Below are 56324 nucleotides of genomic sequence, written 5' to 3'. Positions count from 1 at the left end.
AATCGTCAAACATATTGCTGGTCAGGCGACGGACGGAGCCGCGAGCGTCTGGGAAAACCACGCCCGAGTCGACGTAACCATACGTGGTTTGGGGGGGGATGACTGATCTTCTTGGAAGGGTAAGGATGGGGTTGAGATGCCGAACCTGATGAGGCTTGAGGGCAGCAACTGCATGGCTCCGCTGCCTCATGAGCTGCTGCGGGATACACATCCCGGGATGTCTGTCGCCGTGGCGATTTGTTCATCGGGATTTTCGACCTGGGAATGGCTTCAGCTATGCGCTATCTCATGGGCAAACCCGCTGGGGTAAGATCTTATTGGTGCTTTACGGGAGACTGCGACTCGCCAGTGCTTTGTCATCGTACGTCCCACGCTTCAGCTGGTACCATTCAGCGAAATGTAGGCATGCCCGTAAGAGGGGCCAGTAAATCTTCCTCGTCATCCTCTTCGCGATCCCGCTCGGGCAGCGTCAAGATTCCCAGGGTGTAGTTGTACCCATCACCTTCCACCACAAATGCGTGTTCTGTGATTTCCAGCCCTTCGGGCTCTTTCGGGAACCAAGCTCGCGCATCAACTCGCGCCTTATCTCCCGATGCTGAACGAAAAGAGCGTGTGAGCACCGATGCCGCAGGCACCTCGATGGGCTGCTTAGAGGTGGCTAAGTAGGCTCCGCTTTTGAATGCCCGATCATTCGAAGATGACCAATCGAGGAACCCATCCTTGGCGGCAAGTACGACTACCCGCCCAGGAGCAATCTCCCGCCACTTGAGGGCTGCAGCGGTGAGAGATACGTCATATCGATCCGCACAATGCCTGAGCAAATCTATGGAAAGCTCATGACCGGACACTTGGCTACGGAAGTCGTCAGCGGGCATGAGGAGATAGGAGGCGAATACGTCTGCCTCTGCTTCAATTTTCTTCCCAAGTGCATCCCAGGTGTGCATGTCCTTGGGGGCGCATTGGAAATCCTGCTGCAGATCGCGATGAAGTATGTAGTGAGCGAACTCATGAGCGATCGTGAAGTTTATCCGTCCCGATGAAGCCACATTTTCGTTGACCCCAATGATCCATTTGTCCCCCTTGGGGCTTTTTTTGAGCATGCCTTCAAAGCTAGGGATAGGTACCGGCTTGATAGCCGAAATAGGTGCTTCAGGGCACACAGCTTTCGAGTACTCGAGCGCAACCTCCCTAACCTTGATTGGAAACTGGTCGAATCCAGCAGTACGTAGAACCTTCGTGATTTTGTTTGCTTCATTCTTCGGGTTCTTTTGCATCGTCAGTCTTCCCACCAATCGTCCACGATTTTTCGAAGGCGCTTCTTGTCACCTTCGTCAAGCGCTTGATATTTCCTAAAGAAAGCGCTGTCAGTTTCCACATCTTGAGAAGTTTCTGTAGCGCTTCCGAGCAGTGTTTCAGGCGCGAGATTCAACGCGAGCGCAATCTTGTTCACCTTGTCCATTGACGGATTAGGTTTGTCTCGGTTCTCGAGCTCCCACAGGTAGCTCTTGCTGGAGTCTGTTAGCTCCGCCAAGCGCTCCAGAGAAATGCCGAGCTCTCGCCTCCTGGCGCTGATTTTCATTCCAAGGCTTGATGCCACCGTAATCACCTCCCAAGTCGTTCGGTGAGTGTACCACTGTACCGAACGAAAAAAACCCTATTGACAGGGTGGTTAGATCAGGCGCACAGTGAAGTCGTCGTTCGGTGGCCTGATATGTCAGCGTTCGGTGAAAAGGAATGTAGAGCTTTGTAATATCGTTGGAATGGGCTCTACGTTTAGGCAGGCTGAGGTGCTCATTGGTCAGCTTGGCCGTATGACAATGAGGATAGGCTTAACGTCCGGATGAGCGGAGACGCTACGACGGAAGGGGAATTAAGGGGGCAAGGATGGACTAGCGAAGAAAGAAATTGACCGCTCACCGAGTCGGAGATGCTGGGAATCGCAACTGCAATTGCGCCCCAGCGAGTGCATGAAGAATGCAGGCACAGATTCAGTATCTTCATGCGCCATCGGGTAGTCAAGGCTACTCGCTGCTCTGACGCACTCACGAAGCCCGTCGGGGCACCTGTTCACGCCAGAGAAAAGGCGTGTGGAGATACGTATGAACGAAATTACTCAGAGTCATATTTTCATCGCCGGATTGGATCTTGAATTCAAGCCGGTTCCCATCAACGACGAGACACCGATCGGTACACAGATTGCCCGTGCCGGTGGCTATCTCCCTGATCAGATGCCTACGATTCTCCAGGCACTTCCATCCGGTGCATTCGAAGATATTCGTCCGGACGAGCTTGTGGATTTGGTGGCAACGTCGCGCCGCTTCATCGTGGTCGAATCTGACCGCTCCTACTTCTTCGCGGTCGATGGCCAGCGTTATGAATGGCCATGCAAGATCATCAATGGCCACACAGTCCGGAAGCTGGCACAGATTGCTGAGAACATGCGCCTGGTGCAGCAGCTGGAAGAAGAAGTCGATCGCGAAATCGCAGACGCTGACGTTATCAATCTGGGTGAGGAGGGCATTGAGCGCTTTGTCATTCGCGAGGCGATCTGGAAGCTCAAGATCCAAGGTCGTACCTTGGAGTTCGGCAAGCCACAGGTCACTGTTCGTGAAGCCGCTTTGCGCGCTGGGCTGGATGTCTCCCAGCATTGGAAGATTACCCTCACGGCTGCAGGGCACCATTCCGAACTGCCCAGCATGGACGCGATCGTTGACCTCAGCGCTCCGGGCATTGAGAAGCTGCGCTTCACTCCTAAGGATGTTGGGAACGGTGAGGTCGCAACGGCGCCCCGTCGTGTTTTCAACTTGCTTCCAGCTGACACGGCGTACCTTGACCAGCTTGGCTTGTGCTGGGAAACCTGCATCGGGACAGATGGCCTGCGCTATTTGGTGATCCACAACTATGAACTGCCGGCGGGCTACAACCACCAGTATGTTCAGCTGGCGATTCAAGTCCTGGCAGGTTACCCGGTCGAGCCGTTGGATAGCTTCTACTTGTACCCACATGTGTCACTGGCCACAGGTGTGCTCCCTCCCAACGTGCAACTGACGGCTCAGATCGACGGTTTGGGCTTCCAGGGGTGGTCACGCCACCGGACAACTGTTCCGTGGAATCCGCATGCCGATAACGTCATTTCGCAACTGGCTCTGGTCGAAGGCTGCCTTCACAAGGAGGTTGGTCAATGAAAGCTGGGGCGACGCTCGTAATGACCGAAGCCCTGCACTCCGCACTCCGGGAGCATCTGTTCCCGGGGGACGGTTTAGAGGCAGCGGCCATCCTCATCTGCACGCGACACGAAGGTGAGCGCACCAAGTTGCTCGCGAAATCTGTGATCCCGGTTCCCCATGGAGCGTGTGTCAGGCAGAAGGATTTTTTGAATTGGCCTGGCGAGTACCTTGATCTTGCTATAGCTCAGAGTGAGGAAACTCAGTCCTCAATCGTGCTCGTCCATTCTCATCCAGGCGGTTTCTTGGGCTTCTCAGATCTGGATGATGAGAGCGACCAGATCACCATGCGATCGCTGTACGCTGGAGTGGAAGTGATCCATGGCTCAGCTGTCATGATCCCGGACGGCAGGGTGGTGGCTCGCACGTACGATGATTCGCAATGCCCTACCAATGTACGGCTGGTCTCAGTAATCGGTGATGACATAAGGTTGTATTTCGACGAAGTCGAAGACCATGTAGTCCTGGACGGTAGATCTGGAGCGCCGATGGCATTCACCTCTGAAATGACCCAAGCGTTGGCGAAGCTGAGCGTGGCTGTCATCGGGGTCTCTGGTACTGGCTCAGTTGTGGCCGAGCAAGTTACCCGTTTGGGCTTTGGCGAGATCATCTTGATTGACCATGACCGCGTTGAGGAGAGAAACCTCAATCGGATTTTGAACAGCACCCAGGAGGACGCGAACTACTCTGCATCCAAGGTGGAGATGTTCGCGAGCTCCATCGAGCGTGTGCGGGGTAAAGGAGTGGCCCGCCCGATTGCAAAATCGATCGGGACTCGCGAGGCAGTATTAGCGGCAGCTGATGCGGACATTCTCTTCTGCTGTGTGGACACGCGATACGCCAGGATGATCGCTGATCGAATCGCTAGCCGTTTTCTCATCCCGCTCTTTGATGTTGGCGTGCTCATTCCTACGATGAAGGATGAATCGGGAGTGATGATCGCGGGAGTTTATGGCCGCATAGATTATGTGCAGCCTGGTGGATCATCTCTCGCTGATCGTGAGGTCTACACCGGTGAATCGCTTCGTGCCGAGAGTCTTCTGGCTGCGAATCCTGAGGCCTATCAACAGCAGATTCAGCATGGGTACATTCGAGGGTTCCATGAGGAAGCTCCCGCTGTGATTTCCCTGAACATGCTAGCGGCATCCTCATGTGTGATGGAGTTTTTGGCCAGAGCATTTCCGATGCGTGAAGAGCCAAACAGAAACTACGCGCGAACGTTAATCAAGTTCAGAGAGGCAGAGCAGGAGTTCACCGCAGAAAATGACTTTCCGAAGATCCCGGATCCAGGGCTTGCGCTCGGCGCCGTTGAGCCGCTTCTCGGGATCGCTGACTTGGCAGGTGATGTGTGATGCTCAAGGCCTTAAAGAAAGCTGTTTACCGCTGGTTAGACGGCCTGCTCCCCGCTAGGAAATTGCAGGTCGTGCAAGGCGATGTCCTGCCAAGCCAACTGCCTTTTCGATCTCTAATTCTTGTTAAGGATGGCGCGGAGGACTGGTGCGTTGGGTTCAAATGTCCATGTGGTTGTGGTCGGACGATTGAGCTTTCACTGCCGCCGGATATGACGCCAAGGTGGACATGCAGTACCGATCCCCTAGGGCGGCCAACGCTGCATCCATCCGTGTGGCTAAAAAATGGCTGTAAGTCACATTTCTGGCTGCGAGAGGGCAGGGTCATTTGGGTGTGAAGACGAAGCGGAGCGCTGGCGCTTGGGTCAGTGTTTCGCACATTCGAGGACTAGGACTCGCTGGAGAGGAGGGCTTCTTCACATCTGCCTCTTGGATCTTTCGTTCTGAGTTGGAATCCAGCAGCATCACCGGCTCAGATGCTCGTTAAGGTCAGGTGTTCGTGTCTTACAGTGATTGGGAAAGAAATTGGGCGTGGCTACGTGCCAAGGCCAAACAAGCAAGATGCCTCTCGGCTGAGGAGGAGGAGTATTTAGATCGCGAGCTGGCGATCAAAATTCGTGAAAGGATGGAGCATGAGGCCTCAGTTCGGTGGTGGCAGCTTTTCGGGGTGGAGGGCCATCGTTTGGATTGCATTGAGGCAGAGGCCCAGTTCATCGGCCACTTGGACGAGATTTTTAAATGCCCGCCCGCGAGCCATTTCCTAGCCCCGACAGAGGCGAAGCTGCGACTTCATCATGCCTATCATTTCAGTCGGCGGGGGGTATACCACGGCGTCGAATTTAAGGCGCCTCCCACGACACGTTTGCTTGAGCTCATGCTGTATGGGTATTTCCCCTACGAGGATACCTGGATCTACCTGGACAGGAGATCAGAACTGAGCTCCGACGGGTATAAGAAACCTAAGCAGTGGCTCGCGCTTCCTCGAGGAGAGACCCCTCGAGATAGGCTCGGCATTACCATCGAGATCAGCTTATCTGGCCTCACGCCGATCCGCTCGCAATCACCAGCAACACTGTTCAGCAGCTTGAAGCCTTCGGAGAAAGAGAACCTGGCCAGGGAATATGGGGCGGAAGGCTCTCATCAGCACTGGCTTGAGCAGATCGTGGAAAGCCTGTTCGCTGAAAGAGGTCGTCGAGCCAGAATCAGGATCAGCTATGCAGGCGAGGCAGGCGGTAGTCATCTCCCCCTTGCTGAGTTGATTGCTGAGGGAGGCCGCACTCCAGGTAAAAAGGTGGTCATGCAAGATGGCAATTACCTCAACTGCGAGCCTGGCAATCTCGTCACTCGCTCAAGTCGAGGCAGGACAATGAGCTGCAGAACCTGTCGCCGCCCCACAACCAGAGACCAATCTGAGCTTACTAAGGACTCGGCGGGGTCAAGCCTTCGCGTCTGCCATTCCTGCCTCCGATGGATGACCAAATCCTCTTAGTAGAAATAGTCTCACGAGGGGCTTGCGCAAAATGTACAGTTAAATCAATATAAACCCTATGATGTGGTAATTGCATCATAAAGACATAGAGACCGGCTTTTTGGCCGGTTTTTTTATGTCTTGGTTTTCTCCTATCGCCGCATCCAGCGGCAGTTTGTGTCCCTTAATTTACGTGCCTAATGGCTGAAGAATCGCGAGCACTCGTTCGTGAGACTTACGCACGTCTATAGAAAATGGGCGGAGGCCCTGATATGAAAAATTCGATCCAGATTGATTATCAAAATAAGACCATCGTTTTCAGCTCGAGCGGCTGGTTGAATGCTAGCCACGTCGCGGAGCTTTATTCTGCTTCAGTAGACGGCTGGTTGAGATCCCGTGAGACACAGGAGTATCTGGCTGATGTTGCTACTGCACTAGGTGCCGAAGGGCCTCAGGAGCTCATCCAGATCAGTGGAGATCGAGCGGGTGGCATTTGGCTGCACCCGAAGGTGGCGATCGATTTTGTTAGGGAGATTGATCGTAAGCTCTCTCGCTGGTGCGACTTGACCATCGATAGAATTTTGCGTGGCACCTTTTCAGTGAAAAAGCGTTTCGACGCAGCGTGCAAGGTGTTGGATGAGAGTCGGCATGAGGCGAGCAAGCACGGAAGGGGGCTGATGGAATGGCGCTTGAAGAAACGAGGGCTCGAATATCATGTGGCCCATCTGAAGGATCAATTGCAGCTTACATTGGGGCTTAATAATCCCAACTGAAAAAGACGAACGAAAGCCCGCCTAGTGCGGGCTTCGTCGTTTTTGGAGTCAGCTAAATCGAGACTTGCAGCGGTTATTTCCGATCGCCTGGCGCTTCGGGCTGAGGTCTCACTGATACGTTGCGCCGTAAGCCTCCTCCAGAAGCGGAGGGCTTCTACATCCCGCGCTCAGAGGCGGCCAATACGGCGGGACTTGTACTAACCCTGGCTTATTCGAATCCCGGCGTCATCGAGGTGCCGGATCGCTGGGTTCTGTAAGGTAGCCAGCCTTTTGGTAGAGATTGAAATGCCGCATCATTGCTACAGGGTCGCCGGTACCAAGGTAGAGAGGGCTTGCGCTTTCGTTAACCGGTTTGCTAGATTTATGTCCGCGCAGGGTAGGCGCATCACACCCGTCTTTGAAAGCTGGAAACGGCACTACCTGTTGGTTCTCTTATGCTCAAGGCCATGTTATTTCGAGGCCCTGCGGCGGCGTAGGCGGGTGGCGTTGCATTAGGGGCGGAGAAACCAACATGAGCACCATTCCCGACGTTCGTCCGTCTACCCTTTCCGGTATCAAGCGTAAGGCCAAGCGCATCAATGGCCTGAACCCTGAAATCGTCTACCTTGTTGCTTTGGATCTGTCTGCAAAGCAGTCCGGCTACGAAAGCTACCATCACGCACGCAGAGTGCTGCAGGCCGGGCTGAGTGCTCCTTCACTGCACAGCATTTACCTCTCGGCGTATTGGCGTGACTCTTCGACAAAGCCACGATCAACTGGGCTTGAAGTTCTTGGGATTAAACTCCGGAGGCCGCTGACAGACTTCCTAGGCAAGCATCAATGTCACTTTGCTCAAAATCTACAAGGGTTCTTCGTCGAGTCGTCGGATCATGTCGAAATGAGGAGCACTGTCGACAGCTTGGAGAAAGCAAAGGGGTTGCTGACTCGTGCAGCTCTTTCTCTTCAATTCATGGAAGCTGCACGGCTCCAGCCTGCAACAACGAAGGTTCAGTGGTCAGCCATGGAGAGGGCAGGCGAACTCCCTTCTTCAGATCATATCTCTCGTTGGGTGTGTGCCGACACCGGCGCATGGCTGATGCTTGATGAGCCCTATGGGCATGTACTTGCGCCTGAGTATCAAGCTAGGCGCAACGACTGGTCTAACGAAAATGGCTTCAAGCTGGCAATGCCTGGCTGGGAAGGTTTATACAACCCTGGTTATGCGACGCCGCATTTATTGGGGCACGACGTCGATCTCATAAACCGTGTCGTCGCCACGGTGGAGCACCTCAGTTTAGGTGAGGCTAGTACTTGGGCTTTTCAGTCAGAAAACTTCAGCAGCCAGTTCGTGAGCCCTGCACGAGCGCAGTCTGGGAAGAAGCGCAAGCCTCGTCCTGGTACCACGTACGGATCCAGTAAAAACGCGATCGAATACCGTCGCAAGGAAGGATGGGGTTCCTACTGGCGACCAGCTCAGCAAATGAGCATCGCTGACCATAACGCAATGGGATGGATACTTAAGCGTTTGTACGCAACAGCTATGCCTTTCACTGTCCGCACGCAGCTCTCGGAGCTCCATGCTGAGCTGGAAAACTGGATGGATGCCGAATACAAGGGTGAACGCCATCCAGACTTTGATCCAGATGCCTACTATGGCGGCTACGATATCCCTTGCTACCAAAACCGCATTGAGGTGCTTGAAGCGCTGGATCGTCTCCGTTCGATCATGGCGGGCACGTATCTGGACTCTAAACCTTTGAGAGATCATTTCAGAAAGCTGGATTTGGCACGTCAGCATATCGCTAAGTCGTAAACTCAGGCTAAGAGCTTTTGTTGTTTTTAATTTCGGAGTCCAGGGGTGGAAGGTCATAATTTTGAGCGTTTAAAGGCCCACATATTGCAGTTGTCAGTAGCCTCGGAGTTCGATCGGGCTAGGCTTGAATGGAAACTTCACGCTGTTGAGGTTAGTGAAGAGTTTGATCAGTGTCCGTGCGGGAAGGATATTAAAGAGCACTGCTATATTATAAATTCTAGGAATGGTAACAAAACTTACGTAGGCAACGTGTGTATCAACCGTTTCCTGCAAATCGAGACGGGCAATCTGTTTGCCGGATTGCGGAAAATTACGCTTAATCCGAGCGCGAATGCAAACGAAGATTTAATCGAGTACTCTTGGGAAAAGGGTTACCTGTTCGGTGAGAACGAATACTTGTTCTTGAAACGCACCATGAATAAGCGAAAGTTGTCTCCTGATCAAATTTCTTGGAAAAAGAAAATTAATAACAGAATTTTGAAAGGGACGGTGGTGAGGCGTCGGACAGTCCGAGATTGAGATAGGCTCACCGTAGTAGGTGAGCCCTCTAGGCTGGCTGACGAAAGGAATGATCAGCCGGGCTTACCTTCATTAGCCTAGCCGCTTGCGCGGGAACAAGGAGTTGGGCCGGTGAGGGATTCTTGCTCGATTCGTCCACCTAGCCTCGGTTCGGGAAAGGGCTCGCAGCTGGGACTTGCGTTGTTGACGGCGCTGTAGTCTATCCCGTGAGAATGTCGCTGCTACGGACACGAAGTGTCCGCCTATGCTGTTCCTCCAAGGATGTGCGAGGGAGGGCGATTCGAGGCGTACAGATGAGAAGGGCGATGCGGGTGGGCTGGCATTCACCAATCCGTCGCTCAGGTGTGAGAGATAGGCATCAGAAGCTCCATACGTTGTCGCTGAATACTCCCTGGGCTTCCACATGCTCGTTGTAGGCATTCATGGCTTCGCTGTTCTCTGCCAGCCATTGTTCTCGCTTTTTCGTCCTCAAGGCCTCGGCCAGAGCCTGCTCCGTGTGAGATTCTTCCTGGGTTTGCATGGTCTTGTCCTCTCAACCGCGATACCCAAGCTTACCCTTAAGCAGGCACCTCATTTCAAGGCGGCTAATAGAGCTGTTCCTGAGTGGAACATTCCAGCCCGCACGGATAGCCGCTTACGCGAAGAAGCGACGCTTCTGCTAATGGCACATTGGCGGCAGTTTTTGGTTCCATCTCAAGAGACCCTGGTCAATTTCGGCTCATCCCTCAGGCAGACGTGCTCAATAAATTTTTTGAACCCGTTAAAGGTTCGTAAGAGTTGAGCCGATTGGAATTAGCAAGCCAATTTTTCGAGAGTGCTATGAGCGACAACGACCGTCTGAAATCCCGCATCACCTTCAAGTCGTCTGAGTTTTTCACTTTTCCGGAAACAGACGAGCATTATCGTGCGACTGTCAAACTCACTCCGTCTCGACTCATACGTGTAACCCTAAGCGACTTCAAAGCAAGCTTCACCACACAGCAAGTTTATGAGATCGCAACTGGTCTAATCAACGCAGTAATTAGCTCGTTTGATCACAATCACTCAAAGCCGGATAAGTCTAAAGTCCAGAGTGCTCATGATCATTGGACTGCTCTCATTTTGCGCCATAACCCGTTTGGATCACACCAAACATCTGATCTGCTCCACGTTGTGAGTACTGGTAGAAATTTCCTAATGGAAGGAGCCCTGCTCGATCCCGAGCCGATGGTGGAATTTGGGGATGGTGAAGAGCCTATCTACGAATTTCAGATCAGACTAGACGGCCAATACGTCATAATGAGTTTCGGTTGGGTTAGCTGGAGTCTCAGGCGAAGCGAAGCACAGTGGCTGGCAGAACAGCTTTGGACTGCAGTTTTTTTGGCAACAAAGCCTAAAGCGCAGATTAATCAGGAGCGTGCAAAAGGAGTATGCGCGATCTGATACTTGTTGGGAGCGTATCTTCCGTCATCCCGACACAACAGGCCTCGCCCCAAAGCGGGCGTAGGCCCCTTGAACCTTTGCACTTGCTGCTGACTATCACTTGGGATCGATGGGGCTTTAACAAGCTTTACGGCACGACGCGTGGGCATGAGATCGTTGACTAGGCGTCCTTTTACATCGGCAGGCAGTAACGGAAGTCTGCCAAAAACACCTGATTGAACTGTTGATATTGGTGTATTGTTAGGTGACTAACTACATAGAGATCTATCATGTCTAAACTTGCAGAATATCGCCAGCTCGAAAAACACCTTGCCGAGCAAATCCAGGCCTTGGAAGCCCTGAAGGGTGATGCTGGCTTGAAGCAAGAAATCGAATTTGAGACCAAGCTGCGCGCCTTGCTTGCCGAATACAGTTACAGCCTGCCAAAAGTGATCGCTCTGCTTGATCCTCAAGCTGGCCGTCGCGCTCCAGTCGTCGAATCCAAAGCAGGCACCCGCAAACCTCGTCAAGTGAAGGTCTACAAAAATCCTCACACCGGCGAAGTCGTCGAAACCAAAGGTGGCAATCACAAAACGCTGAAGGAATGGAAAGCGCAGTACGGTTCCGATACCGTGGAATCCTGGCTGACCAACTGATTTTGGTTTGAGTACAAACAAAGGCTCATAAACAGGGCCTTTTTTTGTTGGCGTTGGGACGAACATGGCGCTTGGAAAAGGAGAGTCTGGAATCGCATCAGCTTGCCGGGTTCAAGCGACAGAGCCTTGATTCAATCTCTCAAGCGCTTCTTTCACGACAACGTACCCAGCCTCACTATTTGAAACCTGCAATGGCGTCATCCCACCCAACGCGGTTTTCGGTTTGTTCAGCCAAGCTGCCGCTTTCTCTTTGTCTGCAAAGACTTGCTCTGCTTGCAGCTGAATCAGATCAACATGATCCAACAATCGGGCTCCTGTGAAACCGATCTTCTAGTAAGCTGCAAAATAACCTAATGTGACAGTTAATTGTCTATTTTTTACACGTAATGCTGGCTTAATTCCTATTCGGCGTTATCGCCTACGTCGGAGCCTAACGATAGGTTATTGATGACGCGTGTCCAATTGTAAGAGCCATTTCCAACGACTACACTCCAGCCCATGAAACGCTATCTGCGGTTTTACCTCATTTTTCTGATCAGCCTGGCGCTTCCCCTCAGCGGGATGGCGGGCGTTCAGCCGCCGACAGAGCCTTGCCCGATGAAGACGATGGGCATGGCGATGATGGACGACATGGGGATGGACTGCTGCAACGACATGAAAAGCCCTACCGAACACGGCAAGCCTTGCAAGCTTGGCCAGGAGTGCAAGACGGGCGGCATGTTGCAAGTCTCGATCCTCAAGCCGCTGCTTACCGTATTCAGCCCCGTAGTGCTTTCCTTTTTCAGCGACTCCCTACCTGAACAGACCCCTTCCGGGGTATGGCGACCGCCTCGCGTTTGATTCCAGTCCCACATTGAGCCTCATTCCGCATTAGCGGAATGGACTAGCTGTGCGCACGTCTTTACCGCGTGCAGTGGATGATCACAGGAATCGTAAACATGAACTCCAAGTGCTTTTGCGCAGGCTGGTCTCTCGTGACCGGCCTAGCGGCAAGCGTGCTGGCATTGCCGAGTTTCGCTGCCGCATTGACGCTCGATGAAGCGTTGCGGCTGGCAGAAAACAATGCGCCGTCGCTGACCGCACAAGACGCGAAAATTCAGGCTGTCAGCAGTGCAGCCATCCCTGCTGGTGAATTACCTGATCCCAAGCTCCTGGTGGGCGTGCAGAACTACCCTATTGGCGGCCCGGATCGTTGGAGCATCGACCAGGACTTCATGACCATGCAAATGGTCGGGGTCAGGCAGGAAATGCCCAATAGTGACAAGCGGAAGGCGCGCATCGAGGTCGCCGATGCGGCTATTGATCGCGTCTCTGCGGAACGTCTAGTCGAACGCCTGAAGGTACGCCAGTCCACAGCGTTGGCGTGGATCAGTAGCTACTCGGTTGAGCGCAAAGATGCGCTGTTCCAGGACTTCTACAAAGAAAATCGTCTGCTAACCGATACAGTCCGGGCCCAAATTGCCGGTGGCCGCGCTCAACCTGCTGACGCGGTGACGCCCAAGCAAGAGGCAGCTCAACTGGCAGAACAACAGGACGATCTGAACCTCCAGAGAACGCAAGCACGAGCGGCCCTCAAGCGCTGGATTGGCAATGCCGCTAACGAGAAGCCCGTGGGCCGTTTGCCTGAATGGCCTGTCGACACCTCAAGTTATTCTCATAAATTGCAACACCATCCCGAGTTGGCAGCGTTTGCCCCGATGACCCGCGAAGCGCAAGCCAAGGTTCGTGAAGCCGTGTCGGAGAAGCAGTCGGACTGGAGCTGGGAAGTGGACTACCAGCACCGTGGCCGTGAGTTTGGCGACATGGTCAGCGTGCAATTTTCCTGGGATTTACCGCTGTTTCCTGACTCTCGCCAAAACCCAAAAATCGCGGCCAAACAGGCTGAACTGAGCCGGCTTGAGGCTGAGCGAGAAGTATTATCACGCGAGCACACTCAGCAACTGGAAAGCGAGCTAGCTGATTATGAGCGCCTCAATCGTGCCGTGCGCCGAAACCAGGAAAGCTTGCTTCCGTTGGCCAAGGAAAAGGTTGAACTCACCATGGCCAGTTACCGTGCAGGCAAGGGCGATTTAAACGCCGTGGTTGCCGCGCGGCGTGAGCTCATCGAAGCCCGACTCAAACAGGTTGAAGTGGAAGAACAGCGAGCGCTGACCAGTGCGCGCCTGTATTTTGCTTATGGGGAGTCCAGCCAATGAGCCTCAAAAAATGGAACGGTGCAGTGCTGGTGGGCATCTCGCTCGCATTGGGTGTTGCCGGCGGGTACTGGTTCGCTCAACAGCGCATGAGCGGAGACCCCAGTACCGCCCCGCAACAGGCCCTCAATTCAGCGGCGGAACGCAAGGCGCTGTATTGGTACGACCCCATGTACCCGCAGCAAAAATTCGATAAGCCGGGGAAATCCCCCTTCATGGACATGCAGCTGGTTCCCCAGTACGCCAGCGGTGAAGGAGTTCGGGCGACTGTCACTATTGATCCGCGTCTGACTCAGAATCTTGGGCTGCGTTTTGCGACTGTCACCCGTGGTGTCTTACATTCCAGCCTCAACGTGACAGGCATCCTGGCGTTTAACGAGCGTGATGTCGCCGTGATTCAGGCACGCACCACTGGCTTTGTGGAGCGAGTCTACCCCCATGCTCCCGGCGATGTGCTCAAGGCCAACGCGGCGTTGGCGGATATCCTGGTGCCAGAGTGGGCTGCTGCGCAGACAGAATTTCTTGCCTTGAAGCGCAACGGGGATGCTGACCTGTTAGCTGCGGCCCGCCAACGACTGCTGCTCACGGGGATGCCGGCATCACTGATTACTCAGGTAGGGCGTAGCGGCAAGGTTCAACCTTACCTGACTCTCACCAGTCCCATTGGTGGTGTGTTGCAAGAACTGAATGTCCGTGCCGGCATGACCGTGGCGATTGGCGACACTCTGGCACGTGTGAATGGCTTGAGCAGTATCTGGCTAGCCGTGGCCATTCCAGAATCGGAAACCGGAGCTATCACCGTAGGACAGACAGTCGAAGCGCGCTTACCTGCCTTTCCAGGGACAACACTCAATGGCAAGGTCAGCGCAATTTTGCCCGAGACCAATCCGGACAGTCGCACGATTCGTGTACGGGTGGAACTCCCGAATCTGGACGGTCGCCTGAGACCAGGTATGACAGCGGGGGTGAGCCTGAATCGTTCGACCGAGCAAAGTGTGATGTGGGTGCCAAGCGAAGCCGTCATTCGTACCGGTCGACGTGCCCTGGTGATGCTCGCCGAAGACGCCGGACGCTACCGTCCCGTGGAGGTACAAATCGGGCAGGAAAACGATGGCAGAACGGCAATCCTGAAGGGTCTGGAAGAAGGCCAGAAGGTAGTTACTTCTGGACAGTTCCTGCTCGACTCGGAGGCCAGTCTTAAGGGCATTATTGCAAGCTCAGAGGAAGCGTCACCACCCAGCGCAGCAGCCTCCAGTTTTCATGAGGCGGATGGGCAGATCGTGGAGATCAACGACAAAGAAGTCACGCTTGCCCATGGCCCTTTCAAGACGCTGGGCATGCCTGGCATGACGATGACGTTCCCGCTCGGCAATCCGGCGCTGATGCAGGGCCTCAAAACGGGCGACAAGGTTCGGATCGCGGTGAGCCAGACCGACGATGGTTTGCGGGTTGAGCGTTTGGATAAATCGGGGGGGCAGCCATGATCGCGGCCCTGATTCGTTGGTCAGTGGCCAACCGATTCCTGGTAATACTGGCGACACTGTTCGTCACGGCGTGGGGCATTTGGTCGGTGCAGAGCACGCCCATCGACGCGCTGCCGGATCTCTCCGATGTGCAGGTGATCATCCGGACACCTTACGCAGGCCAGGCGCCGCAGATTGTCGAGAACCAGGTGACATATCCGTTAGCCACCACCATGCTCTCGGTGCCGGGCGCCAGAACGGTACGTGGTTACTCCTTTTTTGGTGACAGCTTCGTTTACGTGTTGTTCGAAGAGGGCACTGACTTGTACTGGGCCCGTTCGCGGGTGTTGGAGTACCTAAGCCAAATACAAAGTCGGTTACCAGCCAGTGCCAAGCCGGCGTTGGGGCCGGATGCGACAGGGGTGGGTTGGATCTATCAATATGCACTGGTAGATCGCAGTGGGGGGCACGACCTGGCACAGCTTCGCGCACTCCAGGACTGGTTCCTCAAGTTCGAACTCAAGACTTTGCCCAACGTTGCGGAAGTGGCTACGGTGGGAGGCATGGTCAAGCAGTACCAAGTGCAGCTTGATCCGCTCAAACTGGCTAACCTCGGTATCACTCAAGTCGAGGTGAGCGAGGCTATTGGTAAGGCCAACCAGGAAACCGGTGGTGCCGTGTTGGAGATGGCAGAGACCGAGTTCATCGTGCGTGCGTCGGGCTACTTAAATACACTCAATGACTTTCGGGCGATCCCGCTGAAGTTGGGTGCGGGTGGCGTGCCAGTAACCCTTGGTGATGTCGCCACGATTCAGTTAGGGCCGGAAATGCGGCGGGGCATCTCCGAACTCGACGGCGAAGGTGAGACGGTCGGCGGCGTGGTGATTTTGCGCAGCGGCAAGAACGCTCGCGAAACCATTGCGGCGGTCAAGACAAAGCTCGATGAACTGAAAAGCAGTTTGCCGGCAGGTGTGGAAATCGTCACCACCTACGACCGCAGTAAGCTGATTGACCGCGCCGTGGAAAATCTCAGCCACAAGCTCATTGAAGAGTTTATCGTCGTCGCATTGGTTTGCGGGATCTTCCTCTGGCACTTGCGCTCATCGCTGGTGGCGATCATCTCCTTGCCGGTTGGTGTGTTGATTGCCTTCATCGTCATGCGCTACCAGGGACTCAACGCCAACATCATGTCCTTGGGTGGGATTGCCATCGCCATCGGCGCCATGGTTGATGCCGCCGTGGTGATGATCGAGAACGCTCACAAGAAGATTGAGGTCTGGCACCTAGCCAATCCTGGGGAGGAGTTGCAGGGTGAGCGTCATTGGCACGTGATGACCGAAGCAGCGGCAGAGGTAGGCCCGGCACTGTTCTTCTGCCTGTTGATCATCACCTTGTCGTTCATTCCGGTGTTCACGCTGGAAGCACAGGAAGGACGGCTGTTCGGCCCTTTGGCTTTCACCAAGACCTACGCGATGGCCGCAGCGGCGGGATTGTCAGTGACCCTGGTGCCAGTGCTGATGGGTTATTGGATTCGGGGGCGAATCCCCAGTGAGCAACAGAACCCGTTGAATCGGTGGTTGATTCGGATGTATCAGCCTGCCCTGGACGTAGTCTTGCGTCGACCAAAGATCACGCTACTGGTGGCACTCTTGGTTTTTGTCAGTGCGCTATGGCCAATATCGCGCCTGGGTGGTGAGTTTCTCCCCCCGTTGGACGAAGGCGACCTGCTCTATATGCCCTCAGCTCTGCCGGGATTGTCGGTGCATAAAGCGGCGCAGCTGCTGCAACAGACCGACCGCCTGATCAAAACCGTGCCCGAAGTCGAACACGTCTTCGGTAAAGCGGGACGCGCTGAAACCGCCACCGACCCCGCGCCGCTGGAGATGTTCGAAACCACCATTCAGTTCAAGCCATACGCGCAATGGCGCCCAGGCATGACCCAGGAGAAACTGGTGGAAGAACTGGATCGGGTGGTGCGGGTTCCCGGGCTGACGAATATTTGGATACCGCCGATTCGCAACCGAATCGACATGCTGGCCACGGGGATTAAGAGCCCCATCGGGGTGAAGGTTGCTGGCACCAACCTGACGGAGATTGACGCCGCGACTCAGGCGGTCGAGCGGGTGGCCAAGGATGTGCCGGGTGTCAGTTCGGCTCTGGCCGAGCGACTGACCGGGGGCCGCTATATCGACGTGGATATCGACCGCAAGGCGGCCGCGCGCTACGGACTGAATATCGCCGATGTGCAGTCCATCGTGGCTGGCGCTATCGGCGGTGAAAACGTCGGGGAGACCATCGAAGGTCTTGCACGTTTCCCGATCAACGTCCGTTACCCTCGGGAGTGGCGTGACTCGCTCGGTGCCTTGGAGCAATTGCCAATCTATACCCCGCTAGGTAGCCAGATCACCCTCGGCACAGTGGCGAAGGTCAAAGTCACGGACGGGCCGCCGATGCTCAAGAGCGAGAATGCACGGCCTTCAGGCTGGGTGTATATCGATGTGCGTGGTCGGGACATTGCTTCCGTGGTCGCCGATCTACGCCAAGTTGTCAATGAACAGGTCAAGTTGCAGCCCGGCATGAGCCTGAGCTACTCAGGACAGTTCGAATTTCTCGAAAGGGCCAACGCACGCCTCAAACTGGTGGTGCCGGCCACGCTGTTGATCATCTTAGTGCTGCTCTACCTGACTTTCGCCCGCTTCGATGAGGCGTTGCTGATCATGGCCACGCTGCCATTCGCACTGACTGGTGGAGCATGGTTCCTCTATCTGTTGGGATTCAACCTGTCGGTCGCCACCGGAGTCGGCTTTATCGCCTTGGCCGGGGTTTCTGCCGAGTTCGGCGTGATCATGCTGCTCTATCTGAAGAACGCCTGGGCCGAACGTGAAGACCTCGGCGACAGCACTGAGCGCGGGCTGGTTGCAGCGATTCGTGAAGGCGCTGTGCAGCGCGTTCGACCCAAGGCCATGACCGTGGCCGTCATCATTGCCGGTCTGTTGCCGATCCTATTGGGCAGCGGTACCGGCAGCGAAGTGATGAGCCGCATTGCCGCGCCTATGGTCGGCGGCATGGTTACGGCACCCCTGCTTTCCCTGTTCGTCATTCCGGCAGCCTATCGTCTGATGCGTCGTCGGCACCTCTCAGTTGCCCCCCTCAACCCTCAAGGATAAGTCGCATGAAACTGACCATGATTGCAGTTGCAAGCACCGTATTTTCGCTTTCACTTTTTGCCCACGCCGAGGACATGCCGGGCATGAAAATGGACGGTATGGAAGGCATGCAGATGGAGCAGGAAACCAAACAGTCTCCAGTCGCTAACACCGAGGGGACGATCAAGGCTATAGATACTACGAAGCAAACAGTGACCATCTCCCACGGCGCTGTTCCCGCCATGCAATGGCCGCCAATGACGATGGCTTTTTCCGTAACAGAGAAGCAGATGACAGGTCTGACTGTCGGCGACCATGTATCGTTTTCCTTTAGAGTAAAGGATGGCAAAGCCGAAATTGTTTCCATTAATAAATGAGACTGTAATGATGAAAAAACCGGCACGCATTGTCGTGCCGGTTTTTTCCGTCTACGCAGAAAAAATCTTGATGGAGATACGGCATTCCCGAAGTACTTCATAGTAAGCGGCAACGCTATGCAAATCGGCGAGTCATGGTGGTTGGCGGCGGCCATTTGGCGTTCAATGTCTTGCAAGACTTGGCTCGGCTTGCCCTACAGGAGCCGCGCACGAAAGTCTTTTGGGTGATTCGCGGCGCCTCCTTGGATCGCATATTGGGCGGTGGGGCAAACGACATGCTGGAGGAGCGAGGGAAACTGGGGCAGACGGTTCGCCAGCTGTTGAATGATGGGGGCATTGAGCTGTTCACCAACATCGCCATCGATAGGGTTACCGCAACCGACAATGGCATCGTTGTTGAGGCGGGCGGTCAAGCGCTCCCCGCAGTGGATGAGGTAGTGGTAGCAACGGGCTGCCGACCTAAATTGGAGCTGCTTGCCGAACTGCGTTTGGCGCTAGATTCGGCGACCCAGAGCCCCATTCATCTTGCTCCGCTGATTGATCCGAATGAGCATAGTTGCGGCACTGTTCGCCCAAATGAGCTGGTTCACCCCGATGAAGGGGTCTTCATCGTAGGAATGAAGAGCTATGGCCGTGCCCCGACTTTCCTGCTCATAACAGGCTATGAGCAGGTGCGTTCGGTGGTAGCGGCCCTGGCCGGTGATTGGGATGCGGCCAAGCGGTTGAATTGGTCTTGCCAGAGATGGGCGTGTGCAGTACGCAGCTCGATGATTCTGACTGCTGCGAGCGTGCCGCCAACTCAGACTGCTGCGAGCCAAGTTGTTGCACCGATGCGGCTGAGACTGCCGAAGTTGCGGCTGCGTCAACGGGTTCTTGCTGCTCGTGGCTGTGTGCAAATCTACATGCATTAGCCAGGCATTTGCATTCGTCCTGACCACCTATAGTTCGGTTCAATGGAGCCGGTCAGTGAGTCCGGACAGGATGCGCTGCTGGCACAGCTGGCACTGGCGAATTTTGCCTCAGTATTTGCCTTGAGCTACTCAAGCCCTTCCAGTGATGCGCTGGAAGTCTCATCGTTGTATCGACGCAAAGCATAAATAGTCCTCCGCAACTTTAAAGAGGGCTGCTCGAATCAAGTTGCACGCAGCTGATGTACTTACGAAGTCATCGACACAATTTGCGATTTTTTGCGCCAAACGAGAGCAGGTATTGCCCGGATGTAGATCAGTTCACCAACCAACTCAACCAATGTCTGGGTAATCACCGCAGCGGCAGCAAGCCCTCGAATTTCTTCAGGCAATGCCAGAGCCAGCGGAAGAACCACCAAAGAGTTACGCGTTGACGAGCTGAAGGTGACCGCTCTGGCCGTCGTGGAGGGCAGCTTGAAAACTCTTGAAGCCAAAGCGCCCATCAGCGGAGCCAACAACATGAAGCCGAGGTACACAGGGATGACTGGAGCAAGCTTGTCGATGTCGCGAACTACCGAGGAGATTTGGGAACCAACCACCGCGATCAGAACCGCTGCCATTGCTGGGACGGGTAGCCAGGCCCAGGCGGCGTTCCAGCCACCGACGATTTTCGACTTTTTGGCCAGGGCTGCTGTAACCACGGCCAACAACAAAGGCGCGACAATCAGCACGAGAAAGGCTTCGACAAAGGGGCCCACTGAGATCACGACTTCGGACTGCCCACCCAGCATGAAGGCCAAGTACACGGGTAGTAGTACAAGCTGAAGCAGCAACAAAATCGGTGTTGCCGCAAGGATCCCGCGAGAGTCGCCCTTGCCAATGTGCGTAAAAACCACCACGTAATCGATGCAGGGGGTCAGCAGCACCAGGAGTGCGCCGACAAGGATTGCCGGGTGATCCGTAAGACCTCTGGTGAGCCCCCACACCAGCAGCGGAATCAACACGAAGTTGGCGATAAGCAAAGCGGAAATGAAGCGTTTGTTGCTGAGGCCTTCGCGCAGGTCAAGAAAGGGGATCTGTAGGAACATCGCGTACATCAGCACGGCAATAGTCGGGGTCACCAACGCGTTCAGGCCTTGAGCTGCTGTAGGCGCCACCAACCCACCAATTGCAGCCGCTATCACTGCAACCAAGTAGATCGGTATCTGGTTCTGTTCAAGTGCATCCCTATCCATAGTGCTCTCCTCGGATATCAAAAAAGGCCGTCAGCCTAAACGGGCGCCCAAGTCAACGCGCTGTCATTCACCTGACCACCTGTTTGCATTCGACTTGACCAGCCATTTGCATCGGTCATGACTGCATTGCAATGAGCATATTCATGTGCGTTGTACGTGCAGATCGGATGGTCACGGCCTATTACTGGTCATGGTCGCGTAAATGATGCCCCTTGCAGCGATAGGAGGCTGCTGTACAGCGTCGAGTGTTCATTGGCGGGCTGTGCCTGTTCACTGCGGACTCTTTGGCGTCCGGCGTAAACAGCGAACTTCGGAGATCACCTCAGTAATGACATAAGTCAAGGTGGTTTTGGGCAGACCTGCTAATTATTGAGTGTAAACAGGCGATTGTCATGCTGAAGTCTATAATTCTCGGTGAGTGCGCTTGAACCCAAGCACCGCAATCGGTTGGCACATTAGATTTTGGTTCAGCTCACCTTCACAAAGGCAGCTCGAAATGAAAAATATCAAATTGGCCGTGCTTTTTCTCGCCGCATCGCTTTCCCCCATGTGGGCGTTAGCAGCAGAGCAACCTCAAACGACGCAGACGCAGCAACAAGCTCCGAATGTTGCCGAATTCGATAAGCAGATGACTCAGGCGCAAGAAACCTTCCAGAAGATGCAGACGCAGATGGAGAAAATTCAGCAGACCCAAGATCCCCAGCAGCGCCAGAAGCTCCTTCAGGAGCATTGGAATACGATGCAAAGCGGCATGGGCATGATGAACAACATGTGGGGGCCGGGAATGATGGGCTGCTGCGGAGGCGGCAGGATGGGCAATGGACACATGATGGGCGGCCATATGATGGGGTGGCAGGACTACTCAAAGTTGACCCCAGAGCAAAAAAGTCAACGCCAGTACATGATGGACAGGTACACAGGTATGCAACAGATGATGATGGATCACATGATGTGGCATCAAAACTATATGCAAGGGCCGTTACCGGCGAAGCCTTGAAAGTAAGTATTTGCTAGCTATTTAGATCGCAGAGTACGTTCTCCGCTGTTCGGACGTACTCCTAACTCGCCCTTTCGCCTAAGGCTTGCAGCTGGCCCGGCAGTGCCCTCTGCGGTTAAGGAAGCCACTTGCCTAGCGAAGGCAATTAGCCATACGCTGCGAAGCGTGAGAGGTCTCACGGATGTAAAAACATGAGCATGGAGCAAGCCCTGATGAAACTGTCCGCCATTTTGATCGCCGCTTTACTTTCGATTACGTCCGTTGCTGCCTTCGCGCACAGCGGCGGCACTGATTCAAAAGGTTGCCATCGCAACCATAAAACGAACGACTACCACTGCCACTAAACGGCAAAAGCCCAGCTTGAAGCTGGGCTTTAATGCAAACTGGCTTTCTCACATTTGTGGAGGCCAGTTAGACGTTCGCGATGAGTGTCCGGTGTTGGCCGATTACTTCATGTTTTGATGGCTGATAACCCAAAACGGACATTCTTAGAGAGCTTGAGTCCCTGTTTTCGGACAATAATCCATTGCCGAGCTAATCACGTTTCGACAATGACTCAATGATCCGGCATTGCTCGATCACACCACCCTGACAACAGACGGTCAGATGCTCCAGTTCAGCCTCCAGGCCCTGCAAGTCGCGAATACGCATTCGCACCTGCTCCAATTGTCCTTCGACTTTTGCGTCTACCCCGGCACAGGAAGCATCACGTCGGTCAGCAAAGCCCAATAATTCACGAATGTCATCCAAGCTGAATCCCAGTGAACGACTGCGGCGGATGAACAAAAGGCGGTCGCGCTCCTCATCGGTGTAGAAGCGATAGCCTGATGGCGATCTTCCGGCGGAGGGCAGCAGCCCCAGCTGTTCGTAATAACGGATGGTCACCGCTTTGGTGTCGGTTTCTTTCGCCAAGGTACCGACCGTGTACGTGGCCGCATTCATTTCGCTTGACCTTATAGTCGCTAGAACCTTCATTCTACCCAGATCAGGCGATAAGCAAATCCGTGCGCACGCCCTACCACGTCTAAAAAGGGCTTTACACCTATGCGAACCTCACATCAAAAGCCTCAATCCAAAGGCTGGGCGATCCTGCTCTGTGCCTGGCTGCTGGCCCTTGTTTCAACCATCGCCGTGTTATTCGTGGGTGAAGTCATGGGGCAAGAACCCTGCGTGCTTTGCTGGTTTCAGCGTGCCTTCATGTTTCCTATGGTGATTGTGCTGGGTGTGGCTTGCTGTATTTCGGACACGAGCGTCTGGCGATACGCATTGCCTTTGGCAGTTATGGGGTGGCTGATCGCCCTGTACCACAACCTGCTTTATTTCGGGCTGATCCCGGAAAGCATTAAACCCTGTGGATCGGGCCCGTCTTGCTCTGGCGCGGATATGACCATCCTCGGCGGTGCGCCGTTGCCATTGTTATCGCTGGGTGTATTTAGTCTTCTGATCCTTCTTTTCGTTCTTATCCGCCGGAGATTCACCCTATGAGCCGACGCATCCTTGTCCTCGCTATCAGTGTCATGGCCGTGATTGGCTTCGCAGTCGCTGCATTCTTTTATGACCGTGCCTCCACAGTGCCTCAGGCGACTGCTCCCGTGCAGGAAGCTGGCGCTTTGGTGCGATTCAATTCGCCAAGCTTTGGCCCTGCCAAGGCACCGGTCACTATTGTCGAATTCTTTGACCCATCGTGTGAGAGCTGTCGCGCCTTCTATCCCATTGTCAAAAAGATGATGTCCCAGCATCCAGGCGATGTTCGTCTGGTGCTGCGTTATGTTCGACTTCACGTCGGGTCTGAAGAGGCCATCCGTATCCTGGAAACCGCACGCAAACAAGGCGTGTTTGTGCCGGTGCTGGAAGCTGTCCTTGAGTCGCAGCCGCAATGGCATGATGACGCCAAGGCTATGGCGGCGTGGGACGCTGCCGACCAGGCAGGCTTGGATGTGGCCAAGGCACGCGAGGACATGATGTCTCCCGAGATCACCGCCACCATTGAACGAGACGCCGCCGATGCGAAAAAGGTTGGCGTAAGTGGTACGCCGACCTTCTTCGTCAACGGTAAGCCACTGACCAACTTCGGTGCCCAACAGCTTTATGACTTGATCTGGACTGAGATCAAACAGTCGCGATAAGCACAGTTAGTGATGCTAAGAACGGGTCAAAGCGCTTCACGAAGTGCTTGACCTTATAGTGGCTATAGGGTGTTCACTCTTCGCCATGACTTGCCGAGAGTGCACTTATGAAAAGCTGTTGCGGTGACAAACCAACGCCGGAAACTCAGGCTTGTGTCGAAGTTTTTGATCCATCCGCAGGCTCGGGCTGCTGTGCACCTGCCCCCACGGCTTGCGATCCTGGCGCAGCCAAAGTTCAGTCCGCAAGCAGTTGTTGTGCTCCGGAAGCTGCAGACGGGAGTACAACCCGCTCCAGACCAGAAGACGCAGGTCGTTGCGCGTCTTTGCCGGATGCCGGCAAATCATACTGCTCGGCTAAAACTGCTCCGTCCAACCTGCATGCCCTGGCGGAGCCGAGCAAATCTGTCGCTCTGGTCGGCAACGATCTTTTTACTGACGTGTGCTGCTCGCCATCTGACTTACAATCTCGTGAGGCGGAGGAGCTTCAGGTTGGTGTCGGGGACACGGCGCGCTTCAGTAGTTTCTGGATCGGACAAATGTGCTGTCCTTCCGAGCAGACTATGATCGAGGGCAAGCTCGCTCGAATGAGCGGCATTCGAAAGCTCGAATTCAACATGATGAACCGCACGCTGGGCGTCTGGCACGAACTGCCGGATACCTTGGGTATCGAAGCGGCGGTGCTGTCGTTGGGTATGCATGCAGAGCCACAAACGTCTGAGAGCAACGCACCTGTCGCCAATTCAGCGCAAGCCAAGTCGCAAGCTCCACACAAACCAAAAAGCACTTGGTGGCCATTAGCGCTATCCGGTATCGCTGCGGTGATCGCAGAAGTCTTGCACTTCACCCAATCGGCCCCGGAATGGGTGATTGCCGTCGTCGCCTTGTTCGCCATCGCACTCTGTGGGCCGACGACTTACAAGAAGGGCTGGGTTGCGCTCAAACACCTGAACCTCAACATCAATGCCCTGATGAGCATCGCGGTGACCGGCGCCGTATTGATCGGCCAGTGGCCAGAAGCGGCGATGGTCATGGTGCTGTTCACCATTGCCGAAATGGTCGAGGCGAAGTCGCTGGATCGTGCCCGCCACGCCATCAAAGGTTTGCTGGATTTGAGTCCCGAACGAGCGACAGTCCGTCAACTCGACGGCTCCTGGCTGGAAGTCGATGTGAAGTCGGTCGGGATCGGGGCTCTGGTCAGGGTGCGTCCCGGTGAGCGTATCGGCCTGGATGGTGACGTAATTTCTGGCACCTCCACTGTTAATCAGGCACCAATCACGGGGGAGAGCCTGCCCATCGAGAAGGCGGTCGATGATCCTGTGTATGCCGGTACCATTAATGAGTCGGGATCTTTTGAGTACCAGGTAACGGCTGAGTCCAACAATACGACGCTGGCTCGGATCATTCACGCGGTGGAAGAAGCCCAAAGTTCGCGAGCACCTACCCAGCGATTCGTCGACCAGTTCGCCAAGATTTATACACCGGGGGTGTTCTTCTTTGCCCTCGCCATTGCGGTCTTGCCACCTTTGTTCATGGGCGGGGTATGGACGGACTGGATCTATCGCGCCTTGGTGCTGCTGGTCGTTGCTTGCCCGTGTGCCTTGGTTATTTCCACACCGGTGTCCATCGTCAGCGGGCTGGCGGCAGCGGCCCGAAAAGGGATTCTGGTCAAGGGCGGTGTCTACCTGGAAATTGGTGCCAGGCTGAGTTTTGTCGCGCTGGATAAAACCGGCACCATCACTCACGGCAAACCGGTTCAAACCGATTACTTGCCGTTGACCGAGGTTTCAGACGCTACACCTCAATTGCTGGCCGCCAGTTTGGGGGCTCGTTCAGATCACCCGGTGTCGCAGGCAATCGCCAAGCACGTAGGACTGGATACCTCAACGCTCAGACAAGTGGAGAGCTTTGAAGCTATTCCTGGGCGTGGGGTGAAAGGCTTGATCGGGGGGCAGCTTTATCACCTCGGCAATCATCGCCTGGTCGATGAACTGGGGCTTGGAACACCGCAGTTGGAAGCCTCACTGAGTCGACTGGAGCGTCAGGGAAAAACGGTTGTAGCGTTGACCAACTCTACTCAGGTCTTCGCCCTGTTTGCCGTGGCCGATACCGTAAAGGACTCAAGCCAGACCGCGATCAAGGAACTGCACGAACTGGGCATTAAGACCATGATGCTGACCGGTGACAACGCGCACACGGCTCAGGCCATCGCCCAACGTGTCGGCATTGATGAGCCGCGAGGTAACTTGTTGCCAGCTGACAAGCTGGCGGCCATTGGCGAGTTGCAGAGCCGAAAGCACGTGGTGGGGATGGTCGGTGACGGGATAAACGATGCACCGGCACTGGCGAAGTCTCAGATTGGTTTCGCTATGGCTGCCGCTGGTACGGGCACTGCCATTGAAACGGCTGACGTTGCGTTGATGGATGATGACCTGCGCAAGATTCCGGCCTTTGTTCGCCTGTCGCGACAGACCGCATCGATTCTAAAGCAAAACATCTTCTTCGCCTTAGGGATCAAAGCTGTGTTTGTAGTGTTCACATTGATGGGTTTCGCCACCATGTGGATGGCGGTGTTTGCAGATGTCGGCGTCAGCCTGTTGGTCGTACTGAATGGGTTGCGCTTGCTGAAAAAATAGTCCGGAGGCTGAGCATGAAAGAGAGGTTGCATTACGCAATTCTCGAGGGCTTCGGCGAAGCCCGTGTAGCGATTCGTTCCCGGGATTATGGGCGCGCTTACCATTGGCTCGAGCGCACCCACATCCTTACGCAACGTCGCACCCTGCTACATGCAAAATCCCACGTCTTGATGTTGTTCGTGGGCATCAGGGCACAAGATCCCCGGGAGGTTTTGGGGCAAATACCACGTGTCATCGCTGCACTGCTATTTTCTAGAGTATGGGTGCCTCGTGGGAACACCGGTCGCGCCCGAATCAGCGCTTTTCAGGTGATGCCTCTCTCTCCGGAACTGGAATCCCTTCTTGACGAAGATTGACCCGCAGACGGTTTTCTGAGTAGTTGCCTCATCCTTTCATCCACCTGGAGAGTCATATGAGCGCTGGTCATAGTCACGGTCAAGCTCGTGCCGGACACGAGAAAAAGTTGTGGATCGCTCTGGCGTTAACGACAAGCTTCATGATCGCGGAGGTCATTGGGGCTTTCGTTACGGGCAGCTTGGCGTTGTTATCCGATGCGGCTCACATGCTGACCGATTCCACTGCCCTGGCTATTTCATTGATCGCTATTCAGATCGCCAAACGCGCTGCGGATAAAAAACGGACATTCGGCTACGCACGATTTGAGATCCTCGCAGCTGCTTTTAACGCGATCCTGTTGTTCATGGTGGCGGTGTACATCTTGTACGAGGCTTATCAGAGGTTTAAAACTCCGACAGAAATCCAATCGACAGGCATGCTGATCGTCGCGGTGATAGGGCTCGTTGTGAACCTTGTTTCAATGCGGTTGCTCATGTCTGCCAGTGCCGAAAGCCTTAACGTAAAAGGCGCGTACCTAGAAGTCTGGAGTGACATGTTGGGCTCCATAGGCGTAATAGGGGCAGCATTGATCATTCGTTTTACCGGATTGACTTGGGTTGACTCGATCGTTGCCGCAGCCATCGGCCTGTGGGTGCTTCCCAGAACCTGGGTTTTGCTCAAAGAAAGCATGAACATCCTGTTGCAAGGGGTTCCGGATGGCATCGATATCGCTGAAGTGGATGCGAGCATCAGGGCGGTTGAAGGCATTGAGGATATCCATGATCTGCATATCTGGGCCCTGACCAGCGGCAAGAATGTCATGAGTGCTCACCTTGTCATCCAGCGCTCCTCCCGTGCCGAGCAAGATATATTGGCTGAGGTGACGCGACTGATGAGCGAGGTATTCCATATCAGCCATACGACTCTTCAATTAGAAAACTCGCAGTTTCATGCGGGACTCGAAGAAAACGAAGGCATGCAGCACTAGAGCGGGATCTTGTGAACATCCCATGTCGGGGTAGGGGCTGCTGATGTGCTGAGAACCCAACGGACATAAAGCCCTGACCGCCGGAGCATCTCCAGCGGTGCAGGGAAGGGGCGGGTTATACAAGCTAGTTGCGGGAATTTACCCTTGAGCCTTTCTAGCCTGTTGCCAGGTGGTCTGTCCATCGAGGTTTGGGAAGTTCAGCCTGAAAACGGTCATGCTGCCAGGCATGCTTTGAACGTCCGCCGTTCCCTGGTGGAGGCTCATGATCGATCGAACAATGGCCAAACCAAGACCGGTACCACCTTCTGCACGTGAACGACTGGTGTCGACCCGATAAAAGCGGTCGAACAAGTGCGACAGATGCTGAGGCTCGATCCCCGCGCCAGGGTTGCCGACAAGTAGCGAGACTTGATCGGCATGGTTTTCGATAACGATTGAAATGGATTGTCCGGCCGGGCAGTGACGTATCGCGTTGGACAACAGATTTGATATTGCTCGCTGAATCATCAACCTGTCGCCAATGGTCTTGCCGTTTCCGGCGACGCTCAGGCTGATCCGTTTTTCTTCCGCAGACAGTGAAAACAGATCGATGACTTTCAACGCTTCATCTTCCAGGGTAATTGTCTCGAACGGGACGAGCGCGGCGGGGTGACTGACCTGAGCAAGGAAGAGCATATCCGAGACAATTCGGGTGACACGCCCCAACTCTTCGGTGCATGACCCAAGCACTGCTTTGTATTCTTCTGCCGGACGCTCCCGAGACAGGGTAACCTGGGCCTTGCCCATCAAATTGGTGATGGGGGATCGCAATTCGTGGGCTAAGTCATCCGAGAACTGCGACAGCTGCTGAATACCGCTGTCGAGTCGGTGCAGCATGAAGTTGATGCCATGGGCCAATTCACTGAGCTCTTGAGGCATTTTGACCTCAGAGAGTCGATGGCTGAGGTCTTGAGCAGAGATCATGGCGGCGACCTTCCGGAACTCTCTCAGGGGAGCAAGTCCTCGTTGCACAACGGCCCAGGCACTTATTCCAATGAGTATCAGTAAAAGAGGCAGAGCAATAATCGTCGATCGAAGATACGCGCTGAGCAGCGCTTCATCGTTCGCACAATCCATCGACAGCAATACGGGAACGCTCACACCGTTCTTTAATCGGATGAGCTTGGATGCGGTAAGGAAGTGTCGACCCTCACCATCGGAATTGGTGGAGTATGAAATCTTGTCAACGGCAGCAGTCGCAGCTTTCAACTCAATCTGCGGATCCGACAAACCAGACCCGAATTTCAGTAAGGGTGTCCTGAGGTTTGTCAGGTCATAGATGGCCAGGTTCAGATTGTCATGCCCCATGACTTGATCCAGCAACGAGTGCGGTGTCGAGTTTACGTCAGCCGTGTCCTCGTATAGTGAGAGGCTGTGCTCAACTTGCTGCATTTTATTGTACAGGCTATTTTTCGCCAGCTTATCCAGCTCATGCGTCAGGGCGAAAAAGGCCAGGATAGCCAGAAACACCACCAACAATGCTCCCAGAATACTTACCGTCAAACCTAGTCGCATTGACAGGCTGACCGGCTTCATTCGCGTGCCTCCAATACGTAACCAACACCGCGAAGGGTGTGGATCAATTTGTTATCGAAGGGGTCGTCTATTTTGGCCCTCAACCTACGGATTGAAACCTCGACAACGTTGGTGTCGCAGTCAAAATTCATGTCCCAGACCAATGAAATGATTTGGGTACGGGAAAGCACTTCTCCAGTGTGACGCATCAGCAGGTGCAGAAGCGCAAACTCCTTGGTCGTCAGGTCTATGCGCTGATCTCCACGAAAAGCACGGTGGCGTCCTTGGTCGAGCTCCAGATCGGCTACCTTGAGTACCTGCGGGACAGGAATGTGCTCACTGCGACGCATAAGGGTTCGTACCCGTGCCAGTAGCTCAGGAAACTCAAACGGCTTGACCAGATAGTCATCGGCGCCTAAATCTAGTCCGCGGATTTTGTCCGCCAGGCGCCCTCGGGCCGTCAACATCATGACCCGGGCATTACTGCTTTGGCGCAGACGTTCAAGAACACCCCAACCATCAAGTTCTGGAAGATTAACGTCAAGTATCACCAAGTCATAGACATGTTGACGCGACAGATGAAGTCCATCCGCGCCAGTTATTGCACGGTCAACGACATAGCCACTTTCAGTCAGCCCCTGATGCAAGTATTCGGCAGTTTTAGGCTCGTCCTCAATTACAAGGATTCGCATGATATGTCACCATTTTAATAGGATAATTAATATTAGTTAATTAAAAAAGTTAGTATTTATAAGGGTTTCCGACCGAAACAATACGACTTTGAAACTGTTAAGCTGTTTTTGCGTCTCAACGTCCGTTTGCTCGGTAATGATCATCACCCTAAAGCCTATAGCTGCTACAGGGTCAAGCCAAAGCTCCGCTCTTGAGCCATCAAGCCAGCGTCTTGCGACAACGTGTCGCACAAAACACTCTTGAATTTAGCTATAAATGACAACGCGCATGGTTTTCGAGCTTCGGCAAGTGCTGTTCGGAAGATATTGGTTGGTATTTGTTTCGTCATGTTGCCGACCTTGTGCATCTATTTTTTAACACCTCATATGCTAATGCAAAAAATACAGCCAGATCGGTTGATAACGTATTTGTAATTTTTCAGTCACCTTGCTGATAAGTGGAAAACTCTACCATTTGTGCATAGAAAATATTGGCTTTAAAGGAACTATGAAATTGCGGCGGCATATAAAATTAACTGCACCCTTTAGCATAAAAAAAGCCTTACTGATTGTAGGCTTCAGTTTTATGCTCTCACTGGCAGGCCCCAGTTTTGCCGCAGTTTCGTCTTCGCAGACGCTAACCATCGATCAAGCACTGGAAACGGCTTTTGCCAACAATCCCGATCTGGCTGCAGCACAGTGGGAAATTGGTATCGCTCAAGGAGATCGACAGCAAGCGGGCTTGATTCCTAATCCCGAACTGTCCTGGGAGGCTGAAGATACTCGACGAAATTCACGGACTACGACGGTAATGATCAACCAGCCGATTGAGCTGGGTGGCAAGCGTGGGGCCAGGATAGATGTTGCCAGCCGAGCTCAGGATGCAGCTGGGATTGAATTGGAGCGCAAGCGTAATGTTTTGCGTGCCGATGTCATTCAGGCGTTTTACAACTCATCAACGGCCCAGCAAAGGTTGCTCTTGGCACGTCAATCCCTTGAGCTCGCCGAGCGTGGTTTGCGTGTCGCTCAAGGTCGTATCAAAAGTGGCAAATCTTCACCTGTTGAGGGCACACGAGCTGAAGTCCAGTTGTCGGAGGTGCGCCTAGAGTTGAGACGGGCCGAGCGGGATGAGGCCAGTGCCTATCAGCAGCTCGCTCAGGTAATGGGGGCACCATTGCCTGCGTTCGTGTCTGTGGGGGAAACCGGTCAATCGATGCCAGATGTGCCGAAACTCTCGCTGTTGATTAACCGCATCGGCGAGACCGCAGAGCTACGGTTGGCAAAGCTTCAAATCGACCAGCGAGAAGCATCCCTTAGTTTGGAGAAAGCTCAGCGTATTCCAGACCTCACCGTGAGTGTAGGTAGCCAATACGATGAACGGGAACGGGAGCGGGTCAATGTCGTGGGGCTGTCGATGCCTATACCGTTATTCAACCGTAACCAGGGCAATGTACTGGCAGCTGCTCGCCGTACCGATCAAGCCCGCGACCTTCGCAATGCCAGTGAGTTACGCCTGCGCACAGAAATTCAAACCACTCTGGATCAGTGGATGACGGCAAACACTGAAGTCGCCTCGTTCAATCAGACCATCCTGCCTGCCGCACAAAATGCAGTCGACACCGCTACGCGGGGGTTTGAAATGGGCAAGTTCAATTTCCTGGACGTGCTCGATGCTCAGCGCACCTTGATCAGCGCACGCACTCAATATATCCAGGCCATTGCTGAGGCGACAGACGCCTGGGTGCGCATTGAGCGAATTTTTGGTGATGTCGACCAGCTTTATCGTACCCCTTGAATTTTCAAATAACTTTTTTTCACCGTTGCTCGGTGTTGCAGTGCCACGGTATTTCGTGGCTGCCAACCGAGTTGCGCAGGGAGTCTCCATGGATAAAAAACAAATCCTTGTCACCGCACTGACCCTGACGGTGGGCATAGGAATCGGTTCCCTCTGGATGGGTAGCTCCTCGGCACCGTCCAGTGAGGCTCAGGCGCAAGAAGAACAGGGCCACGACGGTCACGACGAACACGGCAACGAGGGTGCCTCAAAGGAGTCAGCTGAGGGCGAGCATGCCGAAGGCGAGGAGGAAGAAGGTCATCTGACACTGAGCGACGAGCAGATCAACTCGGCTGGTATTCAGTTGGTCGAAGCCAAGGCACAGAGCATCAGCCTTTCATTGCCCTTTCCTGGAGAAATTCGTTTCGACGAAGACCGCACAACGCATGTTGTGCCCCGGGTACCCGGTGTCGTCGAGTCGGTACATGTCAATCTGGGTCAGCAGGTTAAAAAAGGCCAGTTACTGGCCGTCATCGCCAGCCAACAAATTTCTGACCAGCGCAGTGAGCAAGCTGCTGCGCAACGCCGTCTTGAGTTAGCGCGTACCACCTACGAACGTGAGCGCCAGTTATGGCAGGACAAAATCTCCGCCGAACAGGATTTTCTTCAGGCTCGTCAGGCATTACAAGAGGCCGAAATCGCTCTCAGCAATGCTCGCCAAAAAATCAGTGTACTCAGTGGTAGCTCGGTGGCCAGCGGCGGTAATCGGTATGAATTACGTGCGCCATTCGACGGCGTCGTGGTCGAAAAGCATCTGGGTCTCGGTGAGGTCGTCAGTGAAACCACTAACGCGTTTACGCTCTCTGACTTATCACGCGTTTGGGTGACCTTTGGTGTCTCTCCCAAAGATTTGAGCAAGGTAGTGGTTGGTAAGTCTGTCACGGTCAGTGCAACAGAGCTGAACGCCGAAGTCACTGGAACCGTGGCTTACGTCGGAAGCTTGTTGGGTGAGCAGACCCGCACTGCAACAGTCCGGGTGACCTTGACCAACCCAAACGGTGCCTGGCGTCCGGGGTTGTTCGTGACCGTGCTGGTTGAGACCGATACCCGACAGACGAGAATCGCGGTGCCAGAAATCGCCATCCAGACGGTCGAGGACAAACCAACCGTTTTCGTTCGAACCGATGACGGATTTCAGGCGAAGCCGGTGGAGGTGGGTAGCCGTGCGGCGGGTTTGGTCGAAATCACAGGGGGCTTGGAGCCCGGTGTTCAAGTTGCTGCTGCCGGTAGCTTTATTCTGAAATCAGAACTGGGTAAAGCCTCGGCTGAACACGCCCACTGATCCGCCACTTCCACGAGAAGGTTCTCATGTTCGAACGCCTGATCCAATTTGCCATTGAGCAGCGCATTATTGTGCTGCTCGCGGTTTTCCTCATGGCCGGCCTTGGCATAGCCAGCTACCAAAAGCTTCCGATCGACGCCGTACCCGACATTACCAACGTCCAGGTACAGATCAATACTGGCGCCGCAGGTTTCTCGCCACTAGAAACCGAGCAGCGCATCACTTTCCCCATCGAAACCGCGATGGCTGGCTTGCCCGCTCTTGAGCAGACACGTTCCCTCTCACGCTCCGGCCTATCGCAAGTCACGGTGATCTTCAAAGAAGGCACCGACCTCTTCTTTGCCCGGCAATTAGTCAACGAGCGTTTGCAAGTAGCCAAGGAGCAACTTCCCGAGGGTGTGGAAGCGGTCATGGGGCCGATCTCTACCGGTCTGGGTGAGATTTTCCTGTGGACGGTCGAAGCCGAGGAAGGTGCAGTCAAGGAGGATGGCACTCCATATACGCCGACCGACCTGAGGGTGATCCAGGATTGGATCATCAAACCCCAGTTGCGCAATGTTCCGGGAGTCGCAGAAATCAACACCATTGGCGGCTTCGCCAAGGAGTATCAGATTGCTCCCGATCCGAAACGTTTAGCGGCTTACAAACTGACACTGACCGACCTTGTGACAGCGCTGGAGCGGAACAACGCCAACGTCGGTGCTGGCTACATTGAACACAACGGCGAACAACTGCTGATTCGTGCGCCTGGCCAAGTGGCGACTACCGACGACATCGCCAACATTGTGATGGCCAACGTCGATGGCACGCCAATCCGCATAAAAAACGTCGCGACCGTGGATATTGGGCGTGAGTTGCGCACTGGCGCGGCTACCGAAAACGGTCGTGAAGTTGTACTTGGCACGGTCTTCATGCTGATTGGCGAAAACAGTCGAACCGTGTCTCAGGCCGTTGCCGCTAAACTGGAGCAAATCAACCGCTCACTGCCAAAAGGTGTGGTGGCGGTCACCGTCTATGACCGTACCAATTTGGTGGACAAAGCAATTGCCACGGTTAAGAAGAACCTGATTGAAGGTGCGATCCTGGTGATCGCGATTCTGTTTCTGTTCCTTGGCAATATTCGCGCCGCGCTGATCACAGCCATGGTCATTCCACTGGCCATGCTCTTCACCTTCACCGGTATGTTCACCAACAAGGTCAGCGCTAACCTGATGAGTCTAGGGGCGTTGGACTTTGGCATCATCGTCGATGGTGCGGTAGTTATTGTCGAGAACGCCATCCGGCGTCTGGCCCATGCGCAACAACATCATGGGCGAATCCTCACTCGCTCAGAACGCTTTCACGAGGTCTTTGCAGCAGCCAAGGAAGCCCGACGACCGCTGATTTTTGGTCAGTTGATTATCATGGTCGTGTACTTGCCGATTTTTGCACTCACCGGCGTCGAAGGGAAAATGTTCCACCCAATGGCGTTTACCGTCGTGATCGCTTTGTTGGGTGCTATGCTGCTGTCCGTTACTTTTGTTCCTGCGGCGATTGCCATGTTCGTGACTGGCAAGGTTAAGGAAGAAGAGAACGCGGTCATGCGAGGGGCGCGCCGAGTCTATGCCCCCGCGCTTGCCTGGGTCATGGGGCATCGGTCTCTGGCATTCGCCATGGCACTCGGCGTTATCGCTGTGTGCGGTGTCGTCGCCAGTCGAATGGGTAGTGAGTTTGTGCCGAGCCTTAGCGAAGGGGATTTGGCCCTGCAAGCATTGCGTGTACCGGGCACCAGCCTGACACAATCGGTAGAAATGCAGCAGAGTCTCGAAAAACTTGTACTGACAAAGGTGCCTGAAGTTGAACGGATGTTTGCTCGTACAGGTACCGCAGAGATCGCTTCTGATCCAATGCCGCCCAACATCTCTGATAGCTACGTAATGCTCAAGCCCAAGGATCAATGGCCTGATCCCAATAAATCCCGAGAAGCTTTGATAGCCGATATCCAAAAAGCTACGTCCGCTATGCCCGGTAGCAACTATGAGCTTTCCCAGCCCATTCAATTACGTTTTAACGAGTTGATTTCAGGCGTACGTAGTGATGTGGCGGTCAAGGTCTTTGGCGATGACATGGCTGTGCTGAATAGCACCGCTGCCAAAATTGCCTCGTCCATGCAAAAGGTCGATGGTGCTTCCGAAGTCAAAGTTGAGCAGACAACGGGGCTGCCGGTGCTGACCATCAACATCGATCGTGACAAAGCCGCACGTTACGGTTTGAATGTTGGCGACGTACAAGACACCATTGCGGTGGCGGTGGGTGGCCGCCAGGCCGGCACTATGTACGAAGGAGACCGTCGCTTCGATATGGTGGTGCGTTTATCCGACGCCATGCGCAAAGACCTCGAGGAATTGGCCACGCTGCTGATTCCGGTGCCGGCGCTGCTTAACGGCAACGCCGATCAGATCGCTTTCATTGCGCTCTCAGAGGTGGCAACCCTGGATCTGGTGCTGGGGCCGAACCAGGTCAGTCGTGAAAACGGTAAGCGTCTGGTAATTGTGAGCGCCAACGTGCGTGGACGGGATATCGGCTCATTTGTACAGGAAGCCAGCAGCGTCATTGATCAGCAGGTGCAAATCCCGGCCGGCTACTGGATAAACTGGGGTGGGCAGTTCGAGCAACTCCAATCAGCCGCCAAACGCTTACAGATTGTCGTCCCGGTAGCCCTGCTCCTTGTATTCGCCCTACTGTTTATGATGTTCAACAATCTTAAGGATGGCCTTTTGGTATTCACGGGGATTCCCTTTGCGTTAACGGGCGGAGTGATGGCTTTGTGGCTGCGCGATATCCCGCTGTCGATTTCAGCGGGAGTTGGTTTCATCGCGTTATCGGGGGTGGCGGTGCTGAACGGTCTCGTGATGATTGCGTTCATCCGCAATCTTCGAGAGGAGGGATATTCGTTGAGTTCCGCGATCAATGAAGGGGCACTTACACGGTTACGCCCAGTGTTAATGACAGCACTGGTAGCCTCCCTGGGCTTTATTCCCATGGCACTCGCTACTGGAACCGGGGCGGAAGTCCAGCGGCCATTAGCTACCGTTGTGATCGGAGGTATCCTGTCTTCAACTGCGTTGACCCTACTGATACTGCCTGCGCTGTATCACTGGGCACACCGTCGAGATGAGGATGAAGCAGAGGAAGACAAAAAAGCAACCGTATAGCTCTTTGATTTCAAAGCCCACTACGAGTTTCGGTAGTGGGCTTTTTTACGAGAGTTAAATTACGAATATGTAATCTCGACGCCACCGTGGTGATAGGTTCGGATTGATACCCTAATAGCGTTATCTATATGAGGTGTCAGAATGAATTTTACTCAAATATGTGCTCTTGCAGGTGCTTTAGTCTTTTCTTCGGTTGCGTTGGCGGAGGGTGGCGGAGATAGAACCTTCGAAAAAATGATGGCGGCGAATGACTTGGCAATGGAGAAATATTTAGCCAGAGAAGGGAGGAGTGCCCCAGTGGTGTCAAGTGATGCAAAAAATGAGACGGCAAAAGAAATGTAGTGATGCACGTTGGGAAGAACCCGTCTCCAGATTGCTGGTGGCGGGTTTTTTTATGGATAGCTAGCTTACATACTTGTAATTTTCGTGCCACGCCGTCGCAATGTTTAGGTTGATATTCTCGTAACTGTTATTAGATGAGGTACAGAATATGAAATTTATGAGCATCTTCGCTGTAGTCGGAGGTTTAGTTATTTCCTCAAACTTGCTTGCTGAGGGTGGGGGAGATAAAACATTTGAGAAAATGATGGCTGCCAATACTAAAGCTATGGAGCAGTACGCGATCAGCCAGGGAAAGAGCGCTCCTGTGCCGAGGCCATACGAATACGGGATGAAGGTGGATGTGGTGAAGGTGATCAGTGTGGTGCGCCCTGCGAAAGTCTGCGCAGTAGTGCCCGCCGCAATGACTTATGAAGATTCCGAAGGACAGCTCAATACGATCACTTACACGGTCGCTGGAGACTGTCGCAAACGAGGCGGTTAATAGCTGCGTTGCTATCGTACGAATCATTAACGCGCGACCAACTTCGTTATTTAAGGGTGTCGGGCGTTTTTTATTTGCTCAAGTTTCGACAGGCCAAAAAAAGACGTCCCGGAGGACGTCTTAAAAATTCACCTTTTCCAAAGGAGCAAAGGAGCTTCCAAAGGTGAACGGATGTTACAACTGAACAGCATTGAGTTCAGACTTTCACAGACTAGCTACTTGTCTATAGAATCCCAGCCAGATGCGCTAGCTAGAACTCTATCAACTCACGGTAAGTATAAAAAACGCAACCTAACATGAAGGTGATTGAAAAATGACATTTCTGTAACTTTTCGGAGGAGCGGGACGCTCGCAACACGAGTCGCCCCGTTCGATATCACAGGATCGCTAATGGATACTCAACGATCACACGTACTTCATCCAGGTCAGACTCAAACGCGGTTGCACGAGTGTTCATTTGACGCAGGCGGAAAGACATGTCTTTCAAGGAACCTGTCTGAACGACGTATTTTACTTCGATGTCGCGCTCCCAACGTTTCTGTTCAGTCAACGGGTTCCCCTCAGCATCACGTCGCATGTAGGTTGCGTTAGCGTTTGAGTAATCAGCGTCAGTGCCGCGACCGTAGCGTGTCATAAACGTCAAGCCAGGCACGCCATAGGAACTCATGTCGAGGTCGTAACGAACCATCCATGAGCGTTCTTTCGGCGAGTTGAAGTCGCTATACTGGATTGAGTTGTCAAGAAAGATGGAATCCGATTGACGCAGATAGTCGAAGTCGTCGTTACCATTATTTCGTTGGTGAGACAGTGCGACAGAGTGTGCGCCATACTTCACGCCGACTTTAGCACTCCAAATATTGTTGTTGAACTCACCCAGCAGTTTTTTGCCTTCGTCGACGGCTTTGTAGTAGTTCGCACCGCCGAATACGGAGAGTTCATCCGACAGCGAGTAGTTCAATCCCGTGCCGGCATAATATTGATTCCATGCGTCTTTGAGACGGCTGGAATAGAGGCTTACAATCACGTTCTTGTTCAGATTGTAGTCACCGCCAAAGTAACCGACCCACGGCGAGTTAACAGGCCCGGCATAGAATGTCGCGAAGTTATCGCGCATATTGCTGGAAGTTGGCTGGCTCATGGCGTGCAAGCGACCGCCCTGAACGGTCAATCCGTCAATGCTGGTGTTGGTCGCCGTTACACCAGTGAAGCTTTCTGGCAGAAGTCTGGAGTCACCCGCGGCAACAACTGGGTTAGATGGGAATACGTCGCCGACCTTTACTACAGTGTCAAAGGCGCGAACTTTTGCCGCGCCACCAACTTTGGTGTATTCGTCACTAGCCTGCCCTTCACTATTGACGGGGAGTACATCGAACGAACTACGGCCGCCATTACGGCCGTCACCCGTGTCGAGTTTCAACCCTAACATAGCGAACGCGTCGACGCCCACACCCACAGTGCCTTGTGTAAATCCAGACTCAAATTTACTGATAATGGCGTGCGCCCATGCTTCGGAATAACCGTTGCCTGTCGCGCTTGATTGACCGTTGCGATTATCGCGGTTGAAGTAGAAATTTCGGTTGAGCACAGTTAGGCTGCTATCTTCTATAAAGCCCCCAGATTTTTCCTCAGCAAAAACCATGGATGGCCCGGTACTCACAACCACTGCCAACGCGGCCATCGAAAATTTTGTGTTGTTATTCATCCATCACTCCTTAGGTTCGGCAGAACGAGAACGTTCATCGGCTTAATTTTATTTTCTACAGGAAGTGAATTGCCCTCCCATACGGTTGCCGATTTATATCGTGGCAATCTGGAGATAACGGGGACATGATCAGATGATTACAATTTCGTAATGTTCAACCGCTTTTAATTGACTTGCGTAGCATGCACCCAGCCGATACGTGGATGCCGTAGTGGCTTGTCTCGAAAAAAACAAGTTGCCTTTTGACGACCGCCTGCTGTCAGGCAAGGCACCGCGACGAGTCATGGCCGGGCTATGGCGAGGAGTCGCAACGCAGCATGGCGGCGACAGGCAGTCGTCAAGAGGCAACTTATTTGCGAGACAGGACACTGGTGCTAATCGCGCATCAGCGGCCAGGCGGCAATAAGACCCCGGCCTATGAACACAAGAATTAGAAACCACAGGAGCAATACATGTACAAATCCAGCTTGGCGTTTGCCGTGGCCTCCGGGGTATTGGCCCAGCAAGCCGGCGCTGCCGGCTTTATTGAAGACAGTAAAGCCGCGCTCAGTTCCCGAACCATGTATTTTAACGCCGACAACCGTGAAGGCGGTGCTGACCAGCGCGAATCGGCCCAGGGCTTTAAGCTCGATTACGTGTCCGGCTTTACGCCAGGTACCATAGGTTTCGGTTTCGACGCTCAAGCGTTGTGGGGTATTCACCTCGATGGCGGAAAGGGGCACCACCCGGACAGCAACACCTTCTTCCCAAGTGACACCGATGGTTCGGCGGTAGATGAGTGGAGCCGTGTCGGCGGCAACGTCAAGGCACGCATCTCCAAAACTGAAGGTCACCTTGGCAGTGCCCTCGCGCCAAACCTACCGATCCTGATCGCGAACGACGGTCGCCTGCTGCCGCAAACCTTTGATGGTGGCATCGTCACCTCCAAGGAAATCGACAACCTGACCATTACTGCCGGCCAGCTGGAACACGCCTATGGTCGTGCTTCGAGCAACCGCACCGGCCTTGCCGTTTCCGGTGGTACCCAGGACAGCAACCAGTTCCGTTTTGGCGGTGTAGACTGGAAGGTCACCAAAGACCTGACCCTTCAGTACTACTACTCGAACCTGGAAAACTACTACACGCAAAATTTCCTGGGCCTGGTTCACGTCTTCCCCATCGGCACTGACCAATCGTTCAAGACCGACCTGCGCTACTTCGACAGCCGTTCCGATGGTAAGAACGGCCAAGCCGGTTATGCCTTCGACAACAATGGTGGTTTTGCCACGGACACTGGCGAGGTCGCCAACAAGACCTGGAGCGCCATGTTCACCTACACCCTGGTTGGTCACGCGTTCTTGCTGGGCCACCAGCAAGTTGGCGACGATGGAGGTTTTGTCTGGCTTAACCAGGGTAGCGTACGCGACAGTAACAACCGCCCTGAAGGCGCCGGTGGTTCTAGCTTCTACCTTTTCACCGACAGCATGGTCAACCAGTTCGCCCGCGCTGGTGAGAACACCACTTTCGGCCAGTACTCCTATGACTTCGCCCGCCTCGGCGTGCCAGGCTTGAAAGCGTCGATCGCCTATCTGAGCGGCGACGACATCAAGAACAAGAGTGGCAACGGCGATTACTCTGAGTGGGAACGCGACATGCGTGTCGACTACTTATTCCAAACAGGTGTGCTCAAAGGCTTCGGGGCCACTGTGCGTCACGGTACTTACCGTGGCAGCGGTGAAAGCATTGCCGACCAAGACCAGACTCGCCTAATTTTCAACTACACGTATAGTTTCCTGTAATCACGCGTAAAAAAGTGCTCGATGAGACCTTTTTATTGTGAGTTGGTTTTTATCCCGGGCGGCCGCGAAGACTGAGCGCAACACCTCACCCTCCGGTAAGGTGCCGCCCTGTCCTATACAGGGGAGGATGCAGAAAACGGAGATTTTGTACACTAAACCCGTGTGATGGCTGTAAGCAGCAACGTGCATAGGCTGCGTATAGTTTCCCTCATGGTCATGTTGAACAGTATGGCAGGGCTGCAGGGCGAGCGAGTCTCGCCCCCGGACATTTTCTCCGGCAAGCTCCTAACTACGAAACACCCGCTGAAAGATTGAACCAATGCTGTTGCATCGACCGGTTGAATCCCAAGCCGTTAGCTGTCTGTCATGAAGAGTCAATCCGGCGTCATCAGCACCGCAAGCGCCACGCTGTTCGACCCACAGCGTCAACTCCATGTTTACGGCTTCGAGGGCCAATTGGTTCTGATTGATCCTGAGCAGTAGGGAAGGGAGCAGGACTGCGTTCGACATGGTGATTCCTCCGTGGAAGAGCTCAGCGTACCAGTGGGTGAGTTTTAGAAACACAATTCTCGAACCCTTAAACGACTTTAGCCAGCGCCAGTGGCCGGTCGTGCCCCTCATCGGAAACCGATGTTCCATCCTTGCTATGGTGGCTAACAGCCGCTAATAGTTAAGGGGAATTGGAGAGGGCTTGAAGATGATTTCGAGATTTGTTGTTGTCCCTGCAATACCAACAGAAACGGGATCAATGCGTAACGGAGCACGCTTCTACTGCAAGACTGCACCCATAGGTTTCAACATCTATGACAACGAAGAGAAGCTACGACTGACGGCTACCTACCAAGCTCGAGAAGAAGCCGAAAATGAGTGTCAGCGACTGAATCAAGAATGCCTTGAAAACATCCTTTCCGAACGCGAGTCCATGACTGCGCTCTAGGCATTAGCAGTTCTACAAAACATCAGCGCTTGGCGTTCCGACTCGAGTGGATCATAGGCTCAGGGACGCACGACCTACACTATTCTGACGTGGATGCTCTGCATTCAGAATCGAACAGACGGCGTCTGCCTCTCCCCTGATCTTGAACACCCCATGCTTGCTAGCTGAGCCTCCCTCGACGAGATCTACAATCCGATATTGCTTAACGCCATCGTCCAGTCTGGTGGTCTCGATCACCTTGAATCTTGGTTGCATGGTGCGTTCCCTGCTAAAGAATGGTGTTCTAGGAGTACCGGTATGACTCCATAATTCCAACATTTATGCTGGACTGAGCTGCGACAATTTATGACAGGGCGCTGTGATCCTCTGCTTGAGAGCAGAGACCTCTCGGGAGCTGGGAAGGAAGGTTGTGTTCAAATCATTCTGTGTGCGAGTCATAGCATGCCTAGAGCTAAGCTGAGGGGTGACCTAAATGGGAAGTCGCTCCTTCGGCCCAATGGGCTCGGCTGACCTAATCAGCCGAGCATCTCCTTGATGATGGATGCAACGTTCCTAGCATCGTCGATCCCTCGGTGATAGGTACCCAGCCAAACCAAGCCCAACGACTCTACCGTTTGCTTAAGTGATTTCGGTCGATCGTCATATAAGCCGGCATGCCATTTCCTGGCATTGAAATGTGGCAAGCCTTCGAGCAGGGAAGGGCACCCAGCTAAACCAGCATCACGCTCAAGCTGTCTTGCATCATAGTCACCCCATGACACCCAGGCTGCATTTGGATAACACGCAGCGAACGGTCGTAGCTCTTCGCCAACCTCTCGATAGGTTCGGGCACCGTCCACGTCTGCTTGTTGAATGGACGTAAGCTTTCTGCAGAAATCGGTGAGGGTGGGATTGATCAGAGGCCGGACGAATCGCTGGAATTCATCGACGATCTCAAGTGACTCCAAATCAATCATCACCAGGCCAATCTCAATCGTTTCCATCTGATCGGGAACGACTGCGAGCGGCCTTGGCGATTCCGACTCATCAATCTCATCACAGGTTGCCTCAAGGTCTACGCAATAGAGGTAGCGGTATGGCGCGAGGAGGTTTTGGATCGCTTGAAGGTGAAGAAGCTTTGCTTGAATGCTCATGGCATGGATGCCCTAATTTTGATCTGTCCAAGGTTCATCGACACATGCACACAGCCTCATTCTGAAGACATTGGTAAGGGGCGTGTTTCTTTTACTCCGGCGCAGATGCTACAGATCACATCATCACAAGCGTTGGAGATCACCATTCATTCGGTACAGTGGCCGCTGGCTTCAAACCGGGATAATCATCAAGTGCAAGATTAGGCTCTCCTTTCCCCGTCTGCAGACGCTCTGGGTTACGTACTACTCCGGCTTCAGCATCGGCTCGCATCTGATCAAGCTCTTTGTCAAAAGCCTTATCCTGGACTGTGCGTTTACTAACGTAGGGCTTCCGCTCAGGGTCTCGCTGCGCTGCATAAGTCGTTAGCGCGTCCGGATCGTCCAGTAGCTTTTGTTGAACCTGAGATTCGAGCATCGCACGAAGCGAGTCTTTGTCAGGACGGTTTAGCATTTTCATACTCCTTTCGGTCGCCCAGATCCTCCAGCAAATGGTCGGGCAAAATGGGGCAGTGGTAAGAACAGATTCGATCAATAGGTTTTTGGGTGCTGAAGACACGGATGGCTCCGGGCACGCTCTATAGTCGACTATAAAGTCTTTTTGAATCCAGCAGCCAGCGAAGCCAGAGTCCTTTGTTCTGGGAAGCTAAAACGATGATGCCTGTCGTTCCTTCGGGCTTAAGCCCGGCTCGACGTCCTCACGTCATTTGGCCTACCCACGACGCCCAAACCCACTGCTGAATTTTCTTAGGAAAACGCAGACTCGATAAATGCCTCTAGCGCTTTATCTTCCAGTATCTCAATAGAGAAGTGCCCGAATCGTTTGGGCAACCAAATGATGCGTGCCCCAGACGGGGATTGCAGGTTCGCACGAGCCAATGGCTTTCCATTTTCGTCTTCTGGCTGAACACCTGCGGCCATCAATTCGTCATAGGCTTTCTCGATGTCCGGTGTCGAGTAGCAGTGGCGGTAAATCATCCCTTCACCCGACGTATCCAATAGCTCTTTCAGGTTCCCCGCCAACGGCTGTACCAACATGAAGCGCTCTTGGCCCATCAACGCAATCGCGTAGCGCACATGCAGACCACCTCGTTCCCAGACGAGCGTTTTAGAGATCCTGGCGTTAAATATCTGCGCGTAGTAAGCACAGGCTTCGTCGAGATTCTTGACCAGTACATCTACGTGACTGAATTTCAGATCCATTTGCAGTCCTCCTGTTGAAACGGCGTCCATGATAAACACGACATAACGTTTTCCTCGTTGCTTCGCTGATCGAACACGTTTATCCAAAGTCGTAGTGAAATACCAAAGCGACGCTGATAATGTCTTGGCTACGTTCGTCAAACCATTAAGGGATGGAGGCGAAAATAGAAGCCCTGGAGCCGCGAACCTCCGGGGCTTTGTTTTTCTAGCCGGCAATCACGTAGGCAATCAACATATAGCTTCACAGCGGGCTGACGTGACTGGCTCCGACAGCGTGTTTATCGGGCCATAGCTGTAGGCAACAAACTCGACCAGTTCAACCTCTTCGTGTTGTCGCCTTTGATCGTCCCGCGTGTGCCGAGGAAGCCATCTCAATCCTTTTCTGACGCCACGCGGCCTTGCTGGTGAGGCGTCTGGACAAGTCCAACGAGAAAGGCATTGCCGACCATGCCAAGCGGTAGGTCTTGTGGGCGAAGGTGTGGATGTGATTTTTTGCGTTCCAATCATCGCGGCCCATCGTCCAGCTGTGTTTTGATTTAAGCAGTAGAGGCCATTCGGAATATCAACGTGATTGAACGGAGTTTTAGAATTCGATTTTCCGAGATCGAAACCACTGTGCCTACGGCACCAGGGCTTTATGAGATCGTGACTGATGAAGGCGGGCTGCTGAAGGTGGGTATCAGCGGCAACCTGCGCAGACGACTGTCTCAGCACAGGCAATCCCGGCAGTCTCGTCTCAAGCTTAAGGAAGGAGGGGATTGGAGCAACCCGAGTGACGTGATGAGCAAGCAGTCGATACTAGCGAAGCATTTGTTCTTCTATTCACCAGCCACTGGCTTCGATTTGAAAACAGAAGCTGGTAGGCAGGCCTTTCTAGAGCAGCGGTGTCATATCCTGGTGAAAGTAACTTCGACTCGGGAGGAGGCTCGCGAGTTGGAACGGGACATGGAGCAGAGCGCTACATATCGTTTCATGGGTATAACCAACAGTTTCCTGTCGTGCTGACTCCCATCCCTGTTCAGCTTTCAGTTACGCCAAATATGTTTCGCGGGCGGAGGCGACTGCTGGTTCGGGCTTATCTGGCCTGGCTCAGCCAGTAATGAAAACATCGTTAATCTACAGCGGTATTGATCATAATCTGATCTTACGAAAAAAATATTTCTCTTCTACGTTAAAGCCTGCCCTCGACCCGTCCGATTAGATGTTTAAGAACATTAGTGATGGTGACATTTATGAGTGAAGATAGGGCGCAACCAGCAGTGTTTTTTGCAGAACGCGAATTCATCTGTTGGCGTGGACGGGAATATGACGAACTGTATTCGTGCCAGGTATCCAGACAGGGAGATCACTACGTCAGGGTAAATTTAGACATCATGCCTATTAGGTTCGTCGACGCCGTAGCAGAGGATATCGCACGCTGTCTTTACGATGCTGTGCTCATTACCGTAGGAAATCTCGCAGGGTTTGTGCCAACGCCAGCAGATCGCGAATGTATGTTTGAGAGGACATATCGTAAAAGAGTGTCCGGAGAGTGGAGTTACTGCGCCAATGGCAGGTTTAACTGCCACGAGACAGAAGATGAAATCTATGTTGTTGAGCTCGCGATGGAGGAGAGCGACAAAACTGAGCGGGTGAGGGTCTACACGGTTGAGGACGGTGGAGTAGAGCTTGTTTTCGATTTCATGTGCTATTCGTTCAGCATGCACGACGCAGTGTGGCTTTCTAACGCTTTGATGGAGGCCATGGGACGTGAGCCTTTGGATACCTTGGAGACAACAAGTAAAAGTTGCAGGCCGATGGCTGGTTTCTATCCTGCTGAACTCTGTTTGAATGGTAGGTAGTCCGCTAGGATCCTAGCTAGGCAACCCATGCGCTGTTGCGGCTTGACCTGGTGATTACACGGTGTGGTCGATCTGGTTGAAATTCCTGCGCGCACCGCCTGCATACCTAATGGAAGTTAGGAAGGAGATCGAGTGCAATCTAGGCCGGTAAGCTTGATGCATCCTTCAGGATTTGTAGCTCACTGTAGTGGAGAGTGCTTCCGCCATGATGCGTTTGCCGAGTGACATGCCCCTTAGTGCCAAACTTCGCGGCAGTGAGAGGAGAGGTTGTATTCAAAGTGCTCTGCGCTCGAGTCGTCGCTTGAACAACGTTTCGGACGTTATCGATACGTCAATGATATGTCCCTTGCCGCTTTCAAAACACCTTCTCCGAGCACGTCTTTGCATCTCTAGTAGCAGTAACGAAAATATTTCTGATTAAATCATCTTTATTTGCGGTTTCTGCAGCGAGTTGATCTCTCTCGACGAGTCACGGCTAAACGCGGCGAAAGTATGGCAAAACGCGGCGTTTCGGGTTTGCTGTATAGGCACAGTTAAATCCCTCGACTAGTCTCTTGTTTTCAGCCGAGCCAAAGATTTGAGCATGAGCACATTTGAGCGTTACCACGACCTGATCAGCAACCCGAAGGCCTCGTTCTACGGGAATCCCATGTCCAACAAGCTGCTTGTCTCCACGGATGGACGCTTCCAGACCTTTTACGCCCCCTTCGACCATATCAACCGCGACGCCAAGGTCGTGATCTGTGGAATCACCCCCGGCAAACAGCAGGCGCTCAATGCGCTGGAGGAAGCGCGGAAGTCGCTACTCAACGGGGACAGCGTTGAGGTGGCCAAGGAGAAGGCGAAAAAAATTGGCAGCTTTTCAGGTGGTATGCGTCCCAACCTGGTCGCGATGCTCAACCACATTGGACTTGACGATCTGCTGGGGATTACCAACTGCTCAGACTTGTTTGGGGCCTACAGCCATCTTGCCCATTACACCTCGGCATTACGCAACCCTGTCTTCTTCGATGGTGATGACTACGGTGGCAAGCCATCCATGGTCAAGCAGCCAGCCTTGCTGAAGCAGATCGAGCTGACACTGGTCGAGGAGATCCGACAATTGGGCCCGGATTGCCTCTACGTGCCCCTTGGCGACGAGGTGTCGAAGGTGTTCACCCACCTTGAGTCGAAGGGCCTGGTAAACCCAGCTCAGGTGCTGAACGGTCTTCCACACCCATCGAATCGGAGTATTGAGCGAGTGCACTACTTCCTGGGCAAGAAAGAGCGGGCTTTGCTCTCACCGAAAACCGACGCTGACAAGATCGATGCCAATAAGGCGTCCATCCAGGCCAAGATGAAAGCCATGCGCTCGCGGTAACAGCGCAAGTACTGACGCTGATCGCGATTTCAGTCGTTCTCGCAAACCCGCTGGTAGTAAGCGGATTCGATCCCTGCAGATGATGGTCGCACCGGAGATGACCGTCCTAGAGATATGCGTGCCTTGACGCATCCAGTTGGTCATTAACAGAATGGCCGACTGCCACCTAGCTGCTGAATAGGAATGAGTCGTTTGCCATCATCAATCGTCACCCCGCCTATGTCTGAGCTCGACCCTTCGTCTGAGCTCGAGTCAGACCACGTCACATCCGAAGCTCTCTACCCGGATCCGGCCCGAGTCCCTCCATACGTTACCGCTGTAGAAGCCTCTTCCTTCGAGGGTAAACCGTTGGGCCAGGTCGAGGTTGAGATCGTGCCTATGACTGCCGACCACGTTGCCTGGTGGCATGACACGATGCAGCCCATGATCAAAGCGAGTTTTCGCACCGCTGTTGACCGAGCTGCTGATCCTGCAAAAAAGATCCGTGCTGATGTGAATTGGAATTGGAAGACTAATTTCTGGTTGCTGGACGTGCACAACCATGGGCATTTCAGTACACGTAATGCGCACCGAGCTTTTGGTCTCACGATGGTTACACGTAACGCGCTTGGCGAGCGCGTGCCCGTTGGCATGATGACCCTGGTGCCACGCTACCTGTGCAATTCAAACCAGTATGGTTCCAAGACCTATACGTGGTTCATTTCCTCTGCTCCTGAAGGCTTTTACAAGGAGTACTTCGGGGAACTGAAGCTAGAAGGGGTGGGTAAGGTGCTTTTTGACGCGGCCATCATTGCATCATATCGGGCTGGCTTAGATGGTTCGCTGCTCCTGCATGCTTCGCCGGGAGGTGGTAAGGGTTTGACAAGGCTTTACGAGAAATTGGGATTTGAGTCGATCGGCTTCAAGGTCTTGCCAATTACCCTATATCGCTGGCTAAACAGAAAGGGGTACATGCTGCTCAAAGCTGAGGGGGCAGCGAAGATCATCAAGGACAACGACTTGTATCGTCGTAAGGGCTACGTTGCTGACTGAGTGCATGGGCGATACAGAAACCCAGTATCAGATGTGCGGAGGCATTTGATTGATGCCAGACCCCTTTACGTCGGCTAGACCGCACATGCTAGGCTGAAGGAACACGGGAGAAGAATTAATGAACAGCGATGACGGCAGCATGAACCTTTTTGCCAAGGCCGTGAGCATGGTACTGGGGCGGAAATTCGACACTGGCAGTGACCTGGGTCTGGAGGAGCTCCGTGCGTTGGCGCGTGAGCTGGCGGCTAATCCTGATGCGACTGAGACCGAGCGCGTGTTGGAGGTCATGGAAGACCTCGGAGGCGGACATGAACCTGCGCTCAAGGTTACGAAGGGCGTGGCTCCCCTTGTCATTCAGCTGGATATTCCTGAGGCGCAACGGGTTCTGAAGAAAGGCCGGTCTTACGTCAGTAACAAGAAGCCTGATTTGTATCTTGGGATGTAGGCCATAGTCCTTAATGCTGGAGTTCGAGAGGTGCGTTCCCGGAACCCTTATCGGCCATTCGGGCTCAAGCACCTGCTAAATGAAAATCATGAAGTAGATCGAGTGCAAACCAGGCCGGTAAACCAATCTCCAGCCCATGTAGGTTAGATGGCGGGATCACCACTATCCCGAGCTTGAGTAGCCGGTTGAGTTGATCATTCGCTGTTGCACGTGGAAGGCCGGTGAAGGTTACGAATTCGGCGCGGGGTAGTGTGCCTTGGATTAACAGCGCTAGGAGCGCAGGCATCGTGTCTGGGCTGACGCCAGCTTTCGTCAATCGCGAGTCTGTTCTGTACGCATGGGTAACGGACTCACGAAGCTGGTGACGACTCAGAGCGGTTGTCATGTAATTTACTTCGTCATGGCAGACATCAAGCATGAAGTCGATGAAGGCTAGCTGCCTTCCGTCTGTGCGTTTTTGAGCACCCTCGAGTCCATCTTCACCAATGGGCTCATTCATAGCAGTAGCAGACTGGTACTCGCCCAGCCTACGGCCCAAGCCGCGCGAAAGCGACCACAGATGCGGGTGAAGTCCAAGCAGCGCGAAATGCTCGAACGTAAGAGCCCGAGCGAAAGCTCCGATGCCATTACGGGATGTTCGCCTATGGAGAAGCTTGTAGTGCTGACACACGGCCACGACGATGCGTCGACGCAGCTCCGGGATGTCACTGAAGGCGCGCTGATGGTGCTCAAGTACGAATTCACGCTCCAGCGATTCTGGCTCAGAAGGGTTCCCATCAATCAGGCTTGAATAATGGGCGTTGGTGATTTTCAGCAGTTCACTCAAGCATGCAGCTGTCTCTGGTGCGACCAGGCCAGCGAGGAAGGCAGTCTTCCTTACAAGCTCATCTGCTCGAGCCAGTGTCGCTGTAGGAATTGAACTGGGAGTGATGGGGTGGAGCCGGTGCTCAGTCATCTGCGCGAGTATCTGTAAAAGGGCATTGCTTCACTCATCATCCGCCGAAAGCGGAGAGTTGATGTCAACATCCATACCGCCGATCAAAGATTCGAGTCGAGCAATGAACGACGAGTCCAGAGCGATTAGACCCTCAGGGTTGCTCAGAATGTCGTCTTCCAACAGAGTCAGAAAATCACAAATATCCTGGTCATCCTTGAAGGCATCTGCGCGCTCTGATTCATTGCGAGCAAGGTACCTGGTAACAGGTGAGGGCTTTGAGTTGTTCATGGCAGTGACATTATCTACGCTTGAAGCTCTTGTCATGCTCTGGTTTCGTAAGTCGCAAAGTGGTGCCTGCTGCCGAGGGGGATGTCGCTGATTCGGGCCCTCGGCCCGGCTTGTCTGAGGTCTGTCAGAGGGACATTTAGATGCTGTTATCGATCAAGGAATATCAACCTGGCTCGCCCGCCTCTGATTGCATATGGTCTGCTTTAGGACTGCCTTCGCGCGGAACCAGACTGCATGAGCACATACACCAAGGCCTGCCTTTCGAGCACCTAGATAAGATTGCGACCCTACTGCATATGCAGCGAGGAGTGATCTCCAGATCCATTGGCTTGTCGCCCGTAACGTTGGCGCGTAGGGCGAAGACAGGGCGATTTACTACGTTAGAAAGCGACCGCTTGGTTGCACTGATAGCTGTCTTTGTGCAAGGCCTTCTCCTATTCGAAAACGATGCTGTTGCTGTTGCGCAATGGATGAACTCGCCGATTCTTGGGCTTGGATCGAAGCGACCTTTGGAGATGGTGGGGACTAGAGTAGAAACTGATGCCGTGCTCGATCTTATCGGTCGGCTGGAGCAGGGAGTTCTTGTGTGACGTTCCTCAGGCCCGGGCTTAACGCATCTCCTTATGCGCGGCTGCTCACAGACGTAAAAAACAGCGCCAATCCCTTCGGATCTGCGCGCGTGACTGAACCGGCAGACGACTGAGTGTGCGACCAGAGTCGATGCAACGGATCTGTGGCAGTGCGATCAGATTGTCTGGGATCGACCGCTCTTTTCGTCCCACGTCTCCAGAACGAATGCAGCGATGGTATGAGCCGCATGGATCGCCAGCCGAGCATGTCGTGGTTTGAGCTTGTAGGGTCGTTTTCCCGCACCGTGCGCCGAGCTGGCGTGAGTGCGCAGTGCACCAATGCCATGGACAGTCGCCACCACCCCCGTCACGATCTCCTGCAGGTCTCGCTCCTCAAGTATTGATGCGTCTAACCCCAGATCAGCCCTGACGATCTTCCAGACAGCCTGCAGATCCTGCTTGGCGGGCATGATGAGGTGGTCATGCTCTTCGATGTACACCTTGAACACCGATTCGAGGATGTTGCACGCTGCCGACACGGCCTCCCGTGGGCTCGACTCTATGTTCTTGATGGCACGCTCGAATTCAAAGTCGATGGCGCCGATATTGCGGCTCTTGATGAGCTCGGACAGCGTCTTGGTCGCTAGCCCCTCGCCCTTGGTGAGCATTCCTCCTGGGTTGTAGGTGAGTCCGGCACGCTCCAATCCATCCTTGATCCTGTTGATTTTTGCCTTCCGCTCTTTGGCTTGCTGCGGATTTATCCAGAAGCGCCCAGAGGTGTCTTCCTCATCTTCCATATACTTCTCGATAATGCGACCGACGATGGGTAGTGCATCCGCGCCGCATTCCTTGCTGATCCTGCGCAGCCACTCCTGCGCTTTGACGGCCTTGCTACCCTCCGGGGGATCGCCTGGAGCGTTGGCGTACATGAACAAGCTGTCCAAACTGGCATGAGTTTCAAAGGTTGAAACGGAGTCGGCAACTGCAGATATTAAGTATTGAGGAATAGTGTAAGTTTCCATATGTTGTCCTGACATTCCTAATGAGCATGCACTGAGTGTATCAGCGCTTCTTTTGAACTCTGGCTACTCTCTTGGCCTCGCCCATCAGCCAGTGCGCCACGCATTTCTTGTTACCCCTTCGGATACAAGGGATACCTTAAAGATACTCTCCAAATAGCCTTCGGGTATCCAATGGATATCCCTTTGATAGTTCGATGAAATTGGCTCGGCTCAATTGCTTGATAGCCCTTTGCGATCATCGAGTTTGAAGTGCTACCATCCAGTGGATTCAATATGAAAAGCTGTATTTATATACAGTCAAGTGTCGAATTTGGGTAATGTTTTACTGTCTATTCGTACAGTTATTTTCCGCCGCCAAGTGCTGTGGAAAACGCTGATCATCTCGCCATCAGTGCAGTCAACTCATCTGCTCGTGCTCCGAATGCGGTCGTGGAATTTTTATGGATAAATTGCCAGATAAGTTACCGTTTGATGCTACGAAGCTTTTCGAAGCACTCACGTATCAGCTTGTGGTCGCGCTTGAGTACTGCCACAAGCTGAAGAAGGGAAAGCGCTTGTGGGTCGAGGTTTTCGGGGATGTGACTCTGGAAGACGAGGCCCAGGTTGAGGTCAAGCTCTACGCCGATGCTTTGAGGGATGGCCACCAGAACATCTGGAACACCCTCAACAACTGGCTGAACAAGGCGTTTGACCATACGGCGTACGAAAGCCTGATATTGGTGACGAACCAGGAGTACTCGCCAAAGTCGACGCTGACCGATTGGAACAGCTGTGCCGCTGCCAATAAGCTCGCCTTGCTCACTGCGATCTACGACGGTGCCGAGCAGCGGTTTGTCGCTTCCAAGGCGAAAAAGCCTTCAGAGACCTTGGAGCTCTTACGATCCGTGATGGCTCCAGAGCTGAGGGATGATCTGCTTGAGGTGTTGGAGAGGGCGGTGTTCATCACTGGCTCGCCTTCGCTCAAAGAAAGGCTCGATGCTTACGAGCTTGATCATCTGAGGGTGATACGAGAGTCGAAGCGTCAATCCTACATCGATGACATCCTGGGCTTCATTGGCAGCACCCGGTATATCGATACCGGCTGGGAAATCACCTGTGAGGAGTTCACCGCCAAGACTGTTGAGCTGACCAAGCGGTACATGAAACATTCGAGCGTCTTCCCAGAGGTGGATGCTGAAGCGCTGAAGCAGACGATTGTGCTTGATGAGATTGCCAATCGGCCTTTCGTGCAGAAGATCCGCGAGATCGATGGCGAGTCACGCGTCAGGCACGCTGCTCTGCAGCTTTTGATTGCCGGTGAGGTCATTGATGAGCTGTACCAAGACAACCTGGCCTCGGATTTTGATATCAAACGCTATCAGAAAAACCATCTGGATCGTCATCTGGATGGTCGGCTAAGTGCGATGGTCGACTGGATGGACGAGACATGCCCCATCCAGCTGAAGCGTCAGTCACTGAAGTTTTTCTTCAAGCAGCACTCTGCAGAGGTGGTGCAGCTGAATACTTTCGAAGACACCACGACCGATTTCCGAAATGGCATTTATCACATGCTTGCTGACGTGAAGTCCGATGACGAGGAAAGAGAGTTTTACTGGAGGTTATGGCCGTGAGTATGAATGCCGCAGATCATATTTACACGTTGCGCCGAACGCCATTTGCCCTCGCGCCGATAATCCACTCCTTTTACGATCACTGGGATCCGACCGAGAAAGATATCCTACTGAGCTACTTGGTTTTGCCCTTGATCACCTACAAGCCTATCCACAAGTTTCTCCATTACGCGGGGAAAAATAGCTCGATCCGTACCTTGATGCAGGAACCCAGCCGGATTCTCGGTTTGGAGTCGCGGATCGAAGAATACAAGCCGATCACGAATGCTTCCCTACTCATCCTTAACTCGGAGCGGAGCATAAAGATCAATGAGGATATGTCGGTGGCTCCGCAAGGCAAAATCAGAGCGGAAAATGCCGATGCACAGTTGTTGAAGTACGCTCGGAAACTCGCAGTGGTGTTTACGGGTGAAAATGTCGTTTCTGTTTATAGGTCATTGGGGCTGAAATCGCTATGAACTGCTATGTAAGATATATCGGCGTCGTAGACAAGGATAAAAGACTTCACACTGTGGAGTTTTCCCGTGGCCTCAATATCATCACCGGTAAGTCGTCTACCGGGAAAAGCGCTATTCTGGAGATCTTTGACTACTGCTTGGGTAGCAGTGAAGACACTATTCCGGATGGTAAGCTGACTGAGCGTGGCGATACGTTCTTCACCGTTCTGCAGTTCCCGAGTCTGACGCTTGTGCTGGCGCGAGCAGCGGCATCCAAACGTTGCTTCCTACGCGAGGTCACCGGGTCAGAAGGAGAGAATGTCCTAGAACTCATGGGGCATGTTGAGTGTTTCTTTGACGATCGATATTACATCCATAAAGATGCATTCCTAAAGAGTCTCGGAAAGTACTTTGGCGTAACGCTGGAGAACATTGATAAAGACCCGATGTACAAAGAGGTCACGGGTAGCAAGGGTGCCACGCCATCTGTGCGCAGCTTCCCTTCGTTTATGCTTCAACACCAGAACCTGGTCGCGAACAAGCACGCCATTTTTTACCGATTCGATGAGAAGGTTAAACGGGATCAGGCCATCGATCACTTCAAGATATTCATGGGTATCGTGAAGGAAGAGTATTTTGATATCGCCAAGGATCTTACCGAAGCAGCCTATGAGCTTCGTCGGGTTGAGCTGAAAATCCCCAAAGACGAGAAAGTCAGGGAAGAAACAGTTGGGAAGTTCGGCAAGCTTCTCTCGGAGTACCAAGCGCTCGCTGGAGTCCCCCTATTCGAGATGACGGCTGATGAGATTTTCATCAAGCCAAGTCAGGCGCTCAGGCTGATGAACAGCACCCCAGTCTCTGTGGATGGGCTGGCCGATGATTACGAGAAGAGGCTCAACTCGTTGCGTGACCAAAAGGCCAAACACGTTGCCGACCTGCGTTCGGCGATCGGTCGTCTCAATCTACTTGAGCGTTCTGTCGAGCAGGCGAAGGGAATTGGTGTCTCGTATGCCTCGCTGACGATTCCCCGCTCCACTGACCTTGAGCACACGTTCTGCCCGGTGTGCGAGTCACACTCCGATATCCCGGAGGATCAGGCCAACAAGCTGACACAGGCCATCGAGTGGCTGAACACTGAACTGAAGCTTTCGTCGTTTGCGCGGGAGAGCCTGGGGCAGGAGAGTCGCGATCTGAGGAAAGATATCAAGGAATTTCGTCAGAAGCTCAAAGAAGTCCAGACCTCCCTCAAGCCTTTTGAAGAGCAGGAAAAGCGACTGGCCCAGGCCAGCTCGTTGGAGGATGCTCCGAAGAAAACGAAGCTGCTGCTTGAGATCGAAATCGACAGGTTCATCGAGAACCCGCCTTCTGACTTGAAGAAGATGAAGGATCATTGGGAGGCGGAGGTTAAGAAATACCAGGCCCAACTTGATGAGTATGATGTTGATATCGAGCTGGACAGGCTGGCGAGAGACATCAACAAGAAAATGAAAGAGCTTGGTAAGAAATTCCACTTCGAAGAAACGTACAAGACGGGTTCTCTAAAGTTTGACGTAAACAGCTTCGACTTGTGGCATGAGAAAGAAGCCTTCAAAAAGGTATTTCTCAGGTCTATGGGGAGTGGTGCAAACTGGGTTTATTCGCACCTTACTTTGTTCATGGCGCTACATTATCAATTTGCAGCCAGGGCCGATAAGTGCAAGATTCCGCCGATTCTATTCCTTGACCAACCTACACAGGTTTATTTTCCTGCCAAGGACGATGGCAAGACTTTTGTAGCTGATAATTTAAGGCCTGATGACACCAAGGGTGTCGCATTGCACGACGACATCGATGCGGTGTCGAACATGTTTACTCAACTTGCTAAGTTTTGTGATGATACTGCAGAGCAAACTGGTGTGAGGCCGCAGATTATCGTTTGTGATCACGCCGACGGACTCGACCTTGGGGAAGGTTATAACTTCGGTGATTTTGTGAGGCAGCAGTGGCGTACGCGTGGTTTTATCGCTGACTGACTTGCGGCTTTGAAATGTTTGCTCACAAACCGAAGGTTTAGAGGCTTCAGGTACGTAATGCGCAAGTAAATTGCGTGTTATGAAGCCTCTAATACTTTTTGAGATTCATCAGTTTGGTTTGCCTTTAGGAAGAAGCACGAATCCTAGACATCATCAACCTGGTGAGTCGGTGCTCGTTGGCGATCTCGGTCAGCGATGCAGAGATCTTCGAGAGCCAAAAGGCCGACTATGACCAATTCGAGTTCGGCCTGTAGGTTTTGAGGTCTACGATGTGAAAGTGTCCCGCTGGGATCGTACCAGCAGCACGTTCGTGTACGGGCAAGCCCACAACCCCAACTTCGCGGGTGGTGAAAGGCTCAGGTGACCCACTCGATCTTCGTTCGTCGCAAGACCTCGTAACGTTTCCGTTGTACCCCATCTACAAAGCCCGGCCTCACAACTGGGCTTTGTTGTTTCTGCACTCCTTGCTCATCTGGCGAGGCAAGGAAATAGAGCCATTGTTGGAGGCGTGCTCGGCCATGGAGATTGGCCTGCAAAGGCTGGTGGCAGTTTGATTGTGCAGCGCTTACCCTCCGTGCAATGCATGGAGGAAACGACTATGGATCTGATTCGTCAAATGGAGTACTCGCGTATCAAGGCGTTCTACAGGCTGCTGGTCGACAGGCTTGGCGAGCAGGCCTGGGCTAAGCGCAAGGCTGCCTATGAGGCGCGCGTACGTGAGAAGGAATATAACCTGAATCTTGCACTTCCGATCGAGCCTCAGCTCTTCGAGCCTGAAGACGGTGATGTGGACTGGTACATCTTGGCATGCGAGCTGGCCTATGACGTGCAGCAAAGCGATTCCGCCTATAGCAGTAAGCGCGTTTATCCTTATGCCCTGGCGATTGGCTCTGTCGCTGAGCAAGTCCGCAACATTCCGAACGTAGATAGCGTTATGGACAAAATGTTGGCGAACAACAACCAGCCCGACACCCAGCTCTTTGAGCTGTTGACCGCCTCGTTCGGTAATCCCCCCTGAAATCAGTACTCGTCAGAAGTAGAATTTTCTCCTAATCGGATCAAGGAAATTTTGCGTGAAGA

The 56324-nt window shown here is 53.5% G+C and carries 54 protein-coding genes; 38 read left to right on the top strand and 16 right to left on the bottom strand.

Annotated features, from left to right (window positions below):
* Positions 1-389: 389 nt before the first annotated feature.
* Both AC3WTM_RS15415 and AC3WTM_RS15410 read right to left on the bottom strand, forming a co-directional pair.
* Positions 390-1274, bottom strand: coding sequence for an ImmA/IrrE family metallo-endopeptidase (locus AC3WTM_RS15415; RefSeq protein ID WP_052024688.1), 885 nt, complete (start codon positions 1272-1274; stop codon positions 390-392).
* A 2-nt stretch (positions 1275-1276) separates the two neighbouring features.
* Complete coding sequence (locus tag AC3WTM_RS15410; RefSeq protein WP_042955404.1) at positions 1277-1597, bottom strand: helix-turn-helix domain-containing protein; 321 nt, start codon at positions 1595-1597, stop codon at positions 1277-1279.
* Positions 1598-2099: 502 nt separating this feature from the next.
* Here AC3WTM_RS15410 and AC3WTM_RS15405 point away from each other — a divergent pair.
* The 7 genes from AC3WTM_RS15405 to AC3WTM_RS15375 all read left to right on the top strand — a co-directional run bounded on the left by AC3WTM_RS15405 (position 2100) and on the right by AC3WTM_RS15375 (position 9125).
* Positions 2100-3185, top strand: a complete 1086-nt coding sequence (locus tag AC3WTM_RS15405) for a multiubiquitin domain-containing protein (RefSeq protein WP_020797681.1) — start codon at positions 2100-2102, stop codon at positions 3183-3185.
* Between the two features lie 20 nt (positions 3186-3205).
* A complete protein-coding gene (locus AC3WTM_RS15400; RefSeq protein ID WP_256586011.1) occupies positions 3206-4576 on the top strand; it encodes a ThiF family adenylyltransferase in 1371 nt (456 codons plus the stop codon).
* Positions 4576-4911 (top strand): ubiquitination-like system serine protease family protein, encoded by a 336-nt coding sequence (locus tag AC3WTM_RS15395; RefSeq protein WP_081648157.1) that lies wholly within the window; start codon positions 4576-4578, stop codon positions 4909-4911. Before AC3WTM_RS15400 ends, AC3WTM_RS15395 begins: the two co-directional genes overlap by 1 nt.
* Positions 4912-5072: 161 nt before the next feature.
* Positions 5073-6062, top strand: coding sequence for a hypothetical protein (locus AC3WTM_RS15390; RefSeq protein ID WP_042955388.1), 990 nt, complete (start codon positions 5073-5075; stop codon positions 6060-6062).
* Between the two features lie 251 nt (positions 6063-6313).
* Positions 6314-6814 carry a KilA-N domain-containing protein gene (locus AC3WTM_RS15385; protein WP_042955387.1) on the top strand — a complete coding sequence of 167 codons (501 nt, stop codon included), beginning with the start codon at positions 6314-6316 and terminating at the stop codon, positions 6812-6814.
* Positions 6815-7325: 511 nt separating this feature from the next.
* Positions 7326-8606: a DUF5623 domain-containing protein gene (locus tag AC3WTM_RS15380; RefSeq protein ID WP_102669260.1), complete on the top strand. Its 1281-nt coding sequence runs from the start codon at positions 7326-7328 to the stop codon at positions 8604-8606.
* Between the two features lie 45 nt (positions 8607-8651).
* The gene (locus tag AC3WTM_RS15375; protein ID WP_042955386.1) at positions 8652-9125 is read left to right on the top strand and encodes a hypothetical protein; all 474 of its coding nucleotides are present in this window, start codon (positions 8652-8654) and stop codon (positions 9123-9125) included.
* A 358-nt stretch (positions 9126-9483) separates the two neighbouring features.
* Here AC3WTM_RS15375 and AC3WTM_RS15370 read toward each other — a convergent pair whose 3' ends face one another.
* Positions 9484-9645, bottom strand: a complete 162-nt coding sequence (locus AC3WTM_RS15370) for a type II toxin-antitoxin system CcdA family antitoxin (protein WP_020797677.1) — start codon at positions 9643-9645, stop codon at positions 9484-9486.
* 299 nt (positions 9646-9944) lie between these two features.
* On the opposite strand from AC3WTM_RS15370, the gene AC3WTM_RS15365 reads away from it, so the two are divergent.
* Both AC3WTM_RS15365 and AC3WTM_RS15360 read left to right on the top strand, forming a co-directional pair.
* Entirely contained in the window at positions 9945-10547 is a 603-nt protein-coding gene (locus AC3WTM_RS15365; RefSeq protein WP_042955385.1) for a hypothetical protein, read from the top strand.
* 269 nt (positions 10548-10816) lie between these two features.
* Positions 10817-11182, top strand: a complete 366-nt coding sequence (locus AC3WTM_RS15360; protein WP_020797675.1) for a histone-like nucleoid-structuring protein, MvaT/MvaU family — start codon at positions 10817-10819, stop codon at positions 11180-11182.
* Between the two features lie 111 nt (positions 11183-11293).
* Here the strand turns inward: AC3WTM_RS15360 and AC3WTM_RS15355 are convergent, their stop codons facing one another.
* Positions 11294-11485 (bottom strand): MbcA/ParS/Xre antitoxin family protein, encoded by a 192-nt coding sequence (locus AC3WTM_RS15355; RefSeq protein WP_020797674.1) that lies wholly within the window; start codon positions 11483-11485, stop codon positions 11294-11296.
* Positions 11486-11680: 195 nt separating this feature from the next.
* On the opposite strand from AC3WTM_RS15355, the gene AC3WTM_RS15350 reads away from it, so the two are divergent.
* The 6 genes from AC3WTM_RS15350 (at position 11681) to AC3WTM_RS15325 (ending at position 19271) form a co-directional block, all read left to right on the top strand.
* Positions 11681-12022: a hypothetical protein gene (locus AC3WTM_RS15350; protein ID WP_020797673.1), complete on the top strand. Its 342-nt coding sequence runs from the start codon at positions 11681-11683 to the stop codon at positions 12020-12022.
* A gap of 98 nt (positions 12023-12120) precedes the next feature.
* Positions 12121-13377 (top strand): TolC family protein, encoded by a 1257-nt coding sequence (locus tag AC3WTM_RS15345; RefSeq protein ID WP_020797672.1) that lies wholly within the window; start codon positions 12121-12123, stop codon positions 13375-13377.
* Complete coding sequence (locus AC3WTM_RS15340; protein WP_020797671.1) at positions 13374-14858, top strand: efflux RND transporter periplasmic adaptor subunit; 1485 nt, start codon at positions 13374-13376, stop codon at positions 14856-14858. The genes AC3WTM_RS15345 and AC3WTM_RS15340 overlap by 4 nt, the downstream gene beginning before the upstream one ends.
* On the top strand, positions 14855-18004 hold the full coding sequence (locus AC3WTM_RS15335) for an efflux RND transporter permease subunit (protein ID WP_020797670.1): 3150 nt from the start codon (positions 14855-14857) through the stop codon (positions 18002-18004). Before AC3WTM_RS15340 ends, AC3WTM_RS15335 begins: the two co-directional genes overlap by 4 nt.
* 5 nt (positions 18005-18009) lie before the next feature.
* A complete protein-coding gene (locus tag AC3WTM_RS15330; protein ID WP_020797669.1) occupies positions 18010-18360 on the top strand; it encodes a copper-binding protein in 351 nt (116 codons plus the stop codon).
* Between the two features lie 134 nt (positions 18361-18494).
* Positions 18495-19271 (top strand): NAD(P)/FAD-dependent oxidoreductase, encoded by a 777-nt coding sequence (locus AC3WTM_RS15325; RefSeq protein ID WP_052024687.1) that lies wholly within the window; start codon positions 18495-18497, stop codon positions 19269-19271.
* A gap of 245 nt (positions 19272-19516) precedes the next feature.
* Here the strand turns inward: AC3WTM_RS15325 and AC3WTM_RS15320 are convergent, their stop codons facing one another.
* A complete protein-coding gene (locus tag AC3WTM_RS15320; RefSeq protein WP_020797666.1) occupies positions 19517-20503 on the bottom strand; it encodes an arsenic resistance protein in 987 nt (328 codons plus the stop codon).
* Between the two features lie 496 nt (positions 20504-20999).
* Here AC3WTM_RS15320 and AC3WTM_RS15315 point away from each other — a divergent pair, with 496 nt between their 5' ends.
* Both AC3WTM_RS15315 and AC3WTM_RS15310 read left to right on the top strand, forming a co-directional pair.
* Positions 21000-21500: a hypothetical protein gene (locus AC3WTM_RS15315; RefSeq protein ID WP_020797665.1), complete on the top strand. Its 501-nt coding sequence runs from the start codon at positions 21000-21002 to the stop codon at positions 21498-21500.
* Positions 21501-21712: 212 nt separating this feature from the next.
* Positions 21713-21844 (top strand): YHYH domain-containing protein, encoded by a 132-nt coding sequence (locus AC3WTM_RS15310; RefSeq protein ID WP_096144211.1) that lies wholly within the window; start codon positions 21713-21715, stop codon positions 21842-21844.
* 190 nt (positions 21845-22034) lie between these two features.
* Here AC3WTM_RS15310 and AC3WTM_RS15305 read toward each other — a convergent pair whose 3' ends face one another.
* Positions 22035-22442, bottom strand: a complete 408-nt coding sequence (locus AC3WTM_RS15305) for a MerR family transcriptional regulator (protein WP_020797663.1) — start codon at positions 22440-22442, stop codon at positions 22035-22037.
* 102 nt (positions 22443-22544) lie between these two features.
* On the opposite strand from AC3WTM_RS15305, the gene AC3WTM_RS15300 reads away from it, so the two are divergent.
* The 5 genes from AC3WTM_RS15300 to AC3WTM_RS15280 all read left to right on the top strand — a co-directional run bounded on the left by AC3WTM_RS15300 (position 22545) and on the right by AC3WTM_RS15280 (position 27583).
* On the top strand, positions 22545-22985 hold the full coding sequence (locus AC3WTM_RS15300) for a disulfide bond formation protein B (protein WP_020797662.1): 441 nt from the start codon (positions 22545-22547) through the stop codon (positions 22983-22985).
* Positions 22982-23626, top strand: coding sequence for a DsbA family protein (locus tag AC3WTM_RS15295; RefSeq protein ID WP_020797661.1), 645 nt, complete (start codon positions 22982-22984; stop codon positions 23624-23626). The genes AC3WTM_RS15300 and AC3WTM_RS15295 overlap by 4 nt, the downstream gene beginning before the upstream one ends.
* Before the next feature lie 536 nt (positions 23627-24162).
* Positions 24163-26259 (top strand): heavy metal translocating P-type ATPase, encoded by a 2097-nt coding sequence (locus AC3WTM_RS15290; protein WP_042955384.1) that lies wholly within the window; start codon positions 24163-24165, stop codon positions 26257-26259.
* Between the two features lie 14 nt (positions 26260-26273).
* Entirely contained in the window at positions 26274-26615 is a 342-nt protein-coding gene (locus AC3WTM_RS15285) for a DUF3703 domain-containing protein (protein ID WP_042955383.1), read from the top strand.
* A gap of 56 nt (positions 26616-26671) precedes the next feature.
* Positions 26672-27583, top strand: a complete 912-nt coding sequence (locus AC3WTM_RS15280; protein ID WP_042955382.1) for a cation diffusion facilitator family transporter — start codon at positions 26672-26674, stop codon at positions 27581-27583.
* Between the two features lie 138 nt (positions 27584-27721).
* Here AC3WTM_RS15280 and AC3WTM_RS15275 read toward each other — a convergent pair whose 3' ends face one another.
* The gene (locus AC3WTM_RS15275) at positions 27722-29158 is read right to left on the bottom strand and encodes a heavy metal sensor histidine kinase (protein ID WP_020797657.1); all 1437 of its coding nucleotides are present in this window, start codon (positions 29156-29158) and stop codon (positions 27722-27724) included.
* Positions 29155-29829: a heavy metal response regulator transcription factor gene (locus tag AC3WTM_RS15270; RefSeq protein ID WP_020797656.1), complete on the bottom strand. Its 675-nt coding sequence runs from the start codon at positions 29827-29829 to the stop codon at positions 29155-29157. Before AC3WTM_RS15270 ends, AC3WTM_RS15275 begins: the two co-directional genes overlap by 4 nt.
* A gap of 487 nt (positions 29830-30316) precedes the next feature.
* Here AC3WTM_RS15270 and AC3WTM_RS15265 point away from each other — a divergent pair, with 487 nt between their 5' ends.
* The 5 genes from AC3WTM_RS15265 to AC3WTM_RS15245 all read left to right on the top strand — a co-directional run bounded on the left by AC3WTM_RS15265 (position 30317) and on the right by AC3WTM_RS15245 (position 36941).
* A complete protein-coding gene (locus AC3WTM_RS15265) occupies positions 30317-31603 on the top strand; it encodes a TolC family protein (RefSeq protein WP_020797654.1) in 1287 nt (428 codons plus the stop codon).
* Between the two features lie 88 nt (positions 31604-31691).
* Complete coding sequence (locus tag AC3WTM_RS15260) at positions 31692-32924, top strand: efflux RND transporter periplasmic adaptor subunit (RefSeq protein ID WP_020797653.1); 1233 nt, start codon at positions 31692-31694, stop codon at positions 32922-32924.
* Positions 32925-32950: 26 nt separating this feature from the next.
* Complete coding sequence (locus tag AC3WTM_RS15255) at positions 32951-36118, top strand: CusA/CzcA family heavy metal efflux RND transporter (protein WP_020797652.1); 3168 nt, start codon at positions 32951-32953, stop codon at positions 36116-36118.
* 141 nt (positions 36119-36259) lie between these two features.
* Positions 36260-36460: a co-regulatory protein PtrA N-terminal domain-containing protein gene (locus AC3WTM_RS15250; RefSeq protein WP_102669259.1), complete on the top strand. Its 201-nt coding sequence runs from the start codon at positions 36260-36262 to the stop codon at positions 36458-36460.
* A gap of 148 nt (positions 36461-36608) precedes the next feature.
* Positions 36609-36941, top strand: coding sequence for a DUF2790 domain-containing protein (locus AC3WTM_RS15245; protein WP_042955381.1), 333 nt, complete (start codon positions 36609-36611; stop codon positions 36939-36941).
* 376 nt (positions 36942-37317) lie between these two features.
* Here AC3WTM_RS15245 and AC3WTM_RS15240 read toward each other — a convergent pair whose 3' ends face one another.
* Positions 37318-38643, bottom strand: coding sequence for an OprD family porin (locus AC3WTM_RS15240; protein WP_020797650.1), 1326 nt, complete (start codon positions 38641-38643; stop codon positions 37318-37320).
* A 452-nt stretch (positions 38644-39095) separates the two neighbouring features.
* Between AC3WTM_RS15240 and AC3WTM_RS15235 the strand changes: the two genes are divergently transcribed.
* Positions 39096-40421 carry an OprD family outer membrane porin gene (locus tag AC3WTM_RS15235; protein ID WP_020797649.1) on the top strand — a complete coding sequence of 442 codons (1326 nt, stop codon included), beginning with the start codon at positions 39096-39098 and terminating at the stop codon, positions 40419-40421.
* Positions 40422-40706: 285 nt separating this feature from the next.
* Here AC3WTM_RS15235 and AC3WTM_RS15230 read toward each other — a convergent pair whose 3' ends face one another.
* From AC3WTM_RS15230 to AC3WTM_RS15215, 4 genes are all read right to left on the bottom strand, one after another.
* On the bottom strand, positions 40707-40931 hold the full coding sequence (locus AC3WTM_RS15230; protein ID WP_146023686.1) for a hypothetical protein: 225 nt from the start codon (positions 40929-40931) through the stop codon (positions 40707-40709).
* A 942-nt stretch (positions 40932-41873) separates the two neighbouring features.
* Positions 41874-42491, bottom strand: coding sequence for a 3'-5' exonuclease (locus tag AC3WTM_RS15225; protein ID WP_020797647.1), 618 nt, complete (start codon positions 42489-42491; stop codon positions 41874-41876).
* 139 nt (positions 42492-42630) lie between these two features.
* Positions 42631-42942 carry a hypothetical protein gene (locus AC3WTM_RS15220; RefSeq protein ID WP_042955377.1) on the bottom strand — a complete coding sequence of 104 codons (312 nt, stop codon included), beginning with the start codon at positions 42940-42942 and terminating at the stop codon, positions 42631-42633.
* 293 nt (positions 42943-43235) lie between these two features.
* Entirely contained in the window at positions 43236-43691 is a 456-nt protein-coding gene (locus AC3WTM_RS15215) for a VOC family protein (RefSeq protein WP_020797646.1), read from the bottom strand.
* 567 nt (positions 43692-44258) lie between these two features.
* Here AC3WTM_RS15215 and AC3WTM_RS15210 point away from each other — a divergent pair.
* The 5 genes from AC3WTM_RS15210 to AC3WTM_RS15190 all read left to right on the top strand — a co-directional run bounded on the left by AC3WTM_RS15210 (position 44259) and on the right by AC3WTM_RS15190 (position 48369).
* Positions 44259-44696, top strand: a complete 438-nt coding sequence (locus AC3WTM_RS15210) for a GIY-YIG nuclease family protein (protein WP_256228286.1) — start codon at positions 44259-44261, stop codon at positions 44694-44696.
* Positions 44697-44923: 227 nt separating this feature from the next.
* Positions 44924-45532 carry a hypothetical protein gene (locus AC3WTM_RS15205; protein ID WP_042955401.1) on the top strand — a complete coding sequence of 203 codons (609 nt, stop codon included), beginning with the start codon at positions 44924-44926 and terminating at the stop codon, positions 45530-45532.
* A 583-nt stretch (positions 45533-46115) separates the two neighbouring features.
* A complete protein-coding gene (locus AC3WTM_RS15200; protein ID WP_020797645.1) occupies positions 46116-46892 on the top strand; it encodes a hypothetical protein in 777 nt (258 codons plus the stop codon).
* A gap of 378 nt (positions 46893-47270) precedes the next feature.
* The gene (locus tag AC3WTM_RS15195) at positions 47271-47924 is read left to right on the top strand and encodes a GNAT family protein (protein WP_146023685.1); all 654 of its coding nucleotides are present in this window, start codon (positions 47271-47273) and stop codon (positions 47922-47924) included.
* A 118-nt stretch (positions 47925-48042) separates the two neighbouring features.
* Complete coding sequence (locus tag AC3WTM_RS15190) at positions 48043-48369, top strand: hypothetical protein (RefSeq protein ID WP_020797643.1); 327 nt, start codon at positions 48043-48045, stop codon at positions 48367-48369.
* 64 nt (positions 48370-48433) lie between these two features.
* On the opposite strand, the gene AC3WTM_RS15185 is transcribed toward AC3WTM_RS15190, so the two are convergent.
* Together AC3WTM_RS15185 and AC3WTM_RS15180 are read right to left on the bottom strand one after the other, a co-directional pair.
* Positions 48434-49195 (bottom strand): Fic family protein, encoded by a 762-nt coding sequence (locus tag AC3WTM_RS15185; protein WP_146023684.1) that lies wholly within the window; start codon positions 49193-49195, stop codon positions 48434-48436.
* A 159-nt stretch (positions 49196-49354) separates the two neighbouring features.
* Positions 49355-49594: a type II toxin-antitoxin system PrlF family antitoxin gene (locus AC3WTM_RS15180; RefSeq protein ID WP_052024686.1), complete on the bottom strand. Its 240-nt coding sequence runs from the start codon at positions 49592-49594 to the stop codon at positions 49355-49357.
* 140 nt (positions 49595-49734) lie between these two features.
* On the opposite strand from AC3WTM_RS15180, the gene AC3WTM_RS15175 reads away from it, so the two are divergent.
* On the top strand, positions 49735-50184 hold the full coding sequence (locus tag AC3WTM_RS15175) for an antitoxin Xre-like helix-turn-helix domain-containing protein (protein ID WP_042955374.1): 450 nt from the start codon (positions 49735-49737) through the stop codon (positions 50182-50184).
* Between the two features lie 155 nt (positions 50185-50339).
* Here the strand turns inward: AC3WTM_RS15175 and AC3WTM_RS15170 are convergent, their stop codons facing one another.
* A complete protein-coding gene (locus AC3WTM_RS15170; protein ID WP_042955373.1) occupies positions 50340-51185 on the bottom strand; it encodes an abortive infection family protein in 846 nt (281 codons plus the stop codon).
* A gap of 440 nt (positions 51186-51625) precedes the next feature.
* Here AC3WTM_RS15170 and AC3WTM_RS15165 point away from each other — a divergent pair, with 440 nt between their 5' ends.
* The 4 genes from AC3WTM_RS15165 to AC3WTM_RS15150 all read left to right on the top strand — a co-directional run bounded on the left by AC3WTM_RS15165 (position 51626) and on the right by AC3WTM_RS15150 (position 56262).
* Positions 51626-52795 (top strand): hypothetical protein, encoded by a 1170-nt coding sequence (locus AC3WTM_RS15165; protein ID WP_020797640.1) that lies wholly within the window; start codon positions 51626-51628, stop codon positions 52793-52795.
* Entirely contained in the window at positions 52786-53253 is a 468-nt protein-coding gene (locus AC3WTM_RS15160) for a three component ABC system middle component (protein ID WP_042955372.1), read from the top strand. The genes AC3WTM_RS15165 and AC3WTM_RS15160 overlap by 10 nt, the downstream gene beginning before the upstream one ends.
* On the top strand, positions 53250-55244 hold the full coding sequence (locus tag AC3WTM_RS15155) for a DUF3732 domain-containing protein (protein WP_042955371.1): 1995 nt from the start codon (positions 53250-53252) through the stop codon (positions 55242-55244). Before AC3WTM_RS15160 ends, AC3WTM_RS15155 begins: the two co-directional genes overlap by 4 nt.
* A gap of 598 nt (positions 55245-55842) precedes the next feature.
* Positions 55843-56262, top strand: coding sequence for a hypothetical protein (locus tag AC3WTM_RS15150; RefSeq protein WP_306283493.1), 420 nt, complete (start codon positions 55843-55845; stop codon positions 56260-56262).
* The last annotated feature ends 62 nt before the right edge of the window (positions 56263-56324 follow it).

This window comes from Pseudomonas sp. EU05-FHT14B02 (assembly GCF_058791055.1).
The sequence above is the reverse complement of the archived record's forward strand: the minus strand, read 5'-3'. Positions and strand labels throughout refer to the sequence as shown.

What these genes read in the sequence shown, in the direction of transcription:
- AC3WTM_RS15415 (WP_052024688.1), bottom strand. Translation starts at nt 1,274, where the DNA reads ATGCAAAAGAACCCGAAGAATGAAGCAAACAAAATCACGAAGGTTCTA.
- AC3WTM_RS15405 (WP_020797681.1), top strand. Translation starts at nt 2,100, where the DNA reads ATGAACGAAATTACTCAGAGTCATATTTTCATCGCCGGATTGGATCTT.
- AC3WTM_RS15400 (WP_256586011.1), top strand. Translation starts at nt 3,206, where the DNA reads ATGACCGAAGCCCTGCACTCCGCACTCCGGGAGCATCTGTTCCCGGGG.
- AC3WTM_RS15395 (WP_081648157.1), top strand. Translation starts at nt 4,576, where the DNA reads ATGCTCAAGGCCTTAAAGAAAGCTGTTTACCGCTGGTTAGACGGCCTG.
- AC3WTM_RS15385 (WP_042955387.1), top strand. Translation starts at nt 6,314, where the DNA reads ATGAAAAATTCGATCCAGATTGATTATCAAAATAAGACCATCGTTTTC.
- AC3WTM_RS15380 (WP_102669260.1), top strand. Translation starts at nt 7,326, where the DNA reads ATGAGCACCATTCCCGACGTTCGTCCGTCTACCCTTTCCGGTATCAAG.
- AC3WTM_RS15370 (WP_020797677.1), bottom strand. Translation starts at nt 9,645, where the DNA reads ATGCAAACCCAGGAAGAATCTCACACGGAGCAGGCTCTGGCCGAGGCC.
- AC3WTM_RS15365 (WP_042955385.1), top strand. Translation starts at nt 9,945, where the DNA reads ATGAGCGACAACGACCGTCTGAAATCCCGCATCACCTTCAAGTCGTCT.
- AC3WTM_RS15360 (WP_020797675.1), top strand. Translation starts at nt 10,817, where the DNA reads ATGTCTAAACTTGCAGAATATCGCCAGCTCGAAAAACACCTTGCCGAG.
- AC3WTM_RS15350 (WP_020797673.1), top strand. Translation starts at nt 11,681, where the DNA reads ATGAAACGCTATCTGCGGTTTTACCTCATTTTTCTGATCAGCCTGGCG.
- AC3WTM_RS15345 (WP_020797672.1), top strand. Translation starts at nt 12,121, where the DNA reads ATGAACTCCAAGTGCTTTTGCGCAGGCTGGTCTCTCGTGACCGGCCTA.
- AC3WTM_RS15340 (WP_020797671.1), top strand. Translation starts at nt 13,374, where the DNA reads ATGAGCCTCAAAAAATGGAACGGTGCAGTGCTGGTGGGCATCTCGCTC.
- AC3WTM_RS15335 (WP_020797670.1), top strand. Translation starts at nt 14,855, where the DNA reads ATGATCGCGGCCCTGATTCGTTGGTCAGTGGCCAACCGATTCCTGGTA.
- AC3WTM_RS15330 (WP_020797669.1), top strand. Translation starts at nt 18,010, where the DNA reads ATGAAACTGACCATGATTGCAGTTGCAAGCACCGTATTTTCGCTTTCA.
- AC3WTM_RS15325 (WP_052024687.1), top strand. Translation starts at nt 18,495, where the DNA reads ATGGTGGTTGGCGGCGGCCATTTGGCGTTCAATGTCTTGCAAGACTTG.
- AC3WTM_RS15320 (WP_020797666.1), bottom strand. Translation starts at nt 20,503, where the DNA reads ATGGATAGGGATGCACTTGAACAGAACCAGATACCGATCTACTTGGTT.
- AC3WTM_RS15315 (WP_020797665.1), top strand. Translation starts at nt 21,000, where the DNA reads ATGAAAAATATCAAATTGGCCGTGCTTTTTCTCGCCGCATCGCTTTCC.
- AC3WTM_RS15310 (WP_096144211.1), top strand. Translation starts at nt 21,713, where the DNA reads ATGAAACTGTCCGCCATTTTGATCGCCGCTTTACTTTCGATTACGTCC.
- AC3WTM_RS15305 (WP_020797663.1), bottom strand. Translation starts at nt 22,442, where the DNA reads ATGAATGCGGCCACGTACACGGTCGGTACCTTGGCGAAAGAAACCGAC.
- AC3WTM_RS15300 (WP_020797662.1), top strand. Translation starts at nt 22,545, where the DNA reads ATGCGAACCTCACATCAAAAGCCTCAATCCAAAGGCTGGGCGATCCTG.
- AC3WTM_RS15295 (WP_020797661.1), top strand. Translation starts at nt 22,982, where the DNA reads ATGAGCCGACGCATCCTTGTCCTCGCTATCAGTGTCATGGCCGTGATT.
- AC3WTM_RS15290 (WP_042955384.1), top strand. Translation starts at nt 24,163, where the DNA reads ATGTGCTGTCCTTCCGAGCAGACTATGATCGAGGGCAAGCTCGCTCGA.
- AC3WTM_RS15285 (WP_042955383.1), top strand. Translation starts at nt 26,274, where the DNA reads ATGAAAGAGAGGTTGCATTACGCAATTCTCGAGGGCTTCGGCGAAGCC.
- AC3WTM_RS15280 (WP_042955382.1), top strand. Translation starts at nt 26,672, where the DNA reads ATGAGCGCTGGTCATAGTCACGGTCAAGCTCGTGCCGGACACGAGAAA.
- AC3WTM_RS15275 (WP_020797657.1), bottom strand. Translation starts at nt 29,158, where the DNA reads ATGAAGCCGGTCAGCCTGTCAATGCGACTAGGTTTGACGGTAAGTATT.
- AC3WTM_RS15270 (WP_020797656.1), bottom strand. Translation starts at nt 29,829, where the DNA reads ATGCGAATCCTTGTAATTGAGGACGAGCCTAAAACTGCCGAATACTTG.
- AC3WTM_RS15265 (WP_020797654.1), top strand. Translation starts at nt 30,317, where the DNA reads ATGAAATTGCGGCGGCATATAAAATTAACTGCACCCTTTAGCATAAAA.
- AC3WTM_RS15260 (WP_020797653.1), top strand. Translation starts at nt 31,692, where the DNA reads ATGGATAAAAAACAAATCCTTGTCACCGCACTGACCCTGACGGTGGGC.
- AC3WTM_RS15255 (WP_020797652.1), top strand. Translation starts at nt 32,951, where the DNA reads ATGTTCGAACGCCTGATCCAATTTGCCATTGAGCAGCGCATTATTGTG.
- AC3WTM_RS15250 (WP_102669259.1), top strand. Translation starts at nt 36,260, where the DNA reads ATGAATTTTACTCAAATATGTGCTCTTGCAGGTGCTTTAGTCTTTTCT.
- AC3WTM_RS15245 (WP_042955381.1), top strand. Translation starts at nt 36,609, where the DNA reads ATGAAATTTATGAGCATCTTCGCTGTAGTCGGAGGTTTAGTTATTTCC.
- AC3WTM_RS15240 (WP_020797650.1), bottom strand. Translation starts at nt 38,643, where the DNA reads ATGAATAACAACACAAAATTTTCGATGGCCGCGTTGGCAGTGGTTGTG.
- AC3WTM_RS15235 (WP_020797649.1), top strand. Translation starts at nt 39,096, where the DNA reads ATGTACAAATCCAGCTTGGCGTTTGCCGTGGCCTCCGGGGTATTGGCC.
- AC3WTM_RS15230 (WP_146023686.1), bottom strand. Translation starts at nt 40,931, where the DNA reads ATGTCGAACGCAGTCCTGCTCCCTTCCCTACTGCTCAGGATCAATCAG.
- AC3WTM_RS15225 (WP_020797647.1), bottom strand. Translation starts at nt 42,491, where the DNA reads ATGAGCATTCAAGCAAAGCTTCTTCACCTTCAAGCGATCCAAAACCTC.
- AC3WTM_RS15220 (WP_042955377.1), bottom strand. Translation starts at nt 42,942, where the DNA reads ATGCTAAACCGTCCTGACAAAGACTCGCTTCGTGCGATGCTCGAATCT.
- AC3WTM_RS15215 (WP_020797646.1), bottom strand. Translation starts at nt 43,691, where the DNA reads ATGGATCTGAAATTCAGTCACGTAGATGTACTGGTCAAGAATCTCGAC.
- AC3WTM_RS15205 (WP_042955401.1), top strand. Translation starts at nt 44,924, where the DNA reads ATGAGTGAAGATAGGGCGCAACCAGCAGTGTTTTTTGCAGAACGCGAA.
- AC3WTM_RS15200 (WP_020797645.1), top strand. Translation starts at nt 46,116, where the DNA reads ATGAGCACATTTGAGCGTTACCACGACCTGATCAGCAACCCGAAGGCC.
- AC3WTM_RS15195 (WP_146023685.1), top strand. Translation starts at nt 47,271, where the DNA reads ATGACTGCCGACCACGTTGCCTGGTGGCATGACACGATGCAGCCCATG.
- AC3WTM_RS15190 (WP_020797643.1), top strand. Translation starts at nt 48,043, where the DNA reads ATGAACAGCGATGACGGCAGCATGAACCTTTTTGCCAAGGCCGTGAGC.
- AC3WTM_RS15180 (WP_052024686.1), bottom strand. Translation starts at nt 49,594, where the DNA reads ATGAACAACTCAAAGCCCTCACCTGTTACCAGGTACCTTGCTCGCAAT.
- AC3WTM_RS15175 (WP_042955374.1), top strand. Translation starts at nt 49,735, where the DNA reads ATGCTGTTATCGATCAAGGAATATCAACCTGGCTCGCCCGCCTCTGAT.
- AC3WTM_RS15170 (WP_042955373.1), bottom strand. Translation starts at nt 51,185, where the DNA reads ATGGAAACTTACACTATTCCTCAATACTTAATATCTGCAGTTGCCGAC.
- AC3WTM_RS15165 (WP_020797640.1), top strand. Translation starts at nt 51,626, where the DNA reads ATGGATAAATTGCCAGATAAGTTACCGTTTGATGCTACGAAGCTTTTC.
- AC3WTM_RS15160 (WP_042955372.1), top strand. Translation starts at nt 52,786, where the DNA reads ATGGCCGTGAGTATGAATGCCGCAGATCATATTTACACGTTGCGCCGA.
- AC3WTM_RS15155 (WP_042955371.1), top strand. Translation starts at nt 53,250, where the DNA reads ATGAACTGCTATGTAAGATATATCGGCGTCGTAGACAAGGATAAAAGA.
- AC3WTM_RS15150 (WP_306283493.1), top strand. Translation starts at nt 55,843, where the DNA reads ATGGATCTGATTCGTCAAATGGAGTACTCGCGTATCAAGGCGTTCTAC.